Here is a 49,590-nt window from a genome sequence, read left to right as displayed (position 1 = left end):
CCGCCGCAGGAACGCGTCCACCCGGCGCACCGCCTCCGGGTGGCCGCTGGCGGCGCTGATGGCCGCGGTCTCGCGGTCCAGGTGCTCGGCGTACCCGATGATCTCCGGGCCGCGCAGCAGGGCCTTCGTCGGCCCGTAGGCGTGCACCGCGCCGGCGGCGAGCTCGTCCTCGAGCGCGTCCAGCCGCGCCTGGAACTCGTCAGCGCTCACGGCCTCGGAGGCCACACCCCACTCCACGGCCTCGGCCCCGGTCAGGCGGCGGCCCCGCAGAGTGAGCTCCGCGGCCCGCACCGGCCCCACGGCCCGCGGCAGCCACCAGGAGACCCCGGTGTCCGGGGCGAGCCCGATCCCCGCGTAGGCCGCCAGCAGCAGGGCGTCGTCCCGCACGAGCACCACGTCCGCGTTGAGCACCAGCCCCAGCCCGGCCCCGGCCGCCGTGCCGTTCACGCCGGCCAGCACCAACAGCCGCGAGCGCACCAGCGCCAGGGCCACCTCGCTCGCCGCACCCGCGAGCTCGCGCAGCACCGCGGGGCGCTCTGCGGGGCTCGCCGCCCCCATCGCCGCCACGTCTCCGCCGCCGCAGAAGAACCGGCCGGCGCCGGTGAGGGTCAGCACGTGCACGTCCGGGTCCGCCTCCGCCGCGTGCACCGCGGCCAGCAGCTCCCGCGCCATCGCCAGGCTCAGGGCGTTGCCCTGCGCGGGGCGGTCCAGCGTCACCCGCACGACGCCGGGGCGCGCCTGGATGCGCAGGGGCGCCGCGTCGTCGTCGCGGGCGGGGGATGTGGGGGTCATGGCGGGTCCTTTCGAGGAGGCGGTCCTCCCGGGTCCAGAGGGGAGGCGGATCAGGCGAACGCGCTGACGCCGGTGAGGTCCCGGCCCAGGATCAGCGCCTGCACGGACTCGGTGCCCTCGTAGGTGTGGAGGGCCTCCACGTCCGTCATGTGCCGGATGACGCCGTTCTCCAGCAGGATGCCGTTGCCGCCGAGCATGTCCCGCGCGGTCTGCGCCACCCGCCGCGCGGCGCGCGTGCAGCTGTACTTGAGCAGGGACGCCTGCTCGTCCCGGAGCGTGCCGGCGGCCTGCAGCCGGGCCACGGACACGCACTGCACCTGCAGCGCCGTCACCTCGGCCAGCATCTGCGCCAGCCGCTCCTGCACCATCTGGTGGGCGCCCAGCGGCTTGCCGAACTGCTCCCGCTGGCGCGCGTAGGCCAGGGCGGACTCGAACATGCTGGAGGCGTGGCCGAGGGCGGACCAGCCGACGTTCACCCGCGTCGCCACGAGCGCCCGGGACACGTCCTTGAAGCTCCCGACGCCGGGCAGCCGCGCCTCCGGGCCCACCCGCACGCCGTCGAGGGTGATGAGGGCCTGGTGGATGGCCCGCAGAGCGCCCTTGCCCCGGATGACCTCGCCCGTGTACCCGGGCGCGGACTGCTCCACCACGAACCCCTTGACCTGCCTGTCGGCGGCGTCCCGGGCCCACACGATCGTGATGCCGCCGGCCGCGCCGTTGCCGATCCACTTCTTCTCCCCGCGCAGCACCCAGCCGTCGCCGTCGGGCGTCGCGGTCGTCTCGAGGGACACGGAGTCGGAGCCGTGCGTGGGTTCCGTCAGGGCGAACCCGCCCGGCAGGGTGCCGGTGGCCACGGGCTCGAGGTACCGCTCCTTCTGCTCGTCGCTCGCGAACAGGGCCAGCGTGCGCAGCACGAGACCGCCCTGCACCGCGGCTGCCGCCGCCATGGAGCCGTCCGCGCGGGAGATCTCCATGGCCACCAGCCCCGCCGCCAGCGGGGACATCGTCTCGTGGCCCGGGATGTCCAGGCCATCCGTGAGCAGGTCCAGCTCGCCGGCGCGGGTCACGAGGTCCAGCGGGTACTCCGCGCGGTCCCAGTGCCCGTCGATCCGCTCGAGGACCTCACGCCCGTAGGCGCGTGCCCGCTCCCACACGGCGCGGTCCGCGCCGCCGGCCTCGGCGAAGGCGCCCAGGTAGTCGATGTCGAGGGGCGTGGTCACGTCGTGCTCGGACGCCACGCTCACGCCGCACCCCCGGTCCGCTCCGCGCGCAGCGCACGCTTGAGCAGCTTCCCGGACTGGTTGCGCGGCAGCTCGGCCACGAAGTCCACCCGCTTGGGCACCTTGTAGTCCGCCAGTCGGGCCTTCACATGGGCGCGCACGGTCTCCGCGGTCAGCTCCGCGCCCTCCTTGAGCACGACGACGGCGGTGATCGCCTCGATCCACCGCTCGTCCGGGAGGCCCACGACGGCGACCTCCGCCACCTCGTCCAGCTCGTAGACCACGTCCTCCACCTCGCGGGGGGCCACGAGGACGCCGCCGGTGTTGATGACGTCCTTGATGCGGTCCACCACCTGGATGTACCCGGCCGCGTCCCGGGTGACCTGGTCCCCGGAGCGGAACCAGCCGTCGTCGGTGAAGGCCTCCGCCGAGGCCTCGGGGCGGTCCCAGTATCCGTCCATGAGCTGCGGCCCGCGGTACTGGATCTCGCCGGGCTCGCCGGGGGCTGCAGGGGCGCCGTCGGCGGTCATGACCCGCGCCTCCACGTGGAAGACGGGCCGGCCGCAGGAGGCGGGGCGGGCGTCGTGCTCCTCGGGGCGCAGCACGGTGCACAGCGGGCCCATCTCCGACTGCCCGAAGCAGTTGTAGAACCCGATGCCCGGCTGCTGCCGGCGCAGCCGCTGCAGCACCGTGACCGGCATGATCGAGGCGCCGTACTGCGCCTTGGTCAGCGAGCGCAGGTCCCGCGTCTCGAGGTCCGGGTGGTTGCTCAGCGGCACCCACACCGTGGGCGCGAGGAACAGCGAGCCGATCCGCTCGGACTCCACGGTCTCCAGGATCCGCGCGATGTCCGGGGCACGGTGCAGGGTGACCGTGGCGCCCAGGGCCAGGTAGGGGAGCAGGAACACGTGCATGGCCGCCGAGTGGTAGAGCGGCATCACGATCAACGGGCGGTCCTCCGCCGTGAGGTCCAGCGCGATGATCGCGGAGACGTACTCCGCGATCAACGCCCGGTGGCTCATCATCGCGCCCTTCGGGGCGGACGTCGTCCCGGAGGTGTAGAGCAGCTGGGCCAGGTCCGTCCCCGCCACGGCGGCGTCGGGCGCTTCGGCGGGCGCGTCGCCGTCGTCACCGGTGCCCCGCGCGGTGTCCAGCACGGCCTCCGGCTCGAGACCGGAGTCCGGCTGCATCGGCCAGACCGCGCGGAGGCGCTCGGCGCGGCCTTCGGTGCGGACCTGCCGGATGCGCTCGAGGAGGTCCCCGCCGTCCGTGACGAGCAGCTCCGCGCCGGAGTCCTCGAGGATGTGTGCGAGCTCCCCGCCCTTGAGCGCGAAGTTCACGGGCACGTGCACGAAGCCGGCGGCCGCGCAGGCCAGGAAGAGGATCGCGTACGCGTCGGAGTTGGCACCGTACACGGCGATCCGGGCGCCCGGGGCGAGCCCGGTGCGGCGCAGCCGGTGGGCAACGCGGTGCACGCCGTCCTGCAGCTCGGTGTAAGTCCACGCGCGGTCCTCGAAGCGCAGCGCCGTGGCGTGGGGGGAGCGGGCCACGGAGCGGCGCAGCAGGTCGCGGATCGTGTCGCCGGGGTGGGGTGTCATGGGGGTTCCTCTCTGTGCGGCGCGCTGTCCCGCCTCCCCGCTGGCGCGGGGCAGGGGCGGGGTCAGAGACGTTCGATCACGGTGACATTGGCCTGGCCGCCGCCCTCGCACATGGTCTGCAGGCCGTAGCGGCCGCCGGTGCGCTCGAGCTCGTGCAGCAGGGACGTCATGAGCCGGGCTCCCGTGGCCCCGATCGGGTGGCCCAGGGCGATCGCGCCGCCGTTGACGTTGACCTTCTCCGGGTCGGCGCCGGTCTCGGCGAGCCACGCCAGCACGACCGCCGCGAACGCCTCGTTGATCTCCACGAGGTCCATGTCGTCGATCCCCAGGCCCATGCGCTGCAGGGCGAAGGCCGTGGCGGGGATCGGGGCGGAGAGCATCATCACGGGGTCCGCGCCGCGGGCGGAGAGGTGGTGGATGCGGGCGCGCGGGGTCAGCCCGTGCCGGCGCACCGCCTCCTCCGAGGCGATCAGCAGGGCGGCCGCGCCGTCGGACATCTGCGACGCCGAGGCCGCGGTGTGCAGCCCGCCCTCGGTGATCGGTGCCAGGGACGCCATCTTCTCCCGGTCCGGGGCGCGCGGGCCCTCGTCCCGGTCCAGTCCGGCCACGGGCAGGATCTCCCTCTCGAACCGGCCCTCGGCCTGCGCCGCCAGCGCGCGCTCGTGGGACCGCACCGCGAACTCCTCGAGCTGCTCGCGGGCGAAGCCCCACTTCCGGGCCATCATCTCGGCCCCACGGAACTGGGAGATCTCCTCGTCCCCGTACCGGTCCGCCCACGCCTGCGACCCGGTGAAGGGGTCCGGGAAGCCGAACTCGCGGGCGGCCCTGTTGGAGTGGGACAGCGGGATCGAGGACATGGACTGCACGCCGCCGGCGACCACGAGGTCGCTGGTGCCGCTCATCACCGCCTGCGCCGCGTAGTGGACGGCCTGCTGGCCGGAGCCGCACTGGCGCTCCACGGTGGTGCCGGGGACGCTCTCCGAGAGCCCGGCCGCGAGCCACGCGTTGCGGGCGATGTCCATGGCCTGGGGGCCGAGCTGGTCGATGCAGCCGAGGATCACCTCGTCGTACTCCGCGGAGTCGATGTCCTGCCGGGAGACGAGCTCCCGGATCGGTGCGGCGGCGAGGTCGAGCGGGTGGACCTCCGCGAGTCCCTTGCCGCGGCGGCCCACGGGGGTGCGGACGGCGTCGATGATGTAGGCCTCGGCCATGGGGTCTCCTCGTCGGGCGGGGTGGGGTGTCCGGAAGGTGCAGCCGGGACGCGGCGCTCTGGATGTGATGCGGATCACGGTATTGCTCGGAAGTCCGATAATCAAGGGGCCGCGTGGTGCCGGTTGCGCGGCCTCCTGTCCCTGCGCCGCCGTCCGTCACCGTCCCGGCCGGCATCCGGGTCACGGGCGTACCGTGACCCACACGCGGCCCCTCGAGGAGGGGCCACACCACGGAAGGAGCACCGGCATGCGCCGCACCCCCCTCGCCCTGACGGGCCTCACCCTCGCCACCGCCCTGGCCCTCGCGGGCTGCGGCACCACGGACGCGGACGACACCCCCGCCGCGCGCGCGGACTCGGCCGCCTCCTCCGTGGGCACCGAGCCCTCGACGGCGGCCCCGACCACGGACCCGACCACCACCGGTTCCGCCCCCACCGGCGGCGCGCGGGACGGCTCGGCGTCGTCTGCGGCCTCATCCGAGGCGACCTCCACCGCCGCGGCCGAGCCGATCTCCGAGGAGCACGGCCCCGCGGACGTGATGTTCGCGCAGATGATGGTCCCGCACCACGAGCAGGCACTCGAGATGAGCCGCATCGTCCTGGCCGAGGAGGGCGTCCCGGAGGACGTGCGCGTCCTCGCGAAGCAGATCGAGGCCGCGCAGGCGCCCGAGATCGCGCGCATGCAGGACATGCTCGCCGCGTGGGGCGTCACCGACGCCCAGCACATGGACCACTCCGGCCACGGCGGCATGGCCGGCATGCTCACGGAGGAGCAGCTGCAGGACCTGCGCGACGCCGAGGGCCCCGAGGCCGCCCGTCTCTTCCTGGAGGGCATGATCGAGCACCACCAGGGCGCCGTGGACATGGCGAAGACGCAGCTCGACGACGGGCAGAACCCCCAGGCCCGCGCGCTCGCCGAGGACGTGATCGCCGCTCAGGAGAGGGAGATCGCCCAGATGGAGGACATGCTCGCCGACCTCTGACGGGCCACGCCGGCCGCCCCGGTGCCCCGCGCGCACGACGACGCCGGCCCGCCTCCGCGAGGAGACGGGCCGGCGTCGTGGTCTTCAGGAGGGCTCAGCGGCGGCGGCCGAGCTGGCGCTGCAGCAGGCGCATGCCCTCGCGCATCAGCATGTCCCGGCCGCTGGAGCGGCGGGCGCCGCCCTGACGGCCGCCGTACACGGTGCCGGTGCCGAAGCCGGCGCCGCGGCCGGCGCGGGCGTTGCCCTGGGAGAGCAGCCCGCCGAGCATGCCGCCGAGGCCGCCCCGGCGGTCGGCACGGACGTAGGCGTCCCGCCGGCCACGGCCGCCGGTGGTCTGGCTGCGCAGGGCGCGGAGGAGGTCGTTCTTCAGACCCATGGTCGTGCTCCTTCTCGAGGGTGCGCCGCGCGTCACGGCGTGTGGTGCGTCCACGGTAGCCCGCGGGCACCCGTCGGCGTCCATGGCGGGGGCGCGCCCGCGCCGTCAGCGGGCGGAGGAGCCGGAGCCGCCGCGGGGCTTGCGCAGGGGAAGGCCCTGCTGGTGCAGCTCCGCGGGGGAGCCGGCGCCCGGCACCGTGCGCATCAGCTCGGTCTCGCCGTCCCGCCACAGGGAGACGTTCTTGGCCTCGGGCAGGTCGGACACGCGGAAGTGCGGGTCCTCGCCGGCCTTGAGCTTGCGCTCGTAGTCCTTGAGCAGCTTCACGGCCAGGCCGCCCAGCGGGATGATCGCCACCAGGTTGATGGTGGCCATGAGCGCGGCGAAGGTGTCCGCGAGGTTCCAGACGAGGGTCACGGTGCCCAGGGCGCCGCCCACCACGCACAGCAGCACGAGCACGCGGAACGCGGTGATGAACGCCGGGGCCCTCTCGCCGGCCAGGTACTGGATGTTCGCCTCGCCGTAGTAGGTGTTGCCCAGCACGGAGGACCACGCCAGGAAGAAGATCACCACGGTCAGGAACGGGCCGGCCCACTGGCCCACGGCCTGCTGCAGGGCGTTCTGCGTCACGGCCATGCCCAGGGCGTCCTTGTTGCCGAACTCGGGCTCGGAGAGGAGCACGATGAAGGCGGTGGCGGTGCACACCAGCAGGGTGTCGAAGTACACGCCCAGGGACTGCACGAAGCCCTGCTTGGCCGGGTGGGACACGGCGGCCGCGGCGGCCGCGTTCGGGGCGGAGCCCATGCCGGCCTCGTTGGAGAACATGCCGCGGCGCACGCCCTGCATGACCATCGCCATGCCGACGGCGGCGCCGGCCACCTGCTCGAGGCCGAGGGCGTGGCCCACGATATGCCCGATCATCGCGGGCACCTCGGTGATGTTCACGGCCACCACGAACAGGGCCACCAGGATGTAGGCCACGGCCATGATCGGCACGATCACGTTGGTGACGGCGGACAGGCGGCGCACACCGCCGAAGATCACGAGCGCGGTCAGCACGGCCAGGCCCACGCCCACGATCCACGCGGTGGTGGTGGAGGTGCCCCAGTTGGCCTGCACGGACTCGGAGATCGAGTTGGACTGCACGGCGTTGAACACGAACCCGTAGGTCACCGTGATCGCGACGGCGAACAGCGCCGCCAGCCACTTCAGGCCCAGGCCGTCCCGGATGTAGTACGCCGGGCCGCCGTAGAACCCGTCCCGGCCCTTGCGCTTGTAGAGCTGGGCGAGCGTGGACTCCACGAAGGCGGTGGCGCCGCCGACGATCGCCATGACCCACATCCAGAACACCGCGCCCGGCCCGCCGAGCACGATCGCGATCGCCACGCCGGCCACGTTGCCGGTGCCCACGCGGGACGCCGCGGAGATGGTGAAGGCACGGAAGGGGGAGACGCCGTCGTCGGCGCCGGCCTCGGGGCCCTTCTCGACCACGGAGCGCAGCATCTCGGGGAGCATGCGCACCTGCACGCCCACGGTGCGGAGGGTGAACCACACGCCCGCGACGGCGAGCAGCGCCATCACCACGTACCAGTACCAGTTGTTGAACGCGCTGATGGCGTCGGCGATTGCTTCCATGCAGGAGAGCCTAGGGGGTTGACGGCCCGGCCGTGGACAGGCAGGGGCGAGTCGAGGAGGGGCCCGAGCCCCGGGTTCCCGGCTCGCGGGGGGAGCGGATCAGCGCTCGGGGCCGTCCGTGTCCTCGGCGTGGCCGCGGCCCAGGGTGGTCTCCCACAGGTCCACGAGGTGCCCGATCCGGCGGCGCAGGTCCTCCGGCTCCACCCCGGCGGCCGTGTTGCGCGCGGCCGAGCGGGCGACGTCGTCGGCGAGCTCGTTGCCGCGCGTGCCGGCATGGCCCTTGACCCACACCGTGCTCACCTCGACGCCGGCGGCCTCCGCGAGGTCGACGGTGGCCAGCAGGCGCCGCAGGGCACGGCGGATCCGCTCGCCGCGGGCGTCCCCGAGGGTCAGGCGCTCGCGGTGGGCGTCGCGGAGCAGGGCCAGGGCGGCGCGGGAGTCCGAGTGGATCACCACGCGCTCGTCCGGATGGCCGGACCACGCCGCCAGCAGGTGGCCCAGGGCCAGGGCCTCCAGCTCGGCCTCGAGCGGCAGGGTGGCGCCCGGCAGGGCGTGCGCGGCCCACGGGCCGGAGCGGGTCACGGCCGCCGCGCCGCCCGTGCGGGTCCCGCGCAGCACCGAGCCGTCCACGTACACGTGCCGGACCTCGGCGGGGTCGGAGAAGGAGAGGCTGTGCATGAGCTGCGGCACCGTGCGCCGCAGGTGGCGCTCCACGCGGCGACGGGTCAGCAGCACCCGGCCGGCGCGGGCGGCGTCCTCGGACACCTGCTGCTCGGCGCGCAGCGACTCGAGCGAGGTGCGCACCGCGCCCGTGGCGGCCACGGCGGCCGCGTCCACGTCCGGCAGGAGATAGCTCGAGCGCTGGGAGCCCACGGGGGACTCGTCGAGCCGGTAGGACACCACGTGCAGCTCCGGAGGCGCGAGCGCCCGGAGGAGGGAGAGCAGCTCCGCGTCCGTGTCCGTGCGCAGGCGCACGATCACGGGGCGCCCGGCGGGCAGATCCTCGGCCACCGTGGCCCAGAACCGGTCCAGCTGGGTCACCGGGACCACGCCCGTCAGGACGGTGCCCTTGAGGTCGTCGCCGAGCTCGCGCAGCTCGAGGTGGCGGGAGACGAACACGATGCCGTCCTGGACGGGGTGCAGGTCCACGCGCAGGGCGCGGCCATGGTCCACGCCCGGCAGCATCGCCAGGGGGCGGGCCACCACGCGGACGCCGTCGGTGCGGACCCGCATCCGCGGCGGCGCCGGGCGGGGGCGTGCGGTGCGCGGCAGTGCGGACCGCTCTGGTGCGGGGGCGAGGAAGCCGGCGGGAGACCAGGGCGAGGCCGTGAGGTCCACGGCGGGCAGCCGGACGAGGCCGCCCACGCGGGGGGAGGGTCGGCGGACGAGGGCGGTGGAGCCCGCGTGTGCCCCGGGCCGGGCGGCGGGTCGCCCCGCCGCACGGGCCGCGGCCTGCGCGGAGGTCTGGACCACGTGACTGCCGGGCACATGGCTGCCGCGGCGGTCCTGGAGGGACTGTTCGGTGGGCCGGTCCGGGTCCACGAAGGCACCGTCGGGGACCGGCGCGCCCATCAGCTGGGCGCCGGGTCCCGTGTGGGCCCACAGGGCGTCGAGCAGCCCGTCGGGGGTCGAGGCGTCCACGTCGAAGTGGAGGGACCTCACCTGCCCCTCCCGAGGGTGATTGCTGAATGCTCCCATGTCTCCACCGGCGATCTGTTCGGGATCGTCCCGGACATCTGAGCCGGTTCCAGGACGATGCGTCGGACCCGGGCCCCGCGTCGGTGACTCGTCCACTCGCCACGGCACCCGATGTCCGCTACACCCTAGTGAGCCGACTCGGCTCAGGGCAGGGCTGAGCGGCCACGGATTCCCGAGCCCCGGTCAGAGCACGCCCGCGCGCCGACGCTGGACGTCGGGGCCGACGGCCACGCCGAGGGCCTGGGCCTGGGCGCGCTGCTGGCGCAGGGACACGGTGCCCAGCAGCAGCGCGAGCGCCCGCTCGCCCTCCTCCCGCGAGGGTGCGGCGTCGGTCAGGAGCCGGTGCAGGCCCAGCCCGCCCAGTCCCAGGGCGAGCGCCGTGGTGAGGACCTCGGCGCCGTCGCGGTGGCGCAGCAGCACGGCCTCGGCGGCCTCCGCCGTCGCCGCCAGGTCCGCGGGTGCGCCGCCGGTCCCGCCGCGGGCGGCGACGGCGTGCTCCACCTCGGCCACGATCCGGTCCGCCACGCGCGCCAGCAGGGTCTGCTTGTCCGGGACGTGCCAGTAGAGGGCGGAGGCCTGCACGCCCAGCACCGCGGCCACGCGGCGCATCGAGAGGTCCCCCATGCCGAAGTCCTGCAGGATCCCGACGGCGGCGTCCACCACGTCCTCCGCGCTCAGGCGGCCACGGGACGGGGGAGGGGTCATGGTCGGCAGGCTACCCGGCCGCGTCCGCCGGCCTCGCGGACGTGTCCGGGGCGGCGGCCCCGTGGAGCACCCCGTCTTCGCCCATCCGCACGGTCCGGTCCGCCATGACGGCGGCCTCGGCGGCGTCGTGCGTGACCACGACGGCGCTCGTCCCCTCCGCCTGCAGCGCTGCCCGGATCTCGCGGGCCAGGCGGGCCCGGAGGTCGGCGTCGAGGGCGGAGAGGGGCTCGTCCAGCAGGAGCACGCGCGGGGCGGGGGCGAGCGAGCGGGCCAGGGCCACGCGCTGGGCCTGGCCCCCGGAGAGGGTGCGCACGGGCCGGTCGGCCAGGTCCGTCAGGCCCACCAGCGCGAGCAGCTCCGCCACGCGCGCCCGGCGCCGTGCCCGGTCCCACCCGCCGGCCTCGAGGCCGTAGGCCACGTTGCGGGCCACCGTGCGGTGCGGGAACAGCTGGCCGTCCTGGAACACCATCCCGACCCCGCGGCGGTGGGTGGGCACGGGGCGGCCGCCGGCGGCGCCGGACACCTCCGCGCCGTCGATCTCCACGGTCCCGGCCACCACGTCCTCCAGGCCCGCGATCCCGCGCAGCACGGTGGACTTGCCCGAGCCGGAGGCGCCCACGAGCGCGACGACCTCCCCGGGGGCCACGTCCAGGTCCGCATGGGACACCGGCACGGAGCCGTCCGGGTAGGCCACGGCCACCCCGCGCAGGCGCAGCGCGGCCCCACGGGGGCGGAGCGCGCCGTCGTCGTGGCGGGGGCGCGTCGTGCTGGGCGTGTCCATCAGACTCCTCCCGATCCGGCCCCGCGCGGGCGCAGCCGCTCGCAGGCCAGCATGACGCCGGCGCTGAGCACGGCCAGCACCGTGGCGGCGGCCAGCGCCATGCCGTAGTTGTCCGCGCCGGGCCGGCCCAGCAGGCGCGCGATGAGCACGGGCAGCGTGGGCCGGTCCGCGGCGGCCAGGAAGCTGGTGGCGCCGAACTCCCCGAGGGACACGGCGAACGCGAACCCGGCCGCCAGGCCCACCCCGCGCAGCAGGAACGGGCCGTCCACGGTGGCCAGCACCCGGGCCGGACGGGCGCCGAGGGTGCGGGCGGCCTCACGCAGCCGCGGGTCCACCGCGGCGAGCACGGGCACCAGCGCGCGCACGGCCAGGGGCACGGCCACCACGGCCTGCGCGATCGGCACGAGCGCCCCCGAGGCGGCCAGCTCAGGGGCCTGCACGCGCAGGGACACCACGAACCCGAAGCCCACCGTCACCGCGGACACCCCCAACGGCAGCAGCAGCGCCCCGTCCAGGGCGCGCTGGGCGCCGCGGGCGGCGCGGGAGCGGAACGGGCGGGTGAGCAGCAGGGCCAGGGGCACGGCCACCGCGAGCGTGAGCACGGTGGCGTCCAGGGCGGTGCGCGCGGACTGCTCGAGGGCCTGGAGCGGGGTGACGCCGCCGGCGAACCCAGTGCCCGGGCTCGTAGCCAGCAGCGCGTAGTTCCGCAGCCCCCAGCCCTCCGGGGAGCGGAAGGAGCGGACCACGAGCGCCAGCAGCGGGGCGACCACCAGAACGCCGGCGAGCGCGGTGGCGGCCGCCGGGAGCGCGTCCGCCCGGGTCAGGGGCCGCAGCGGGGCGGTGCCCAGGCGCAGCGCGCGCCGGGCCCGGGCCGCGGTGACCCCGGACAGGGCCACCGCCGTCAGCACCACGGCCAGCTGCAGCGTGGAGAACACGGCGGCGGTGCGCAGGTCCAGGTACACGGCGGTCTGCACCCAGATCTCCGTCTCGAGGGTGCCGTACCCCGGCCGGCCGAGGGTCTGCACGATCCCGAACGCGGACGCGCAGAACAGGAACACCAGCGCCGCCGCGCCCGCGAGCGCCGGCGCCAGCTGCGGCAGGGTGACGGTGCGGAACGCCCGGGCCGGGGAGGCCCCGAGCACGCGGGCGGCCTCGGCCTGGCGCGGGTCCAGGGCGGCCCACAGCGCGCCCACCTGGCGCACCACCACGGAGACGTTGAAGAACACCATGGCCAGCACGACGGCGGCGGTCGTCTGGTCCAGGCCCGTCCACCCGAAGGGGCCGCCGGGCGCCAGCAGGGCGCGGAAGGCCACGCCCACCACCACGGTGGGCAGCACGAACGGCACCAGCACCACGGCGCGCAGCAGCCGCCGGCCGGGGAAGCGGCGGCGGTGCAGGACGAACGCGGCGGGCAGGCCGAGGGCCACGGAGGCCACGGTGCCGGCGGCGGCCATGCCCAGGGTCTGGCCCAGGATGCGCCACGTGCGCTCGCGGCCCAGGACCTCGGCGAACGCGGTCAGGTCGAGCGCGCCCGTGGGGTCGCCGGCGGCGTCCACCCCGGCCACGCCGCGCCAGAGCATCGCGGCCACGGGCCAGACGAAGAACACCGCGAGGAACGCCACGGGCACGACGGCGGCCGCCAGCCACCCGGCGCCCGCGCCGGGACCGGCGGGGCGTGGGCGGCGCGGGCGGGCCGGCGTCGTGGTGGCGGGGGAGGGCATCAGGAGCCCTGGACCTCCTCGGCGAGGGCGGTCCACTCCTTCAGCAGCTCCTCGCGGCGGGCGTCGAAGGCCGCCGGGTCCGTGACGATGGGGTCCTCCACGAGCGGGGCGTTCTGCTCCCACTCCTCGGGCAGGGCCACCGCGTCGTCCACGGGGTACATGTACATGTTCTCCGGGAGGGCGGCCTGGACGTCCTCGGTGAGGAGGAACTCCACGAACGCCTGCGCGCCCTCGGGGTTCTTCGCCCCGGCCAGGACGCCGGCGTACTCCACCTGCGGGGTGCAGGAGTCCTCGAGGACCTCGGTCTCGGGGGCGAAGGCCGGGGAGGAGGAGTAGGAGAGCACGATCGGGAACTCGCCCTTCCCCTCCCCGCCGGAGAAGTCCACGGCGTAGGCGTCCGACCAGGAGGCGTCCACCTTCGCCCCGCCCTCCAGCAGGTCCTCCCACCAGCCCCGCCAGCCGTCCTCGCCGTACTCGGCGGTGGTGGCCGCGAGCAGCGCGAGCCCGGGGGAGGAGGTGACAGGGGAGGTCACGACGGTGAGGCGCGCGTACTCCGGCTCCCGGAGCTGGTCCAGGGTGGTGGGCGCCGGCAGGCTGTTCTCCTCGAACCACGCGGGGTCCGTGTTGAAGCAGACCTGGCCGCGGTCCACGGGGGTCATGGCGCCCTCCACCACGAGCTCCTGCGCCGAGGCCGGCAGGTCCGCGGGGGTGAAGGGGGCCACGGCCTGCCGGTCCACGAGGCGGTGCGCGGAGTGGTCCTCCACGCCGTACACGCCGTCCGCCACGGGGGCGTCCTTCGAGAGCAGCACCTGGTTCACGACGGCGCCGGCGTCCCCCGGCGCGGTGGTGACCAGGGTGTAGCCGGACTCCTGCTCGAAGCGGGCGATCAGCTCCTCGGGCAGGGCGAACGAGTCGTGGGTCAGGATCGTGACGGTGCCCTTGCCCTGGGCGGGGGCCGAGGACCCCGCGGCGTCGGTGCCGGAGGCGGGTGCGGGGTCGGCCGGCGCGGAGACCGAGCAGCCGGTGAGGGCGAGCGCGGCCAGGGACAGCGCGGCGAGGCCGGCGCGGGTGCGGACGGGACGGGACATGCGGGTTTCCTCCTGCGATGCGGGAGGGGCCGGGAGGTCCCCGCGGCGGCGGCGCCGGGGCGCCACCGGCTCGGCGACCCCCGGGAGGAGGTCTCGACTTCCTTCGCCGGTGCGAGCCGGAGCAGGTTCGAGGGTCTGCGGCGGACCGCACTCTCAGCGCCGTGCCGGCGCTCCCCTGTCGATGTGTGTGGACGTGAGCCTACCCCCTCCCGGCCGCGCCGTAGACTCCTGCGCGTGAGCGCCTCCGCATCCTCCGCCGACGCCGGCCCCGCCTCGACCGGAGGCGTCTCCGCTCCCGTCTCCGACTGGGACATCCGTCGGCCGCACCGCATGTGGCCGCGGATGCTCGTGATCGTCCTGACGCTGGCCGGCCTCGTGGTGGTCGTCCAGTTCGTGCAGGGGATCTCGCAGATCATCGCGCCCGTGTTCCTGGGCCTGAACCTCGTGATCGTGGCCTACCCGCTGCAGTCCTGGCTCATCCGGCGGGGCGTGCACCCCGTGCTCGGCGCGGCCACCACCGTGGTGGTGGTCGGCTCGGTGCTGGCCGTCGTCGTCGGGATGCTGCTGTGGTCCGTGCTGGAGCTGGTGACCGCGCTGCCGGAGTACTCCGTGCAGTTCGAGCGGATCGTCCAGGACGTGGTGGGGTGGCTGGGGACCATGGGCATCACCCCGGACATGCTCAACGCGCGTCTGGCGCAGATCGACCTGCAGGCCGTCTCCGGGACCGCGGTCACCGCGCTGACCACGATCGCCACGAACATCTACGCCGTGATGGGACTGCTGGCCACCGTGGTGATGGGCATGTTCTTCCTGGCCATGGACTCCATGGCGGTGGAGCGGCGCGTGGACCTGCTCAACACCGCCCGCCACGAGCTGGGCCGCGCCCTGCTGGACTTCGCGCACGGCGTGCGGCGGTACTGGATCGTCACCACCGTGTTCGGGCTGATCGTGGCCCTCCTGGACGTCGTGGCGCTCATGGCGATCGGCGTGCCCATGGTGCTCGTGTGGGGCGTGCTGAGCTTCCTGACCAACTACATCCCGAACGTGGGCTTCGTGATCGGCCTGATCCCGCCGGCCCTGCTGGGGCTCATGGAGGGCGGCTGGCAGGCGTTCCTGGCCGTGGTGATCAGCTACTCGGTGCTGAACTTCGTGCTGCAGTCCATCATCCAGCCCAAGGTGGCGGGGGACGCGGTAGGCGTGGTCCCCACCGTCAGCTTCCTGTCCCTGCTGTTCTGGGCCTGGGTCCTCGGCCCGCTCGGCGCCATCCTCGCCCTGCCCTGCACGCTGCTGGTCAAGGCGATCCTGATCGACGCCGACCCCGGCTCCCGCTGGGTCAACTCCCTGATCGCCTCGGATCTGAAGGGCATGGAGATCCGCCAGTCCTCGCTGCTCGCGCTGCTGCGCCGCCCGCGGGACGTGGTGGGCTCCCACGCCGCCGACCACGAGGCCGAGCCCGGCTCCGTCTCCCTGGACACCGCCGCGGAGGAGCGGGTGCGCCTGGCGGCCCGGGAGGCGGAGCGGGAGGCCGGCCCCTCCTCGCCGCTGATGTCCCCCCGCGTGGACGGGGTCAGCCCGCCGGAGCCGGAGCCGGGGACGACGCCGGACACGGCTGGGGGAGCAGCAGGTCGCTGAACGCCCCCAGCAGGCGCAGCACCGGCGGCTGGGGGAACGGCACCTGCTCGAGCCCCGGGTGCAGGCGGGCGGCCTCGGCGGCGGCCCGGGCGTCCGTCTCCGGGTCCGCGAAGGCCGGGCGCAGCACGTGGGCCGGGCCGATCCGCACCGTGTCCAGCAGGGAGCGCGGCCCCGTGCCCTCGGGGGCGGCGCCGGCCTCGGGGACGGCCGGGGGCACCGTGTGCACCTGCAGCGTCCGGCCGCGGGCGTCCTCGACGCCGGCGAGCACGTGCACGGCGGCCGCGCCGGGGGCGTGGTCCGGGTGCAGGCGGCCGGACTGCCAATTCACGGCCACCGCGCCCGGAGCGGTGAACCTCACCCACGGGTGCAGGTGGGCGAGCCCGCCGTATGGCCCGGCCTCCCGGGGGGCGGCGGCGGGCAGCCACACCACGCGCTCGATCCCCAGCCGGCTCGCGAGCTCCTCCTCCACCCGGCCCTGTCCCCAGCCGTCGTTGACGTCGGCGTCCAGGAGCATCGTGGAGGCCACCGCGGTGCCCTCCCCGTCCGTGGCCCACGCGGCCGGCGGCGCGGCCAGCAGCGGGGTGTGCACGGTCAGGCCCCCGGCGCGCGCGACGACGGCGCCGGCCTCGGCGTCGTGCCCCTCCGGGCCGCCCTGGGTGCGGGAGGGCAGGCGCCAGTGCACGGCCTCGACGGCGTCGCCGACGTGCACGAACGTGGGCCCGGTGCGCCCGAGCAGGGGGGTGCGCAGGCGGGCGGGGACGCGCGCGACGGAGCGGGGCAGCAGGCGGGCGGCGCCGTGGTCGTCGGGGTCCACGAGCACGACGGCCTCCCCGACGGCGGCCACCGACTCGGCCAGCCCGGCGACGGCGTCGCGCGCCTCGTCCAGCATCGACGGCTTGGGGTGCGCGACGGGCAGCGCGAGCCAGATCCGCTCGGGCTCGGCCCACGGGGCGGCGGCGTGCGGGCGGTGCCGGTCGTGGCCGGGCTCGGACATGGCGGGGTGGTCCTGTCGGTGGGGCTGGCGGGGCGGCGCCGCGGCGGGGACGGATCGGGGCGCACCGCGCGGGCACTCCACTCTACGGCGCGCCGGGCATGGCAGGGTGGGCCCATGCACCTCCTGCCCCGCACCGCCCTGGTCCTCTCCCGCGCCCGACGCCGGCCCCGTCTGGGAGTCTGGGACCCCGCCTCGCTGCCCCTGCGCGCCCTGCCCACGGACGTGGACTTCGCCGGGCACATCAACAACGGCCAGTACTTCGGCCTGTTCGACCTCGGGCGCTTCGACCTCATGGTCCGCACCGGCCTGTGGAAGGCCTGCCGGCAGCGGGGCTGGCTGCCCGTGGTGCAGGCGGAGCAGATCGCGTTCCGCCGCTCCGTGACCCTCGGGACCGCGTTCTCCGTGGAGACCCGGATCCTCGGCCTGGACGAGCGGGCCATGTGGATCGAGCACCGCGCCGTGGTGGACGGCGACGTGGCCGTCCGCGCGATCGTCTGCGGCCGGCTGCGCGGGCGCGACGGCACGCCCGTCCCCAACGACGACCTGCGCGCCCTCCTGGCCGAGCTCGGCCACGACCTCGCCGCCGAGCCCGTCCTGCCCGAGTGGCTGCACGAGTGGCGAGGTCGCATCGCCCTGCCCTCCGCCCGCACGCCCATGCCGCACGTGTGGGAGCAGGACGCCGCACACGCCTGAGCGCGGCGGGGCGGCGGTCTACCCTGGTCCCCGTGACGCCCTCCGACCCCTCCTCCGCCCGGCCCGCTCCGGCGGGGGAGCAGCGTGCGCCGGGCACCGGCCTGCTGCTGGTGCTGCTGGCCGCCATGGGCGTGGGCGCCCTGTTCAACTACGGCGTCTCGGCCTCCTCCACCGTGGTGATCGAGCGTCTCGGGGTGAGCTCGGGCCGGCTGGGCACCGTGCTCACCGTGGTGTTCGCCTCGGCCGCGGTGACGTCCGTGGCCTTGGGCCGGGCGGCGGACCGCCTGTCCTCCCGGACGCAGATGAGCATCATCTTCGGCGGCTCGGTCCTCGCCCTGACCGTGGGCGCCTTCGCGACCACGCTGGGGGCCCTCTACGCGGCGGCCGCCGTCGCGGGCGTCACCCAGGCGATCTCCAACCCCACCACCAACCGGGTCATCCGCTCGGTGGTCCCGGCGGAGAGGCGCATCGGGTGGATCGGCGTGAAGCAGTCCGGCGTGCAGGTCTCCCAGCTGGTGGCGGGGCTCTTCTTCCCGACGGCGGCGCTCGTCCTGGGCTGGACCGGGGCCGCCCTCGCGGCCGCCGGCCTCGCCGCGGTGCTGTGGGCGGTGGCGGTGGCCGCGGTGCCCCCGCTGCCGGCCTCGTCCGGGGCCGCGACCGCAGCCGACGCGCGGGCGGGTCGGGTTCCGCTGCCGGCCACGGTCTGGTTCTTCGCGGCGATCGCCTTCCTCACCGGGCTGGGCATGCAGGCCACCAACGCGTACCTGCCGCTGTTCGCGGTGGAGTCCCTCGGCTTGTCCCTCGTGGTGGGCGGCGCGGCCGCCGCGGCCTCGGGGGTGATCGGCGTGGCCTCCCGGATCTGGTGGGGCCGGCGGATGAGCGCCGGCCACCGGCCCACCACCCTGCTGGCGGGGATCGCCCTGGGCTCGATGGCCGGCGTCGGGGTGTTCCTGGCCGCGGACCTCGCCCACGCACCGGCCCTGCTGTGGGCGGGCGCCGCGGTGCACGGCCTGACCGTCCTGGGGGCCAACGTGGTCACCAACGCCGGCCTGCTGGACGTGGTCCCCGCCGAGCACCTCGGCCGGGCCACCGGCGTGAACGCCATGGGCATGTACGCCGGCTTCGCGTGCGGGCCGCTGGTGATGGGCCTGCTGCGGGACCTCACCGGCGACTTCCGGCTCGGCTTCGCGGCGGTCGGCGCGGGGTACGCGCTCGCGCTCGTGGCGGTGCTCCTGCTGCGGCGCCACACCGACCGCGCCGCGGCGGGAAGCACGGCGTGAGCGGCGGCGCCGCACCTGCCGCGGACCCGCGGCGCCTGGCGTGGCTGTGGGCCCTGGTGGCCGGCGCCGTGCTCACCCAGACCGCGCTCAACCTCGCCCGGCCCGTCACCAGCTACCACCTGCTGGCCCTCGGGGCCTCGGACGTGGCCGTGGGCCTGGCCACCGCGGCCTACGCCCTCCTGCCGCTGCTGGGCGCCCTGTGGCTGGGGCGGGTGACGGACCGGGCCCCCTCGGCGGTGCCGGTGGTGGTCACCGGGGCGCTCGTGATGGCCGCCGGCGGGGCCGGGCTGGCCCTGGCCCGGGACGTGACGGGCGTGGTGGCGGCCTCGGCGGTGCTGGGCATGGGGCATCTGGCGTTCACCATCGCGGGGCAGGCCGCGATCGCCCGCCGTGCCGCCTCCGCCCGCCTGGACGCGGGGTTCGGCTGGTTCACGGCCGCCTACTCGGTGGGCCAGATGCTCGGCCCGCTGCTGGGCGGCTGGCTCGTGGCTGGCGGCGGGGGCGCCTCGGCGGGGGCCACGGCCGCCGCCCTGTGGTGGTCCGCGGGCATCGCCGCAGCCGGCGTCCTGCCCGTCCTGCTCACCCCCGAGGCCCGGCGTCGTCACCCGGAGGTGCCCGGTGCGCGGGGTGGGACGGAGGCCCCCGCGTCGGCTGCCGCCGACGCCGGCACGCCGCGGGCGGGGGCGATCCTGGCCCGCCCGGGGGTGGGCTCGGCGATGGGCGCCTCCCTGGCCCTGCTCGCCGTGCTGGACATCCTCACCGCGTTCCTGCCGCTCGTGGGGGAGCGGCACGGTGTGGGCGCCGGATGGGTGGGCGCCCTGCTCGCGCTGCGCGGGGCCGGGTCGCTGGTGTCCCGCGTGCTGCTGCCGTGGGTGCGGCGGCGGTTCAGCCGCGAGCTGCTGCTGCAGGTGGCGCTCCTGGTGTCCGCGGCCGCGATCGCCGTGGTGCCCTCTGCCATGGCCCGCCCCGGCCTGCTGCCCCTGGCGGCGGCCGCCATGGTGCTCGGTGGGCTGACGCTCGGCCTGGGCCAGCCGCTGACCATGTCCCTGATCAGCGAGGCCGTGCCCCGGTCCTGGCGCTCCACCGCCCTGGCCGTGCGCCTCATGGGCAACCGGCTGGGCCAGGTGCTGCTGCCGGCCGGCGCGGGGCTGCTCGCCGCCCCGCTCGGTCCGGGAGCCGCGGTGTGGTGCGCGTGCGCGGTGCTGGCCCTCTCGGGCGTCGAGCGCGTGGCGCGGGGCCGGCGTCGTCCCTGAGACGCGCCGCACGGCGGACCACGCCCCGGACGTGTCCGGGGACGACGACGGCCCCCGTGCTCCGAGGGGAGCGACGGGGGCCGTCGGGGATCCGGGGGAGTGCCCCGAGAAGATCAGGGGAAGCTGATCAGATCTTGGTGACGTCCGCGGCCTGCAGGCCCTTGGGGCCCTGCTGGGTCTCGAACTCGACGCGGTCGTTCTCCTGGAGCTCCTTGAAGCCCGAGCCCTGGATGGCGGAGAAGTGCACGAAGACGTCAGCGGAGCCGTCCTCCGGGGCGATGAAGCCGAAGCCCTTCTCAGCGTTGAACCACTTGACGGTACCGACAGCCATGATGGTGTCCTTTCGATGTGCCCTCGTGACGAGGACGGTGGGGGCCGCTGACGGTGGGCCAGCGGGTGAAGCGGCAAGACTGAACCGCTTGCCCCACACCCATCGGGACCGGGAACCGGACCTGACAAGCACGGAAGTGCGATGTACAGCTAGATCAACTTCAGGCTCCATCATGTCACAGTCTGGGGAGGACGACGACCATCGGGTGGGAGTTCATCCGCTGTTCACGTCCGGAGTGGGCGGCGGAACCGTGGCGGCGGTGCGCTCAGAGGCCGCGTAGGCCGTGGAAGAGGTTCCGGTGGAGCGTGGCCGGGGGGACGTCGTCGGTGTGGTCCGCGAACCCGGTGACCTCGAGCAGGACCACGGTGTGGTCCCCCGCGGGCACCTCCGCGTGGATCCGGGTCTCCAGCCACAGGCTTGAGCCGTCCAGCAGGGGGGCGCCCAGCGGGGAGCGGTGGACCTCCACGCCGGCGAACCGGTCCCCGTCGCGCGAGGCGAGCTGCCGGCACAGGTGGGTCTGGTCCTCGGCCAGCAGGGAGATGCCGATCGTCTCCGCCTGCCGCAGCCGCGGCCACGTGCGGGAGGAGTTCTGCGCGGAGAAGGAGACCAGGGCGGGCTCCCAGGAGATCCCGACGCCGAAGGAGGAGGACACCATGACCTCGTCGCGGTCGTCCACGTGGCCGGTCACGGCGACCACGCCCGTGGGGAACGCGGACAGGCCGTGGCGCAGGGAGTCCTTGGAGACGTCGGTAGTCCAGAGGGAGCCGGGGAGGCGGGTGAGCGTGGCGGTCATGCGTGAGTCCTCTTCCGATGACTGACGCGGCTCCGCGGTGCGCGGTGTTCCTCACGGACCCCGACCGGGACCCGCGGAGACGCGGTACTTGCCCGCCGGGGGTCCCCGGGGGCCGAATCCTCACCTGGAGCACCCCACTACTGCGTGAGAGGGTTGCCGTCCCGCCGGCCAGGGCCGTGAATGACGGGAGCTCGTGATTCTTCGGGCCAGCCTACGGAGCGGCCCGCAGGGCGGTCAAAGTCGTCCTGGATGCGGACGACGCGGGGCGTCACGGGCCCGCCGGATGTGATCGTTGACACATGAGGTTGTCAGGCGCATGCTCGATCCACTCGATCATGGGGGGCGGGTCGAGACCGCCGACGGCGGCCCCACCAGCAGGATCGCGGGCCCGTGCCCGCGGAGGATGAGGGGGCTCCCATGCGGACCGTCCAGATCACCCGTCCCCACCCGGCCCGCGGCGTGATCGCCGCCGGCCTGGCCCTCGCCGGGCTGGCGCTCACGGCGTGCTCCGCCGGCGCCGACTCAGCCCCGGCGGAGACGACGCCGTCGGCCGCGGCGTCGTCGCCCGCTGTCACCTCGGCGTCGACGCCGGCCCCGTCGTCGTCCGCCGGGCAGGAGGTCGGCTCCGCGACGCCCACGGTGGGGGAGGCCTCGGACCTGACGCTGGAGGAGCCGGCACCCGCCGCCTTCCCGGCCTCCCTGTTCCAGGAGGACGGCACCACGCTCCAGGAGTGGGCCGCCGACCACCCGGAGTACCGGGACCTCGAGGGCGTCACCCGGATCGAGGAGCGCGTCGCGGAGAAGGAGCTGCGCCTGACGCTGGCGGACGTCCCCCAGGGCACCCGGCACCGTGTGGTGCTGATCTGCGACGACGGGGTGGCGGGCGGCTCCTCGCTGTCCCTGGGCACCGGCGGAGCGGTCGATCGCGGGGTCTGGTCCGAGGACTGCGGCTGGATCGCGACCCTCCCTCCCGTCCCCGAGCAGCGGGACGTCACGTTCCTGGTCCGGGCCGACGGCGACGGCCCCTTCCGCTTCGTCGTGGGCGAGGTCCAGGAGGACGGGCAGGGCTGAGCGCAGGACTGGAGGACCTCCGCCCCGAGGCCTCGTCCCCGCGCCGCCCGGCTTTGCGACGTCCTGCGACATCTCCTGCGCGGTCTGCGTCGGAGGAGTGCCAGGACGTCGGAGATCCGGACGGGGAACGGGGGCGGGTCAGCCCCGCCCGGCCCCGTCCCGCCCGCGCAGCGCGTCCAGCTGCCGGCGGTCCCGCTTGGTGGGCCGGCCGGCGCCGCGCTCGCGGACGGGCACGGCCAGCAGCTCGCGCGGGATGGGCGCGGGGGAGTGGTCGATGTAGTTCTTCACGGCCACGGGCGCCCCGACGCGCTTGGAGATCAGCCCGGTGACCTCGAGGATCCGCTCGCGCTGGTCCTTGCGCAGCCGGACCCGGTCCCCGACCGCCAGCGTGTGGGCGGCCTTCACGGGCTCGTCGTTGACGCGCACGTGCCCGCCGCGCACGGCCGCGGTGGCCGCCGAGCGGGTCTTGTACATGCGCACGGCCCACAGCCACGCGTCCAGCCGGACGGCGCTCATGCCCGGCCCCTCACGCGAACCGGGCCCGGACGGCCACGCCGTGGGCGGGGAGGCGCTCGTCCTCGGCCAGGGCGGAGATGCCGTCGGCGAGCTCCTTCAGCCCGGCCTCGCCGTAGCGGATCAGCTGCTGGGAGCGCAGGAACGTCACGGTGTTCAGGCCGGAGGAGAACCGCGCGGTGCCGGAGGTGGGCAGCACGTGGTTGGAGCCGGCGGAGTAGTCGCCCAGCGGCACCGGGGAGTACGGGCCCACGAACACGGCGCCGGCGTTGCGCACCCGCGCGGCCAGGGCGTCCGGGTCGCGCGTCTGGATCTCCAGGTGCTCGGTGGCGTAGAGGTCGGAGACCTCGAGGGCCTGCTCCATGTCCCGCACGAGCAGCACCCCGGACTGGGCGCCGGTCAGCGCCGTCCGGATCTGGTCCTCGTGGAACGCCCCCGGCACCTGGGCCTCGACGGCGGCCAGCACGTCCCGGATCAGGTCCTCGGAGTCGGTGATCAGCACGGACGCGGCGAGCGGGTCGTGCTCGGACTGGCTGATCAGGTCCGCGGCCACCCAGTCGGCGCGCGCGGTGCCGTCCGCGATCACGGCGATCTCGGAGGGTCCGGCCTCGGCGTCCACGCCGATCACCCCCTGCAGGGCGCGCTTGGCCGCGGCGACGTACACGTTGCCCGGCCCCGTGACCATCCGCACGGGCGCGCAGAGCCAGCCCTCGCCGTCGTCCTGGCGGACGCCGAGCGCCAGCATGGCCACGGCCTGCGCGCCGCCGGCGGCGTAGACCTCGTCCACGCCCAGCAGCGCGCACGCGGCGAGCACGGTGGGGTGCGGCAGCCCGCCGTGGTCCCGCTGCGGCGGGGACGTCACCACGAGGGACTCGACGCCGGCCGCCTGGGCCGGCACCACGTTCATCACCACGGAGGAGGGGTACACGGCGCGGCCGCCGGGCACGTACAGGCCCACGCGCTCCACGGGCACCCAGCGGTTCTCGACGACGGCGCCCTCGCCCAGCTCCACCGTGGAGCCGGCCGGGATCTGCGCCGCGTGGACCCTGCGGGCGCGGGCGATGGACTCCTCGAGGGCGGCGCGGACCGTCGGGTCGAGGTCCTCGAGGGCCGCCGCGAGCGCCTCGGCGGGCACGCGCAGCGCGGGCGGGCGGACGCCGTCGAACTGCTCGGCGAGGTCCAGGAGGGCCCGCTCGCCGCCGTCGCGGACCCGCTCGATGATCGGGGTGACCCGCGGCACCACCGAGGCCACGTCCACGTCCGCGCGCGGGATCACGCGGGACAGGTCGGCGGTGGCGGTGTCCAGCTCGCGCAGGTCGGTCACGGAGAGCACGGGGTCCCTTTCGTCGCGGGGATGCGCCGCCGGCGGGGGTGCGGCGGCGCGGTCAGGGACCATTGTGCTCCGTCCCGGACGGCGTCCGGGCGCGGGTGTCAGACTGTCGTCATGCCCGCCGTGACCGTGCTCTCCGCCCCGCCCCTCGCGTCCGCCGTCCGCCTGGCCGCGGAGCGGGTGGTCCCCGAGGGGGTGGAGTCGGACGTGGCCGACGGCGCGTCCCGCGCCGCGGCCGCGCTGGGCGTCGAGTGGGGCACGGTGGCCGCCGTGGCCGGCGCGTTCCTGACGGTCGGGCTGGTCACCTACGGCGTGTTCCTGCTGGCCCGCCTGGTCCTCTTCCGGCGGGACGGCCTCCGGGCGCAGGTCGCGCGGCTCACCCTGCCGGTCTCCCTGTTCACGGGCCTGCTCGGGGCGCGCGTGGCGCTCACCGTGATGGCGGAGGGGCAGACGTGGTTCCGGCCGGCGTCGTTCGTGCTGCTCGTGGCAGTGGCAGCCGCCGCGGCGTGGGCCGCGTGGCGGATCGTGGGGGCGGTGGAGGGCGCCGTCCTGGCCAAGTACCGCCACCCCGGCGTCAACGACCGCCGCGAGCGCAAGATCCGCACCCAGACCATCCTGATCCGCCGGGTCCTCAACGCCGTGATCGTGGTGGTGGCCCTGGCCGCGGTGCTGCTGGCCATCCCCGAGGTGCGCTCGCTCGGCGCCGGCCTGCTGGCCTCCGCGGGTCTGATCTCCGTGATCGCCGGCCTGGCCGTGCAGTCCACGCTGACCAACGTGTTCGCCGGCTTCCAGCTGGCCTTCACGGACTCGGTGCGCGTGGGAGACGTGGTGGACATGAAGGGCGTGTTCGGCACGGTGGAGGAGGTCACCCTCTCCAACGTGGTGGTCAAGCTGTGGGACGGGCGCCGGATGGTCTACCCGTCCTCCCACTTCACCTCCGAGCCCTTCGAGAACTGGACCCGCGTGGGCTCGCAGGTGGCCGGCGTCGTGGAGATGGACGTGGACTGGCGCGTGCCCATGGACGCGCTGCGGGCGCGCCTGACCGAGCTGCTCGAGTCCACCGAGCTGTGGGACGGGCAGGAGAACGCCATGCAGGTGATCGACGCGGTCGGCGGCATGGTCCGCATCCGCGCCGTGGTCTCGGCCCGCAACTCCGGCGACCTGTGGGACCTGCGCTGCCTGGTCCGCGAGGACCTCGTGGGCTTCCTGCGCGCCGAGTACCCCGAGGGCATCTACACCCAGCGCCTCGCGGAGCGGCCCCTGCACGCCGCCCACGACGACGACGCTTCCGCCGCCGCCACGTCCGGGTCCGCGGTCCCCGGGCTCGCGGCGGGGGAGTCGACCGGCCCCGCCACGCGCCCCCTGCCGACGGTGGAGGGCGCCGCGGGGCCCGCGCGGCCGAGCACCGGGTCCGTGCCGCTGGCGCAGGCCGGCGGGAACGCGTCCCTGTACACCGGCTCGATCCGCGCCGTGCGGCGCAACCACGAGATGGACGGCCCCGGCGAGGACGCCTACGCCGAGCGCCGCGCCCGCCGGGCCGAGGAGGCTCAGACGGAGGAGGAGCCGCCCTCGCGCGGCTGATCCTCGCGCGTGTCCTGGGCGTGCGCGAAGGGGCGCGGGGTCTCGTACGGCCGCGAGGGGGCGGTGTCCCCGAGCGAGGGGTCCGTCTGGGCCACATGGCTGACGGCGTCGGGGGTGGTGCCGCGGTACTCCTTGACGCACAGCACCGGCTGGTCCACCTTCTGCAGCAGCTCGTCGGCCAGGGAGCCCATCACGAACCGGCCGAAGCCGCCGCGGCGGCGCAGGCCGATCACCACGAGGGAGGGCTCGATCTCGGAGGCCACCGCGGTGATCTCGTCCGCCGTGGAGCGGTCCCGGGCGTACTGGCGGAACGTGGCGGGCACGCCGGAGGCGTCCAGGACGGACTGCAGCTCGAGCTGCTCGGCCTCGGTGATGAGGGACTTGCTGCGGTGCTCCCCGCCCGGGCCGGCGTTGACCACCACGACCTCCTCGCCCGTCTCCCGGGCGATGTCCAGGGCGGTGTGCAGGGCGGCCTTGGCGGTGGTGCTGTTCTTGTAGGCGACGAGGATGGTCATGACGGTCCCTTTCCGGTCCGCGGAGGCGGGAGGCGTTCCCGCCGGTCGGGGCCACTGTAGCCCCGCGCCGGACGTTCCCCTCCGGTTCCGCCCCCACGGGGTCGACCCCTTCTCGCAGGGTCGCCCTGATTCAGGGCGACCCTGCGGAAGAACGTCGACCGGGCGGAGTGGCGCGCGTCGACCGGGTGGCCGCGTCCCTGTGTCTCAGCCCTCCCGCAGGTACGCCAGGTGCGAGGCCATGACCTGCTCGGCCACCTGCCGGACCGGGCCCTCGAGCCCCGGGTAGACCAGGGGGACGAGCTCGGCGGGGGCGATCGCGGCGGCGTCGTGCGGGTCCATCCCCTCGAGGACGCGCTCGATCTGGGCCAGGCGGCCCTCGCGGTGGTCGAGGTAGTCCCGGGCGATCGTCTCCAGCGGGGCGGGCACGGGCCCGTGCGCGGGCAGCACGGTGAGCGGGCCGGCGTCCTCGAGCCGCTCGAGCGAGTCGAGGTAGTCGGCCAGGGTGCCGTCCGGGTGGTCCAGCATGGTGGTCCCCTCGCCGAGGATCGTGTCCCCCGTGAGCACGGCGCCGTGCGCCCCGGAGCCCGGGAGCACGAAGCAGTAGGAGTCGGACGTGTGCCCGGGCGTGTGCCAGGCCTCCACGACGACGCCGCTCGCCTCGATCCGTTCGTCCGGGCTCAGCGGCGCGGCGGCACGGCAGTGCGCGGGGTCGGCGGCCCGGACGGGGGCGCCGGTGGCGGCGTGGAACGCATCGATTCCGCCGGTGTGGTCCGCGTGCCGGTGGGTCACGAGGATCAGCTCCACGGCGCGCCCCTCGGCGGCGGCCAGGACGCGCTCGGCGTGGCCCCCGGCGTCCTCCGCAGGCCCGGGGTCCACCACGACGGCGGTCGCGGCGTCGTCCGCGAAGAGCACATAGGTGTTCGTCCCGGCGAGGGTCATGGGGGAGGGGTTGCGCGCGGTCACGCACCGCACGAGCGGGGCGGGCGTGGGCCCTGGGGTCGGCGCGGCGACGGTCATACGCTTCAGTGTATGGAGAACACCACGAGCACCCAGGCCGCCCCGTCCGCCGACTCCGGGGCGCAGGCCCCCGCGGGCGGCGGATCCTACATCGAGGCCGGCGGCTACGAGCGGGACACGAACTACATCACGGATCGGATCGTCGCGGACCCGGAGGCGGTCCGCGCCCAGGACCGCGAGGAGTACTCACGCGTCGGCCGCGTGGGCGGCGGACTGACCGAGGGCGCCGAGGCATGGCCCGTGGAGGCCGGCCGCTACCGCCTCGTGGCCGCCCGCGCGTGTCCGTGGGCCAACCGCACCCTCATCGTCCGGCGGCTGCTCGGCCTCGAGGACGCGATCTCCGTGGGCATGCCCGGCCCCGTCCACGACGAGCGCTCCTGGACCTTCGACCTCGACGAGGGCGGGAAGGACCCCGTGCTCGGCACCGAGCGCCTGCAGCAGAACTACCTGGCCCGGTTCCCCGACTACCCGCGCGGGATCACCGTGCCGGCCGTGGTGGACGTGCCGAGCGGCGGCGTCGTCACCAACGACTACCCGCAGATCACCCTGGACTTCAGCACCGAGTGGACCGCGCACCACCGCGACGGCGCCCCGCAGCTGATCCCCGACGCCGGGCCGGAGCGGGACGAGATGTTCGAGGTGATCGACCGGGTCTTCACCGAGGTGAACAACGGTGTGTACCGGTGCGGCTTCGCGGGCGAGCAGGAGTCCTACGACGAGGCCTATGGGCGGCTCTGGGCGGCCATGGACTGGCTCGAGGAGCGGCTGACCACGCGCCGGTTCCTCATGGGCGGGCAGATCACGGAGGCCGACGTGCGGCTGTTCACCACGCTCGCCCGGTTCGACGCCGTGTACCACGGCCACTTCAAGTGCAACCGGAACAAGCTCACCGAGATGCCGGCCCTGTGGGGCTACGCCCGCGACCTGTTCCAGACGCCCGGCTTCGGGGACACGATCGACTTCGTGCAGATCAAGCACCACTACTACGAGGTGCACCGGGACGTGAACCCCACCGGGATCGTCCCGCAGGGCCCGGACCTGAGCGGCTGGCTGAGCCCGCACGGGCGCGAGGAGCTCGGCGGCGACCCGTGGGGCGGCGGCACCGCCCCGGGGCCGGCGCGCCCGGACGAGCGGGTCGACCCGGCGCACACGCCGCTGCGCTGAGGGCCCCGGCGTCCCCGGGGCGCCCCGTCAGTGCGCCTCCCGCTTCGCCCCCGGTTGTGGTCACGACATGCCGTCCGACGGACTCGACCGACGGCGTGTCGTGACCACGACGTGCCGCGGAGCGAGTCCCGCCCGGCCCGCCGGCGCGTCCCGCCCTGCACCGTCCTGCCCCCTTCCGCTTCGTCCGCCCCAGCGATTGTTGAACAATCCGGGCGGGTGGACCATGATGGGGTGATCCCGGTCATAGCAGTGCGAGAGGACACCACCATGCAGATCGACCTCAACTCCGACGTCGGGGAGTCCTTCGGCTCCTGGAACATGGGCGACGACGCCGCCATCATGCCGTCCGTCTCCTCCGCCAACGTGGCGTGCGGCTTCCACGCCGGCGACCCCTCCGGCATCGCGGCCACGTGCCGCGCCGCCGTGGCGGCGGGCGTGAGCATCGGCGCCCACGTGGGCTACCGGGACCTGGCCGGCTTCGGCCGCCGCTTCCTGGACTGCTCGCCCACCGAGCTGGCCGACGACGTCCTCTACCAGATCGGCGCCCTCGAGGCGCTCGCGGGCGCGGCCGGCGCCACCGTCCGCTACGTGAAGCCGCACGGCGCCCTCTACAACACGATCGTCCACCACGAGGAGCACGCGCAGGCCGTGATCGACGGCATCGCGGCCTTCGGCGCGGACCTGCCCGTCCTCCTGCTCCCCGGGTCCGTGGCGCTCAAGAAGGCCGAGGCCGCCGGACTGCGCGGTGTGGCCGAGGCCTTCGCGGACCGCGGGTACACCCCGGACGGCACGCTGGTCTCCCGCCGCGAGCCCGGCGCCGTCCTGCACGACGAGGATGAGGTGGCCGCCCGCATGGTCCGCCTGGCCACGGAGGGCGTGATCACGGCGGTGGACGGCTCGGACGTCCGGGTGGCGGCGGAGAGCATCTGCGTGCACGGGGACACCCCCGGTGCGGTCTCGATGGCCGCGGCCGTGCGCCGCGCCCTCGAGGACGCCGGCGTGACGATCGCGCCCTTCGCATGAGCGCCCTGACCCCGGCTCGATCCGCCGAGGGAGGTCCCGCCCCCGCCCGCACGCTCCGCTGGACCGGCACCCGCGGCTTCCTCGTGGAGTGCCCGGACCTGGCCGACGTCATGCGGCTCCACGCGCACCTGACCGCCCGCCCCGAGCGCGGCCAGCGCCAGCTGATCGCCGCCGCGCGCACCGTGCTCGTGACCTTCACCTCGGAGGCCGCCGCCGAGCACGCCGCCGCCCGCCTCAGCACTCTCGTGCCGGACGCCCATGACGCCGGCTCCGGCCGGACCGTGGAGGTCGGGGTGGTCTACGACGGCGAGGACCTCGCCGCCGTCGGCGAGCTCACCGGGCTCGGAGCGGACGGGGTGATCCGCGCCCACTCCGAGGCAGAGTGGTTCGCCGCGTTCGGCGGCTTCGCCCCCGGGTTCATGTACTGCACCGCGGACGCCCCGCCGTTCGACGTGCCCCGCCGCGACTCGCCGCGCACCGCGGTGCCGGCCGGCGCCGTGGCCGTGGCCGGGGAGTTCTCCGCGGTGTACCCGCGCGTCTCGCCCGGCGGCTGGCAGCTGCTGGGCCGCACCGCCCAGCCGATGTGGGACCTGTCCCGCGAGCAGCCGGCCCTGCTGGCTCCCGGGGACCGCGTCCGGTACGTGCCCGTACGCGCGTCCGCCACGCTGTCGGCCCCGGCCGAGTCCGAGGCCGGCGCTGACGCCCACGACGCCGCTGACGCCTACGACGCCGCCGCGCCCACCACGGACGCCGCCGCCCCCGGGCTCGTGGTCGCCGACCCCGGCCTGCTGTCCCTGCCGCAGGACCTCGGCCGCTCCGGCCTGGGAGACCTGGGCGTGGTGGCCTCCGGGTCCGCCGACCGCGACGCCGCCCGCCAGGCCAACCGCCTCGTGGGCAACGGACCGGCCGAGGCCGTCGTCGAGACCGTCCTCGGCGGGCTCGCGCTCACCGCGCGGGGGGACCAGGTCCTGGCCCTGGCCGGCGCCGAGGCCACCGGCACGGTGACGGCCCCCGACGGCGCCGCGCACCCCGTGGCCGCCCGCTCCCCGTTCGCGCTGCTGGACGGGCACACCCTGACCGTGGACGAGCCGACCGCCGGGCTGCGCACCTACGTGGCGCTGCGCGGCGGGATCGACCTGCCCCAGACCCTCGGCAGCCGCGCCGCGGACACGCTCTCGGGGCTCGGCCCCGGTCCGCTCACCGCGGGCCAGGCGCTGCCCCGGGGCGTGGCCCTCGAGGACCGCGGGGCCGGCGTCGTGATGGTGGGCGACCCCGAGCCCGCCCTGCGCCCCACCCCGGCCGCCGGGGACGTCGCCGTGCTGCGCGTGGTCCCCGGGCCCCGCGATGACTGGTTCGGCGACGCCGGGCTTGCGCGCCTGTCCACCCAGGACTGGGAGGTGAGCCAGCAGACCGACCGGATCGGCGTGCGCCTGACCGCCCCCGACGGCGGCGCCCCCCTCGAGCGCGTGCGCCACGGCGAGCTGGCCTCGGAGGGCGCCGTGCGCGGCGCCCTGCAGGTCCCGCCCTCCGGCGAGCCCGTGCTGTTCCTCGCGGACCACCCCGTGACGGGCGGCTACCCGGTGATCGGCGTCGTCGCGCGTGAGGACCTGGGCCTGGCCGCTCAGCTGCCCCCGGGGGCGAAGGTCCGCTTCGTCCTGCACCCCGTTCCCGCCGCCCGCCCCGACCAGGAGTCCCCCGCATGAGCACCGCCACCCCCGCCGCCCGTCCCGTCACCCGGGTCCTGATCGCCAACCGCGGTGAGATCGCCGTGCGCGTGGCCCGCGCGTGCCGCGACCACGGGATCGCCTCGATCGCCGTCTACTCCGATCCGGACGCCGACGCCATCCACGTGGCCGTGGCCGACGAGGCCCACCACCTGCCCGGCGCCTCCTCCGCGGACACGTACCTGCGGATCGACCGCCTGATCGAGGTGGCCCGCCGTGCCGGCGCCGACGCCGTGCATCCCGGCTACGGCTTCCTGTCCGAGAACGCGGACTTCGCCCAGGCCGTGATCGACGCCGGCCTCACCTGGATCGGCCCGTCCCCGGACGCCATCCGCTCCCTGGGCGACAAGATCACCGCCCGCTCGATCGCCCAGGAGGCCGGCGCCCCGCTGGTGCCCGGCTCGGACGGCCCCGTCCCGGACGCGGCCTCCGCGCGCGCGTTCGCGGAGGAGCACGGCCTGCCGATCGCCATCAAGGCGGCCTTCGGCGGCGGCGGCCGCGGCATCAAGGTGGTCCGCGAGATGGCGGACGTGGAGGGCGCCTTCGAGGCCGCCACCCGTGAGGCCGTGGCCGCGTTCGGCCGCGGCGAGTGCTTCGTGGAGCGCTTCCTGGACCGCCCCCGCCACGTGGAGGCCCAGGTGCTGGCCGACGAGCACGGGACGGTGGCCGTCCTCGGCACCCGCGACTGCTCGCTGCAGCGCCGCAACCAGAAGCTCGTGGAGGAGGCCCCCGCGCCGTTCCTCACGGACGAGCAGCGCGAGCGCATCCACGCCTCCGCGCGCGCCATCTGCCGCGCCGCCGGGTACACCGGCGCCGGCACGGTGGAGTACCTCGTGGCCCCGGACGGGCTGATCTCCTTCCTCGAGGTCAACACCCGCCTGCAGGTGGAGCACCCCGTCACGGAGGAGGTGTTCGGCGTGGACCTCGTGCGCGAGCAGTTCCGGATCGCCGCCGGCGAGGCGCTGACCCTCCCCGAGGACCCGACCCCGCGCGGCCACGCCTTCGAGTTCCGCCTCAACGCGGAGGACCCGGCCCACGGCTTCCTGCCCGTGCCCGGCCCCGTGGAGGCGTTCGAGGCCCCCACCGGCCCCGGCGTCCGCGTGGACACCGGCGTGCGCACCGGCTCCGTGGTGCCCGGGGAGTACGACTCCCTGCTGGCCAAGCTGATCGTCCGCGGGGAGGACCGCGCTCAGGCGATCGCCCGTGCCCGGGACGCCCTGGCCGAGCTGCGCGTGGCGGGCGTGCCCACCGTGGTGCCGTTCCACCGCGCCGTGCTCGAGGAGGATGCGTTCACCTCCACGGAGGGCCTCGGCGTCTACACCACGTGGATCGAGTCCGAGTTCGCCGCGCCGCTGGCGGCCTCCCCGTACCTGGGCGCCACGGTGCCCGCCGGCGGCCGCACCACCGTCACGGTGGAGCTGGACGGCCGGGCCGTGCGCCTGGGCCTGCCCGCCGACCTGCACGCCGCCCTGCTGGGCGGCGGGGGAGCGGGCGCCGTCTCCGCCGCGGCCGAGGCCTCCGCCCCCGCGGAGGAGGAGGGCGCCGTCGCCTCCCCCGTGACCGGCACCCTGGCGTCATGGAAGGCCGACGACGGCGCGCAGGTGGCTGAGGGTGACACCATCGCCATCGTGGAGGCGATGAAGATGGAGACCCCGATCCGGGCCGCGCGTGCGGGCCGGCTGGAGCGCGCCGTGGGCCAGACGCCCGCGTCCGTGACCCGTGGGCAGGTCATCGGCACGATCCGGTGAGCGCGGCGGGGGAGGGCTCGGCGGCCGCGCGGGCCGCGGAGGAGCTGCGGCGGCGGATCGCCTCGGCGGGGCTGCTGCCCGGCGAGCGCCTCGGCGAGGTGGCCCTGGCCGCCGAGCTCGGCGTGAGCCGCAACAGCCTGCGCGAGGCGTTCACGGCGCTCGCCGGGGAGGGGCTGGTGGTCCGCCGCCCGCACCGCGGCGTGTTCGTGTCCGCCCCGGACGCGGACACCGTGCGCGGGCTCTACCGGATGCGCCGGATCCTGCAGCTCGGCGCCCTGGACCAGGGGTGGCTGACGCCGGCCGCCGTCGCCCGCCTCGAGCGGGCCGCCCAGATCCTCGACGACGCCCCTTCCCCGCGCCGCCTCGGCGACGCCAACCACCTCACGCACCTGGGCATCACGGACCTGGCCGCCTCCCCGGAGCTGACCCGCGTGATGTCCTCCGTGCTGGCCCGCACCCGCCTGGCCTTCCACCCGCTGGACGAGCAGACCCGCCTGCACGCGCTCTTCGCGGACCGCAACCGGTGGATCGTGGAGCGGCTGCTGGCCGGGGGCCTGCCCGCCGTGCGCGCCATGTTCGGCGACTACCTGGAGGAGGCGGAGGCGTTCGTCCTCCAGCACCTCGACGGCTCGGCCGCCGCCCAGGCGGCCCACGTGCCAGCCTGAGCCGCCCCTCCACGCGACGACGGCGCCGCACCCTCTCCGGAGGGGGCGGCGCCGTCGCCGTGGGCGAGGGCCCGGATCAGGGGATCTGGAACATCCGGTCCGGCAGGTCCGTGATGAGCATGTGGCCCGGCGCGTGGCTGATGCCCAGCGGCGGCCGGGACTCCATGACGGCGGCCTGCGGGGTGACCCCGCACGCCCAGAACACGGGCAGGTGCCCGGCGGGGACCTCGACGGCGTCGCCGAAGTCCGGGGCGGACAGGTCCGCGATCCCGAGGGCGGCCGGGTCGCCCACGTGCACGGGGGCGCCGTGCACGGCGGGGTAGCGGGAGGTGATGCGCACGGCGTCGGCCACGCGGTCCGCGGGGACCGGGCGCATGGACACCACGAGCGGACCGCCGAGGCGCCCGGCCGGGGCGCAGCGGCGGGAGGTGCGGTACATGGGCACGTTGACGCCGGCGTCCTGGTGGGCCATCCGGATGCCCTCGGCCACGAGGGCGGCCTCGAACGTGAACGAGCAGCCGATCAGGAACGTCACCAGGTCGTCCCGCCACACGTGCGTGACGTCCGTGGGGCGCTCGACCTCCACGCCGTCCCGGTACACCACGTACTGCGGGGCGTCCGTGCGGACGTCCCCGGCCAGCGCGGGGCCGGAGACCTGCCCGGCCTCGAACACGCCCAGCAGCGGCAGGGCCTTGGGGTTGCGCTGGGCGAACAGCAGGACGTCGAACGCGGACTCCTGCGGCACGATCATCAGGTTCGCCTGGGCGTACCCGTCGGCGATCCCGGAGGTGGGACGCACCAGCCCGGCACGGAAGCGCTCGCGCGCCTCGGCCGGGCCGGTGGACCCCGTCAGGGGTGTGGGCATCTCAGGCGCCCGTGAACAGGGCGATCATCGGGCCGATCGCGCGGACGGCGATGAACACGGACAGCAGCCACGCGAGCACGCCCACGACGATGAGCCACTTCGGGTAGCGGTAGCCGCCGAGCAGGTCGCGGCGGACGGCCGCCACGATCAGCAGCACGGCGAAGCCCACGGGCAGGATCAGGGCGTTGAAGGCGCCGGCGAACACCAGCAGGGTGGTCGGGGCCTGACGCAGCACGAGGTACAGCACGGCGCAGACCACGATGAACGCCACGGTGAGCAGGTTGCGGGTGCGGGCCGACGTCGTCGACTTCGTGATGAAGGAGACGGAGGTGTAGGACGCGCCGATCACCGAGGTGAGCGCCGCGGCCCAGAGGACGACGCCGAACATGCGCAGGCCCACCTCGCCGGCGGCCGCCTGGAAGGCGTTCGCGGCCTGGTTGGTGGTGCCGAGGTCCGCGCCGGAGGCGACGACGCCGAGGATCGCCAGGAACAGCAGCACCCGCATCAGACCGGTCACCAGGATGGAGGCGACGGAGCTGGTGGTGATCTGCTTGACGTCGTCGACGCCCTGCACGCCGGAGTCGATCATGCGGTGGGCGCCGGCGTAGGTGATGTAGCCGCCCACGGTGCCGCCCACGAGGGTGGCAAGCGCCAGGAACATGGCCGAGTCCAGGTTGCCCACGTTGACGGACTGGACGAGGGCGTCGCCCACCGGGGGCTTCGAGGCGACCGCCACGTAGACCATGAGGCCGATCATCACGGCGCCCAGGAGCACGACGATGCGGTCGAGGGCGGCGCCGGCCCGCTTGGACAGGAAGATCGCGATGGCGATCAGGGCGGAGACCGCGCCGCCGATGAGGGCGTCGGCGCCGAGCATGGCGTTCAGGCCCAGGCCCGTGCCGGCGATGTTGCCGATGTTGAAGACCATGCCGCCGATGAACACGAGGCCGGCGAGCAGCCAGCCCAGGCCGGGCACCAGGCGGTTGGCCAGCTCCTGGGCGCGCAGGCCGGCGACGCCGATCACGCGCCACACGTTCATCTGGACGGCGATGTCGATGACGATCGAGACCAGGATCGCGAGCGCGAACGCGGCGCCCAGCTGGATCGTGAACGTCGAGGTCTGGGTGATGAAGCCGGGGCCGATCGCGGAGGTCGCCATGAGGAACATGGCGCCGAGCAGGGCGGTCCGGCGGCTCGGGGAGGAGGCGTCGCGGCCGTGGCCCTCGGCGGGGGCCGAGGACGGCCGCGCGGAGTCAGCGTGGGACATGGGGAGGTCACCTTCCGGCGGGGGCGCCATGCGAGGTGACGGGCGTCACGGGGCGCACAGGGCACAGTAGTGCTTGTTCAACAATCAGGGCAACACTGTTCAACGTCGGAGAGGAGGTTGAGGCTCGCCTCACCTTCGTGGCGGGCCCCCGGCGGGCGGCGCAGGATGAGCGCATGTCCTCCTCCTCCGCGGCCCCCGCCCCCCTGTCCGAGCCCGTCGAGCCCCACGCCCAGACCGGCCTGCACGCCCGCCTGAACTGGCTGCGTGCGGGCGTGCTCGGCGCGAACGACGGCATCGTCTCCGTCGCCGCCACCGTGGTCGGCGTGGCTGGCGCCACCACCGCCGTCACCCCCGTCCTGCTCGCGGGCACGGCCGCCGTCGTCGGCGGCGCCGTGTCCATGGCGCTGGGGGAGTACGTCTCCGTGTCCTCCTCCTCCGACTCGCAGAAGGCGCTGATCGCCAAGGAGCGCCGCGAGCTCGCGGAGGACCCCGACGGCGAGCTGGAGGAGCTCACCTCGCTCTACGAGGCCGAGGGGCTCTCCCGGGCGACCGCCGAGACCGTGGCCCGCGAACTCACGGCCAAGGACGCGCTCGGGGCCCACCTGCGCGTGGAGCTCGGCATGGACGAGAAGGACGTGGTGAGTCCGTGGGCGGCCGCCGGCGCCTCCTTCGCGGCGTTCCTGGTGGGCGCGCTGCTGCCGTTCCTGGCGATCCTGCTGTCCCCGGTGGACGTGCGCGTGCCCGTCACCTTCGGCGTGACCCTGGTGGCGCTCGCGGTCACGGGCTACCTGGGGGCCTTCCTGGGGAACGCGCCGGCCGTGCGCGCGATGCTGCGCGTCGTCGTCGGCGGCGCCCTGGCCCTGGCCCTGACGTTCGGGGTGGGCTCGCTGCTGGGCACCGGCGTCGCCTGATCGGGCGGCCGTCCCTGACGCCCGCGGACGGTCTCTGCGAGGGTGGACGGTGACGGCCCGCCCCCACCGGGCCGGCCGGCCCGCCCCACCGGGTCGTCGCACCGACCGTGAAGGAGTGATCGTCCGTGATCACCATGCGTGCCGTCCGGTTCGAGGCCTACCAGCAGTTCCCCGCCCTCAAGGACGTCGAGAAGCCCGTCCCCGGACCCGGCGAGGTCCTCCTGAAGGTGGCCGGCGCCGGCGCCTGCCACTCGGACGTGGCGGTCTACTCCGAGTTCCAGCCGGGCATGAACCCGCTGGTCGACCCCGAGTACACCCTCGGCCACGAGACCTCCGGCTGGGTCGAGGAGCTGGGCGACGGCGTCGTCGGCCTCGAGGTCGGCTCCGCCCAGCTCGTCTACGGCCCCACCGGCTGCGGGCGCTGCCCCGCCTGCTCCCGCGGGCAGGACACCTACTGCCAGAACGTCGGCGCCATGCGCGCGGCCGGCGTGGGCCTGGGTCGCGACGGCGGCATGGCCGAGTACGTCGCCGTGCCCGCCCGCAACCTCGTGCCGCTGGGCGACGCCGACCCGATCCCCGCCTCGGCCCTCGCCGACGCCGGCCTCACCCCCTACCACGCCGTGAAGCTGGCTCTGCCGAAGCTCGGCCGCCCGGGCGCGTACGCCCTCGTGGTGGGCCTCGGCGGCCTCGGGCTCATGGCCGTGCAGATCATCAGGGCCCTCACCGGCGCCACCGTGATCGCCACGGACATGAAGGAGGAGGCCATGGCCCAGGCCGAGGCCTACGGTGCGGTGACCGTGCCGGGCGGCGAGGGCCAGGTGGAGCGCATCCGCGAGATCACCGGCGGCCGCGGCGTGGACGCGGCCTTCGACTTCGTGGGCGTCGGCGCCACCGTGCGCACCGCCCTGGACAGCGCCGCCGTGCAGTCCCGCGTGACGACCGTGGGCATCGGCAACGGCTCCACCACCGACTGGTCCTTCCTCTCCACCCCCTACGAGGCCGAGCTGGTGAGCACCTACTGGGGCACCGTGGAGGAGCTGCACGAGGTCGCCCGCCTCTACCGGGACGGGAAGATCGAGCCGCTCTACACCACCTACTCCATGGACGAGGCCCTGCAGGCCTACCGCGACCTCGAGGCCGGGAAGGTCGCCGGGCGCGCCGTCGTCGTGCCCCACGGGCGGGCCTGACGGCCGCACCGCCCGCCGCCCCGCTCGGACGGGGTAGCGGGCTCTCGTTGCGGGCGGCCTGCCAGGACTCGCCGATTCTCGCGCTGACCTGCCACGATGGCGGGCATGACACACACAGCTCGCAAGGAGCATGACCAGGAAGTGCAGCGCGGCAGCATCCCCCCGCCCGTGCTGGAGACCGAGACCGACCTCGCCGGTCCGATGGGACCGTGGGGGAGTTCCTGGGTGGCCGTCCTGCAGGTGGCCACCGCGCTGAACTCCAGGATCGAGTCGGACATGCACCGCGGCGGAGGGGTCACGCCCTTCGAGTTCCAGCTCCTTACGACGCTGCGGCGGAACCCCGAGGAGGTGGCCATGAGCCAGGTGGCCTACCAGCTGGACTCCTCGCTCTCCCGTCTCTCGCACGTGGTGCGGCGCCTCGAGACGCGCGGCTGGGTCACGCGACGGACGTCCCCCGACGACGCTCGCGTCACCCTGGTGGGCGTGACGGAGGAGGGCCTCGACCGGTTCCGGGCCGCCGAGGCCCCCTACCGGCGGCTCATGCAGGAGGTCTTCCTCGACCACCTCACGCCGGAGGAGCACGAGGAGTACGCCCGCCTGAACCTCAAGCTGCTGCGCGCGCTGCGCCCCGAGCACTGGTACGTGCGCTTCGTCGACGAGCGCCGGGAGTCCGACGCCTCGAGTTGATCGCCACCCTCCGCTCGCGTACCATGGAACGGCGCACGCGCGTCGTTCCCGTGCCCCTCGGCGTTTCGCCGGAGGGCTCGCGGGTCGGAAAGGCGACACGCTCCCGCAGACCGGATCCCGACCCCGTCCTCCCGGACGGGTCGGGGCTCACCGTCCACACCAGCGATCTGTAAGGCACTTCGGTTGGCTCTCACCCAGCCTGGTTCACCTTTTCGAGAAGTCGCAGTAAGAGTGCGGTGCACACACCCGGGGCGGGGCTCACAGGCTGCCCGTGGAGGCCTCCGCGCGTCCACGGCATGCCGCCATGCGGGTTCCGCCCGTCCTTTTACTACTACTTGCCACGAGGAGTGATCATGGCAGCACATTGCCAGGTGACCGGGGCTGGGCCGGGTTTCGGCCACAGCATCTCCCACTCGCACCGCCGCACGAAGCGCCGGTTCGACCCGAACATCCAGAAGAAGACGTACTGGGTGCCCTCCCTGCGCCGCAACGTCACGCTGACGCTGTCCGCCAAGGGCATCAAGACCATCGACGTGCGCGGCATCGACGCGGTCGTCGCCGACCTCATCTCGAAGGGAGTGAAGCTCTGACATGGCCAAGGACAAGGACGTTCGTCCGATCATCAAGCTGAAGTCCACCGCCGGCACCGGGTTCACCTACGTGACCCGCAAGAACCGCCGCAACAACCCGGATCGCATCACTCTCAAGAAGTACGACCCGGTGGTCCGCAAGCACGTCGATTTCCGAGAGGAGCGCTGACATGGCCAAGAAGTCCAAGATCGCCAAGAACGAGCAGCGCAAGGTCATCGTGGCCCGCAACGCCGAGAAGCGCGCCGAGCTCAAGAAGACCCTGGTCGACCCGAACGCGACCGACGAGGCCCGGGAGGCCGCCCGCGTGGGCCTGCAGAAGCTGCCCCGCGACGCCTCCCCGGTGCGCGTGCGCAACCGCGACGCCATCGACGGCCGTCCGCGCGGCACCTTCCAGCGCTTCGGCATCTCCCGTGTGCGCTTCCGCGAGATGGCGCACCGCGGCGAGCTGCCCGGCGTGACCAAGTCCTCCTGGTGACCCCTCGCCCGCCTCGCGGGCGTTGACACCGGTCGACCGCACGGCCCCCTCCGAGAGATCGGAGGGGGCCGTCGTCGTCTCCGGAGCCGGGCGCGGGCGCGCGAGGCTGAGAATTCGCGGAATCACGCCGATCAGATGGGGCGCGGCGCGTGCGCAGGTGGTACGTTCGCACCTGGAAGTCCGGGCCGCACCGGCCCGGACGCCTGTCACCGATGTCTTCAGGAAGGAACCATGGCCATGAACCGCAAGGAGCTCGTCGCCGCCGTCGCTGAGCGCTCCGGCAACACCCAGTCCGCCGTGTCGGACGTGCTGGACGCCCTCTTCGAGTCGCTGTCCGCCCAGGTGAAGAAGGGCGAGAAGGTCTCCATCCCCGGCTGGCTGGCCGTGGAGCGCACCGAGCGCAAGGAGCGCACCGGCCGCAACCCCCGCACCGGCGAGGAGATCACCATCCCCGCGGGCTACTCCGTGAAGGTGACCGCCGGCTCCAAGCTCAAGGCCGCCGCCTCCGAGTGATCCGGCCCCGGTCGGTCCCGGCCGTCCGCACGCGCCACGGGCGCCCCGCCTCCTCTCGAGGCGGGGCGCCCGTCGTCGTCTACGGGGCGGCGGCGCCGAAGCGAGGGGGGCGCGCCCCCGGAGTAGACTGGACCGACGCCCGCGACGACGCCGACCGCGTCCGTCCGCCGCCCGCCGAGCCGAGGAGGAGCGCATGGTCCCCGTGGCCCCGCCGCCCTCCCGCGCCGTGAGCGGCACGGCGCGCCTGATGCGCGGCCTGGCCGGCGCCGTGGTGATGACCGGCCTCGCGGCCGCCTCCCACTCCGCCGCCGGCGGCGGACATCTGCCCCCCGCGGCCCTGCTGGCCTTCGCCGTGGTGCTGGCCGCCCCCGTGACCACCGCCCTGGCCGGGCGCACCTTGTCCCTGTGGCGGACCCTCGTGGCCGTCCTCGTGGCCCAGGGGATCTTCCACACGCTGTACGCCGTGGCCGGCGGGACGCACCAGGTGCACGCCGCCGTCGGGGTGGACCCGGCGCACCTCGGTCACCTGCCCCCGGGCGCCGGACCGGCCCTGGCCGTCACCGCGGGCCCCGCCGCGTCAGACGCGCACGGCGCGGGCATGCTGGCCGCGCACGCGGTGGCCGCGGCGCTGACCGTCGCCGTGCTCCGCCACGGCGAGCGGGCCCTGGCCGCGGCGGCCGATCAGGCGCTCGCCTCCGTGCCGGCGCTGCGCCTGCTGCGCGTGCTCCTGGCCGGGCCGGTCGCGCCCCCGCGCCCCCTCCGACTCCCGGCGGTCCGCGTCCTGCGTCCCGCCGGTCCGCTGCTCCTCCTCGGCACCCCGGGACGGCGGGGCCCGCCCGCCCTGGTCCTCTCGGCCTGACGCCCCCGCGGGCGTGGCCGCCCGCGTGCCCCCGCCCCAGCGACTCGGCCCTCCGGCGACCGCCGGACCGGGCCGGGGCGGACCCCCTGTCCCCGCCCGCCCCCCCCCCCCCCCCCACCCCCGCCTGTGCCGTCCACACCGTGGCCCCCGCCCCGCGCGGACGGCTGCGCACCGCCGCGGCGGCGTGCACCCTCGCCGTCGTGATGGGCACGGCCGCCCCGGCCGCCGCACACGACGAGCTGATCGAGGCCGTCCCCGCGGACGGCGCGACCCTGACCGAGGCCCCGGAGGCCGTGAGCCTCACGTTCTCCGGCGAGCTGATCGACGGCCAGGGCATCCAGAACCTCGTGCAGGTGACGGACGCCGCCGGCCACCAGTGGCAGGACGGCGCCGCCACCGTGGACGGGCCCACCCTCACCGCGCCGCTGTGCGCGGGCCTGCCCCGCGGGGAGTACGACGTGGCCTACCGCGTCGTCTACTCCGACGGGCACTCCGAGGAGCGCTCGCTCGACTTCGCGGTGGAGGACCCCCAGGCCCCCGCCGAGGGCACCGTCCCGTCCGGCTGCGGCGTGGCCGCGGCCGGCGCCTCCTCGGACGCCCCCGCGACGTCGGAGGGAGCGGCCCCGGCCGCGGACGCGTCGGCCGACGGCGACACCGCGCCCGCCCCCGCCGAGGACGCCTCCGGCCCGGCCGTGCCCGGCTGGGTGTGGGCCGCGGGCCTGGCGGGCCTGGCCGTGATCGGCGTCGGGTTCGCCGTCCTGGGTCGCAAGGCGCGCGCCCTCGACCACCGCTGAGCCGCGCCGCTCCCGACTCCCCTGACACCGCGGGCCGCGGTCCGTTCCCCGCGCCCGCCCCGGCGGGCCGTGCCGTCGACCGCCCGGCCCCCTCTGACAAGGACTTCTCCCATGACCAGCCAGACCACCCCCACCTCCTCCCGCCGCATCCCCCTCGCCGCCGTGCTCGCGGCCGGCGCCCTCGGCCTCACCGCATGCGCCGGGTCCGGTGAGCCCGCGCCGTCCTCCGACGCCGCCGCGCCCGCCGCGGCCTCGTCCACCGCCGCCCCGGCCTCCGAGGGCGCGTCGTCGTCGGCCGAGGCCGCGGACGCCGCGCCCCTGACCGTGACCGACCCGTGGACCAAGGCCACGGACGGCGAGATGACCGGCTCGTTCGGCGTCCTCGAGAACACCACGGACGAGGACGTCCATGTGGTCGCCGTGACCTCCTCGCTCACCGACCGCGTGGAGCTGCACGAGATGGTCCCGGACGAGGACGGCCAGATGCTCATGCGGCAGTCCCCGGACGGCTTCACCGTGCCCGCCGGCGGCACCCTCGAGCTGGCCCCCGGCGGCAGCCACGTGATGCTCATGGGCCTCACCGAGCCGATCCGGCCCGGCGACGAGGTCTCCTACACCCTCGAGACCGAGGACGGCGACGCCGTCGAGGTCACCACGGTGGCCCGGCCCTTCACGGGCGCCAACGAGTCCTACCACGGAGGCGAGGCCTCCGGCGCCTCCGGCTCCATGGAGGGCGGCCATGGCGACCACTGACCCCGACGCCGTCGGACGCGGCGCCCCGGCACCCCGGGACGACGACGCCGCCCCCGCCCCCTCGCGCCGCGGCCTGCTGTTCGGCCTCGGTGCGGCCGGCGGCGGGCTCCTCGGCGGGGCGCTGGGCTACGGGGCGGGGGCCGCGCAGGCCGCTCCCGCCCCGGGCGGGTCCACCCCCGCGGCGGACCCCCCGCCCTCCGGCGTCATGGAGGACACCGGGATCGAGGGCGAGGTCGGCCGGGCCGGCTGGGCCGAGCCCGGGGGAGAGGCCTCCCGCGTGGCCGTCAGCTCGCCCGTGGGCACGGACACGGTGCCGTTCTTCGGCCCTCGGCAGGCCGGGATCGACACTCCCGCGCAGACCCACGCCGTGTTCCTCGCCCTGGACCTGCGGCCGGAGACGGACCGGGACCGGATCGAGGCGCTGCTGCGCCTGCTCACCGACGACGCCGCGCGCCTCACCCAGGGGCGCGCCACGCTCGCGGACACCGAGCCCGAGCTGGCCGCCGCTCCGGCCCGGCTGACCGTGACCTTCGCATTCGGCCCGGAGCTCGTGGCCCGCGTGGCCCCCGAGCGGGCTCCGCAGTGGCTGGCCCCGCTGCCGGCGTTCGGGCAGATCGACGCGCTCGAGGACCGCTGGTCGCACGGGGACCTGCTGCTGCAGATCTGCGGCGACGACCGGATCTCCGTGGCCCACGCCCGGCGGATGCTGGGCAAGGTGGCCCGGCCTCTCGCCGAGGTCCGGTGGGTGCAGGAGGGCTTCCGCGCCGCGCGCGGCGCGCACCCCACCGGCACCACCATGCGCAACCTGTTCGGGCAGGTGGACGGCACCGCCAACCCCCAGGCCGAGTCGCCGGCGCTGGAGCGGATCGTGTGGGGCGCGGGCCCGGAGGCCGAGGCCGCCGGGATCGCCCCGTGGCTGGCGGACGGCACCTCCCTGGTGGTCCGGCGGATCGACATGCTCCTGGACACGTGGGACGAGCTGGACCGCCCCGCCAAGGAGAAGGTGATCGGCCGGCGCCTGGGCTCGGGCGCGCCCCTGACGGGCGAGCTCGAGACGGACGCCCCGGACTTCGCCGCGGTGGGCCCCACGGGCTTGCCCGTCATCCCGGACATCGCCCACGTGCGCCGGGCCCGGATGGACACCCCCGAGTACGGGATGCTGCGCCGCGGCTACAACTACGACGACGGCGCGGGCGCCGGCGGCACGGGGGCGGGCTTGATCTTCGCCGCCTTCCAGGCCGACGTTGCCCGGCAGTTCGTGCCCGTCCAGGCCCGGCTCGCCGAGTCCGACCACCTGAACATCTGGACCCGCCCGGTGGGCTCCGCGGTGTTCGCCGTCCCGCCCGGCTGCGCCGAGGGCGGGTTCGTGGGCGAGGCCCTCTTCGCCTGACCCCGGGCCGGGGCGCCCCGACCGGCGCCCCGGGCCCCACCCCCTCGATGGGAGAATGGACCCCATGCCCGCCACCTCCGTCACGACCCCGCGCCCCGGGCGCGGCCCGTCCGCCCCGTCCCCCTCCGCCGGCCCTTCGGCCGGACCCCGCCGCGGGGTGCCCCGCGCGGTGGGCGTGGCGGCCGCCGTCGTCGGCGTGCTGGCGCTGGTCACGGCGGCCTGGGTCACCGGCATCGCCGCCCCCCGCACGCTCTCCGACCCCGGCGCGCTGACCCGCTGGGGCGTGCCCCTGGGCAAGGCCGTGAACAACACGGCCATGGCCATGACCGTCGGCGCGCTGATCTTCGCCGCCGGGATCCTGCCCCCGCACGCGGCCGGCACGGAGCGCTGGCACCAGTCCAAGCGGCAGCGCGCCGAGGCCGCCCGGGACCAGGAGCCGCTGCCCGAGCACCCCGTGTTCCGGCGGACCATGCAGGTGGCCGCCGCCTCCGCGGCGGTGTGGACCCTCGCGGCGCTGACCGTGGGCGTCCTGTCCTACTCGGACCTGGCCGGCATCCCCGTCACGGCGGGGCAGGGCTTCACGGACGGGCTGCTCGCCTACACCCTCGGCATCTCCGTGGGACAGGCCTGGTTCTGGGTGACCGTGGCGGCGGCGGTGGTGACCACCCTGGCGATCGCCGTACGCTCCCACGCCGGGCTGTTCTGGACGGGGATCCTGGCGCTGCTCGGCCTGGTCCCGCTCGCGCTGATCGGCCACGCCGCCGGCGGCGACGACCACACCGGCGCCGTGAACTCGATCGGCCTGCACCTGCTGGGCGTGGTCGTGTGGGTGGGCGGGCTCCTGGTGCTCGTGGCGATCTCGGACACCCTCGTGGGCCCCAACGGCGCGCAGGGCCGCGGCGCCGCCCAGCGCCGCCAGGGCCCGGCGCCCCTGCTGCACACGGCGATCAGCCGCTACTCCGTGCTCGCGGGCCTCGGCCTGGCGACGGTGGCGCTGTCCGGTGTGGTGAATGCCTGGATCCGCATGGACGACCCGGCCCAGCTGCTCAGCCCCTACGGCCTGCTCGTGCTCGCCAAGGCCGGCGCGGTCCTGCTGCTCGGCGGCATCGGCCTGCTGCACCGCCGCCGGATCATCCCCCGCCTGGCGGGGGACGCCGGGGACGCCGGGTCCCCGGGCGCGGCGCCGGCGCAGGAGAGCCCGGCGCCCGCGCGTCGTCTGCTGTGGCAGCTGATCGCGGTGGAGGCCCTGGTCATGGCCGCGGTGATGGGCGTGTCCTCCGTGCTGGCCCGCACGCCCCCGCCCGTGCCCGAGGAGCTGGCCCCGGACGCCACCCCCGCCCGCATCCTCACCGGCTACGAGCTGCCCCCGGAGCTCACCGGCGCCCGCTGGATCACCACGTGGCGCTTCGACTGGCTGTGGGTGGCGATCGTGGCGTTCCTGGCGATCTGGTACGTCCGCTCCGCGTGGCGGCTGCACCGCCGCGGGGACGGCTGGCCCGTGGCACGGACCGTGTCCTGGCTGATCGGCCTGGCCGTGCTCACGTGGGCCACCTCCGGGGCGCCCGCGGTGTACGGCATGGTCCTGTTCAGCGCCCACATGGTGGGGCACATGACCCTGACCATGGTCATCCCGCTGTTCCTGGTGATGGGCGCCCCCATCACCCTGGCCCTGCGCGCCCTGCCCTCCCGCACGGACGGCACCCGCGGCCCGCGCGAGTGGATCCTGTGGATCGTGCACTCCCCGTGGGGGGCGTTCATCACGAATCCGATCGTGGCGGGCGTGAACTTCGCCGGCTCGATCCTGGTGTTCTACTACACGGACTTCTTCCGGTTCTCTCTCGAGTACCACCTGGGCCATGAGTTCATGAACGTCCACTTCCTGCTCACCGGCTTCATCTTCGCCACCGTCATGGTGGGCGCGGACCCGCTGCCCAGCCGCCCGCCGTACCCGCTGCGCCTGGTGCTGCTGCTGGCGACCATGGTGTTCCACGCGTTCATCGGCGTGGCGATGACCGGCTCCACGGGGCTGCTGCAGGCCTCCTGGTTCGGCAACATCGGCCGGGACTGGGGCCCGCCGGCGCTGGAGGACCAGCGGATCGGCGGCGCCATCATGTGGGGGATCGGCGAGTTCCCCACGGTGCTGATGGCCGTCACCGTGGCCGTCCTCTGGTACCGCAGCGACCGCAAGGCCGCCGTCCGCATGGACCGCAAGGCGGACCGCGACGGCGACGCCGACCTGCGCCGCTGGAACGAGATGTACGCCGCCATGAACCACCCGACCGCCGCCCCCCAGGAGGCCGACCGTGACCGCTGACCCCCGCACCCCCGCCGCCCCCACGGCCGGGCCCCGCCCGTCCCGCCGACGGACCCGCGGGCGCGCGCTCGCGGCCGCGGCCGGCGTCGCTGCGCTCGCCCTCACCGGGTGCTCAGCGGATGAGGAGCCCGCCGGCGCCCAGCAGGCGGGGGCGCCGTCGTCGGCCTCCGCCGGCGCCTCCGGCGGTCTCGAGCTGGGGGACCGGCCGGACCAGGTGCGCGCCGAGGCCGCCGCGGCGCGCGCCGCGACGTTCGGCTTCACGCGCCAGGGCGCGGCGAGCGCGCAGGAGGTGGAGCGGGCCCGCGCGGACGCCCGCTCCCGCGCCACCGACGGCGGGCGCGTCGAGGTGCAGCCGGCCGCCTGCAAGGCCCCGCTGGCCGCCCTGGACTTCTCCCCGATCCTGCTGGAGCAGGAGGAGGTCACACGGGTCGACGTCGGCGCGGACACCTTCGCGGGCACGGGCACCGTGGAGGTCGCGGCGCTCGACGGCGCCGGTCGCCTGCGCGTGGAGCAGCACGTGCAGACCGTGCACGCGCTGCTCGCGGACTGCGGGACCATGGAGGTCACCTCGCGCGAGGGCGGCGAGAGCGCCTCCTACACCCTGCAGATGCGGGAGGCGGACCTCTCCGAGGGCTCGCCGGCGCAGTCGGGCTACGTCTACACGCGCACGCCGCAGGGGCAGGACGCGCCCGCCTCGGCGGCGCAGATCCTCACCGCCGTGGCCGGCGACCACGTGGTGATGGTGTCCTTCACGGGCCAGCCGCAGGCCGGCGAGCGCCAGTTCACCCTCATGGCCGAGGAGATGCTGGCCGCCGCCCTCCAGGCGCCGGCCGAGGGCTGAGGCGGCGGCGCGGGGGAGGGGACGCCGTGTGACGCGCCCCCGTCCGCCCGGGGCGGACACCCGCGGCGGGTGCACCACAATGGACGGCATGACCGAGCAGCAGACCCCCGCCGAGGCCCCGTCCGTGCCCCGCGCCGCGTCCCGCGTGCGCGCCTCCGCCCTCGTGGGCCGCCGATGGCTCAACACCGGCGGCGAGCAGGTCACCCTCGAGGACCTGCGCGGCAAGGTGGTGGTCCTGGACTTCTGGACCTTCTGCTGCATCAACTGCCTGCACGTGGCGGACGAGCTGCGCCCGCTGGAGGCCGAGTTCGAGGACGTGCTGGTCACCGTGGGCGTGCACTCGCCCAAGTTCGAGCACGAGGCGGACCCGGACGCCCTCGACGCCGCCGTGGAGCGCTACGAGATCGCCCACCCCGTCCTGGACGACCCCGAGCTGACCACCTGGCAGGCCTACTCGGCCCGCGCGTGGCCGACGCTCGTGGTGGTGGACCCGGAGGGGTACATCGTCGCGCACCTCTCCGGCGAGGGGCACGTGGCCGGGCTGTACTCGCTCGTGCGCGAGCTGGTGGCCGAGCACGAGGCCAAGGGCACGCTGCACCGCGGCTCCGGCCCCTACGTCCCGCCGGCCCCCGTGGCCCGGGACCTGAAGTTCCCCGGCAAGGCGATCGCCCTGGGCGGCCGCGGCGCCGAGCCCGGCTCCCTGCTCGTGGCGGACACCGGCCACCACCGGCTCGTCGAGGTGGCCCCGGACCTGACCACCGTGGTGCGCGCGATCGGCGGCGGGGACCCGGCGCAGGCGCCCGCGGACGCCGCCGGGCTCGCCCTCCCGACGCCGGGCACCCGCGGACACCGCGACGGCGGCCCGTCCGAGGCCCTGTTCAGCGAGCCCAACGGGCTCCTGCTGCTCCCAGAGGAGGTCGCGGCAGAGGTGGGGTACGACGTCGTCGTGGCGGACACCGTGAACCACCGCCTGCGCGGGCTGTCCCTGGCCACGGGCGAGGTGACCACCGTGGCCGGCAGCGGCGTCCAGAAGCTGATCGACTCCGAGCGTGTGCGCGAGGCCGCCCGCGAGGACAACGGCGTGGCCGTGGACCTCGCGGACATCGACGCCGACCCGCTCGCCGTGTCCCTCTCCTCCCCGTGGGACGTGGCGTGGGACCCCGCGGCGGCCCGCGTGGTGGTGGCCATGGCCGGCACGCACCAGCTGTTCTCCTTCGACCCCGTGGCGCGCGTGCTCTCCGTGTGGGCCGGCACCGGCCTGGAGGGCCTCGTCGACGGCCCCGCGGACCAGGCGTGGTTCGCGCAGACTTCCGGGCTGTCCGTCGCCGCCGACGGCACCCTGTGGCTCGCCGACTCCGAGACCTCCGCCGTGCGCCGGGTGCGGACCGGGGAGGACGGCGCCCGCACCGTGGACACCGCCGTCGGCACCGGCCTGTTCGACTTCGGGCACGTGGACGGCGACCCGGCGCAGGCGCGCCTGCAGCACCCCCTGGGCGTCACCGCCCTGCCGGACGGCTCCGTCCTGGTGGCGGACACCTACAACGGCGCGATCCGCCGGTACGCCCCCGAGGGGACGGACGCCGCCGGACGGGCCGTGCCGGCGTCGGTGTCCACGGTGGCCCGCGGGCTCGCCGAGCCCGCCGACGTGCTCGTGGAGCACGGCGAGGACGGCGCCCCGCAGGACATCGTGGTGGTGGAGACCAACGCGCACCGGCTCGTGCGGATCGCCGTGCCCCAGGAGTACCTGACCGTGGACGAGGGCGCGCGCCAGACCGCCCGCCCGAGCACGGACGTGGTGGCCGGGGAGCTCGAGCTCACCGTGGGCTTCGCGGCCCCCTCGGGGCAGAAGCTCGACGAGCGGTGGGGCGACCCCACCCAGCTGAAGGTCTCCTCCTCCCCGGAGGGCCTGCTCCTCGAGGGCGCCGGCACCTCCGTGGGCCTGGCGCGCACGCTGCGCCTCAACCCCGAGGTCGCCGAGGGCGTCCTGCACATCACCGCCCGCGCCGCCGCGTGCGACGGCGAGCACGGCCGGCCGATCCCGGACAACGCCGCCTGCCACCTGTACCAGCAGGACTGGGGGATCCCGGTGCGCGTGCACGCGCCCGAGGCCGCACCGGAGGGTGCGGAGACCCGCCTGGACCTGGACCTGCGCGGGATACACTGAGCCCGACCTCCCCGCGACGCCGATCCGAAGGACGCCCGACACCATGACCACCCTGATCGTGACCGCCTCCCATCACGGCTCCACCCGGGAGATCGCCGAGCGCGTCGCCGAGGTGCTGCGCACCACGCAGCAGGTCGAGACCGTGGTGGAGGACGTGCGCGGCTCCGCCGCGTGGCTGGACACCGCCGACGCCGTGATCGTCGCCGCCCCCGTCTACGGGGGGAAGCTGGAGAAGTCCGCCAAGGCCTTCCTGGACACGCGTCGCGCCGAGCTGGCGCGGAAGTCCCTCGTGATCCTGTACTCGGGCGCCGCGCCGCTGCCGGACCGCCGCCTGGCCGACCAGCTGGCCACCTACGGCGCCCGCGACGTGCGCTACGTCCGCGGTGCGCTCGTGGAGGAGCGCCTCAGCGGCGTCGAGAAGCTCAAGATCACGCTGGTCAAGGGGCAGTACGGCGACTTCCGCGACTGGAACGCCATCGAGCACTGGGCCAAGGGCCTCAGCGCGCACGGCGTGGCCTGACCCGCCGCGCGCCGCACACGACGACGGCCGGTCGCCTCCCTCCCGGAGGCGGCCGGCCGTTCCGTTTTCGCTGACGCAACACGCGTCCGGAGCCCCTCGTCGCTGACGCCCCGAGCGGGGCGTCAGCGAAAGCGCCGGCGTTGCGCGTGTTCCGTCAGCGAAAGTGCTCAGGCGGAGCGTTCTGCGTCAGCGAAAGCGAGGGGTCAGCGGAAGAGGCCCCCCAGCAGTCCGCCGCTCGAACGGCGCCGCGTGCCGAACACGCTCCGGACCACCTCGCGGCCGATCTGCGTGCCGGCGGACTTCATGAGGTTGCCCAGGGCCTTCTCGA

Annotated in this window: 47 protein-coding genes and 2 riboswitches; of the genes, 27 read left to right on the top strand and 20 right to left on the bottom strand. The window is 75.3% G+C overall.

Translation table 11 applies throughout. The features are described 5' to 3' along the window. From Q4D18_RS01595 to Q4D18_RS01580, 4 genes are all read right to left on the bottom strand, one after another. Positions 1-792: enoyl-CoA hydratase/isomerase family protein (locus Q4D18_RS01595; RefSeq protein WP_303125119.1), on the bottom strand; the 792-nt coding region annotated here is incomplete at its 3' end. 50 nt (positions 793-842) lie between these two features. Continuing rightward, entirely contained in the window at positions 843-2,036 is a 1,194-nt protein-coding gene (locus tag Q4D18_RS01590; protein ID WP_303125117.1) for an acyl-CoA dehydrogenase family protein, read from the bottom strand. Then, a complete protein-coding gene (locus Q4D18_RS01585; protein ID WP_303125116.1) occupies positions 2,033-3,610 on the bottom strand; it encodes a fatty acyl-CoA synthetase in 1,578 nt (525 codons plus the stop codon). The genes Q4D18_RS01590 and Q4D18_RS01585 overlap by 4 nt, the downstream gene beginning before the upstream one ends. A gap of 62 nt (positions 3,611-3,672) precedes the next feature. Beyond that, positions 3,673-4,821 (bottom strand): acetyl-CoA C-acetyltransferase, encoded by a 1,149-nt coding sequence (locus tag Q4D18_RS01580; RefSeq protein WP_303125114.1) that lies wholly within the window; start codon positions 4,819-4,821, stop codon positions 3,673-3,675. A gap of 247 nt (positions 4,822-5,068) precedes the next feature. On the opposite strand from Q4D18_RS01580, the gene Q4D18_RS01575 reads away from it, so the two are divergent. Continuing rightward, entirely contained in the window at positions 5,069-5,803 is a 735-nt protein-coding gene (locus Q4D18_RS01575; protein WP_303125113.1) for a DUF305 domain-containing protein, read from the top strand. A 94-nt stretch (positions 5,804-5,897) separates the two neighbouring features. Here Q4D18_RS01575 and Q4D18_RS01570 read toward each other — a convergent pair whose 3' ends face one another. From Q4D18_RS01570 to Q4D18_RS01540, 7 genes are all read right to left on the bottom strand, one after another. Further along, positions 5,898-6,179, bottom strand: a complete 282-nt coding sequence (locus tag Q4D18_RS01570; protein WP_303125112.1) for a hypothetical protein — start codon at positions 6,177-6,179, stop codon at positions 5,898-5,900. A 105-nt stretch (positions 6,180-6,284) separates the two neighbouring features. Continuing rightward, on the bottom strand, positions 6,285-7,811 hold the full coding sequence (locus tag Q4D18_RS01565) for a sodium:alanine symporter family protein (protein ID WP_303125111.1): 1,527 nt from the start codon (positions 7,809-7,811) through the stop codon (positions 6,285-6,287). A gap of 99 nt (positions 7,812-7,910) precedes the next feature. Next, positions 7,911-9,473, bottom strand: coding sequence for an RNase H family protein (locus Q4D18_RS01560; protein ID WP_303125110.1), 1,563 nt, complete (start codon positions 9,471-9,473; stop codon positions 7,911-7,913). 219 nt (positions 9,474-9,692) lie between these two features. Continuing rightward, on the bottom strand, positions 9,693-10,214 hold the full coding sequence (locus Q4D18_RS01555) for a TetR family transcriptional regulator (protein ID WP_303125108.1): 522 nt from the start codon (positions 10,212-10,214) through the stop codon (positions 9,693-9,695). Between the two features lie 10 nt (positions 10,215-10,224). Beyond that, a complete protein-coding gene (locus Q4D18_RS01550) occupies positions 10,225-10,995 on the bottom strand; it encodes an ABC transporter ATP-binding protein (protein WP_303125106.1) in 771 nt (256 codons plus the stop codon). Next, on the bottom strand, positions 10,995-12,716 hold the full coding sequence (locus tag Q4D18_RS01545; RefSeq protein WP_303125104.1) for an iron ABC transporter permease: 1,722 nt from the start codon (positions 12,714-12,716) through the stop codon (positions 10,995-10,997). The genes Q4D18_RS01550 and Q4D18_RS01545 overlap by 1 nt, the downstream gene beginning before the upstream one ends. Then, positions 12,716-13,804, bottom strand: a complete 1,089-nt coding sequence (locus tag Q4D18_RS01540) for a thiamine ABC transporter substrate binding subunit (protein ID WP_303125102.1) — start codon at positions 13,802-13,804, stop codon at positions 12,716-12,718. Before Q4D18_RS01540 ends, Q4D18_RS01545 begins: the two co-directional genes overlap by 1 nt. Positions 13,805-13,885: 81 nt before the next feature. Beyond that, a riboswitch (TPP riboswitch) is annotated at positions 13,886-13,991 on the bottom strand. A 47-nt stretch (positions 13,992-14,038) separates the two neighbouring features. Here Q4D18_RS01540 and Q4D18_RS01535 point away from each other — a divergent pair. Continuing rightward, the gene (locus Q4D18_RS01535) at positions 14,039-15,436 is read left to right on the top strand and encodes an AI-2E family transporter (RefSeq protein ID WP_303125100.1); all 1,398 of its coding nucleotides are present in this window, start codon (positions 14,039-14,041) and stop codon (positions 15,434-15,436) included. Here Q4D18_RS01535 and Q4D18_RS01530 read toward each other — a convergent pair. Beyond that, on the bottom strand, positions 15,372-16,430 hold the full coding sequence (locus tag Q4D18_RS01530; protein WP_303125099.1) for an agmatine deiminase family protein: 1,059 nt from the start codon (positions 16,428-16,430) through the stop codon (positions 15,372-15,374). The genes Q4D18_RS01535 and Q4D18_RS01530 overlap by 65 nt on opposite strands. 114 nt (positions 16,431-16,544) lie before the next feature. Between Q4D18_RS01530 and Q4D18_RS01525 the strand changes: the two genes are divergently transcribed. From Q4D18_RS01525 to Q4D18_RS01515, 3 genes are read left to right on the top strand one after another with little or no spacing between them, the layout of a single operon-like run. After that, positions 16,545-17,123 (top strand): thioesterase family protein, encoded by a 579-nt coding sequence (locus Q4D18_RS01525; protein WP_303125097.1) that lies wholly within the window; start codon positions 16,545-16,547, stop codon positions 17,121-17,123. 32 nt (positions 17,124-17,155) lie between these two features. Further along, positions 17,156-18,403, top strand: a complete 1,248-nt coding sequence (locus Q4D18_RS01520; RefSeq protein ID WP_303125095.1) for an MFS transporter — start codon at positions 17,156-17,158, stop codon at positions 18,401-18,403. Further along, positions 18,400-19,656 carry an MFS transporter gene (locus Q4D18_RS01515; RefSeq protein WP_303125093.1) on the top strand — a complete coding sequence of 419 codons (1,257 nt, stop codon included), beginning with the start codon at positions 18,400-18,402 and terminating at the stop codon, positions 19,654-19,656. The genes Q4D18_RS01520 and Q4D18_RS01515 overlap by 4 nt, the downstream gene beginning before the upstream one ends. A 127-nt stretch (positions 19,657-19,783) precedes the next feature. On the opposite strand, the gene Q4D18_RS01510 is transcribed toward Q4D18_RS01515, so the two are convergent. Both Q4D18_RS01510 and Q4D18_RS01505 read right to left on the bottom strand, forming a co-directional pair. After that, positions 19,784-19,987 carry a cold-shock protein gene (locus tag Q4D18_RS01510; RefSeq protein WP_303125092.1) on the bottom strand — a complete coding sequence of 68 codons (204 nt, stop codon included), beginning with the start codon at positions 19,985-19,987 and terminating at the stop codon, positions 19,784-19,786. 265 nt (positions 19,988-20,252) lie between these two features. Further along, a complete protein-coding gene (locus Q4D18_RS01505) occupies positions 20,253-20,780 on the bottom strand; it encodes a flavin reductase family protein (RefSeq protein ID WP_303125090.1) in 528 nt (175 codons plus the stop codon). Between the two features lie 79 nt (positions 20,781-20,859). Continuing rightward, positions 20,860-20,979, bottom strand: a riboswitch (SAM riboswitch). 218 nt (positions 20,980-21,197) lie between these two features. On the opposite strand from Q4D18_RS01505, the gene Q4D18_RS01500 reads away from it, so the two are divergent. Next, complete coding sequence (locus tag Q4D18_RS01500) at positions 21,198-21,851, top strand: hypothetical protein (RefSeq protein WP_303125088.1); 654 nt, start codon at positions 21,198-21,200, stop codon at positions 21,849-21,851. 138 nt (positions 21,852-21,989) lie between these two features. Here the strand turns inward: Q4D18_RS01500 and Q4D18_RS01495 are convergent, their stop codons facing one another. Both Q4D18_RS01495 and hisD read right to left on the bottom strand, forming a co-directional pair. Next, positions 21,990-22,367 (bottom strand): RNA-binding S4 domain-containing protein, encoded by a 378-nt coding sequence (locus Q4D18_RS01495; RefSeq protein ID WP_303125086.1) that lies wholly within the window; start codon positions 22,365-22,367, stop codon positions 21,990-21,992. A 10-nt stretch (positions 22,368-22,377) separates the two neighbouring features. Then, positions 22,378-23,697: a histidinol dehydrogenase gene (gene hisD, locus Q4D18_RS01490; RefSeq protein ID WP_303125085.1), complete on the bottom strand. Its 1,320-nt coding sequence runs from the start codon at positions 23,695-23,697 to the stop codon at positions 22,378-22,380. Positions 23,698-23,808: 111 nt separating this feature from the next. Between hisD and Q4D18_RS01485 the strand changes: the two genes are divergently transcribed. After that, the gene (locus Q4D18_RS01485; protein ID WP_303125084.1) at positions 23,809-25,275 is read left to right on the top strand and encodes a mechanosensitive ion channel family protein; all 1,467 of its coding nucleotides are present in this window, start codon (positions 23,809-23,811) and stop codon (positions 25,273-25,275) included. Here the strand turns inward: Q4D18_RS01485 and Q4D18_RS01480 are convergent. After that, positions 25,242-25,790, bottom strand: coding sequence for a universal stress protein (locus Q4D18_RS01480; protein ID WP_303125083.1), 549 nt, complete (start codon positions 25,788-25,790; stop codon positions 25,242-25,244). The genes Q4D18_RS01485 and Q4D18_RS01480 overlap by 34 nt on opposite strands. Before the next feature lie 204 nt (positions 25,791-25,994). After that, positions 25,995-26,807, bottom strand: coding sequence for an MBL fold metallo-hydrolase (locus Q4D18_RS01475; RefSeq protein WP_303125081.1), 813 nt, complete (start codon positions 26,805-26,807; stop codon positions 25,995-25,997). A 12-nt stretch (positions 26,808-26,819) separates the two neighbouring features. Here Q4D18_RS01475 and Q4D18_RS01470 point away from each other — a divergent pair, with 12 nt between their 5' ends. The 5 genes from Q4D18_RS01470 to Q4D18_RS01450 all read left to right on the top strand — a co-directional run bounded on the left by Q4D18_RS01470 (position 26,820) and on the right by Q4D18_RS01450 (position 33,131). Further along, complete coding sequence (locus tag Q4D18_RS01470) at positions 26,820-27,971, top strand: glutathione S-transferase family protein (RefSeq protein WP_303125079.1); 1,152 nt, start codon at positions 26,820-26,822, stop codon at positions 27,969-27,971. Positions 27,972-28,238: 267 nt separating this feature from the next. Further along, entirely contained in the window at positions 28,239-28,994 is a 756-nt protein-coding gene (locus tag Q4D18_RS01465) for a LamB/YcsF family protein (protein WP_303125077.1), read from the top strand. After that, positions 28,991-30,697: a carboxyltransferase domain-containing protein gene (locus Q4D18_RS01460; protein WP_303125075.1), complete on the top strand. Its 1,707-nt coding sequence runs from the start codon at positions 28,991-28,993 to the stop codon at positions 30,695-30,697. The genes Q4D18_RS01465 and Q4D18_RS01460 overlap by 4 nt, the downstream gene beginning before the upstream one ends. Continuing rightward, entirely contained in the window at positions 30,694-32,466 is a 1,773-nt protein-coding gene (locus Q4D18_RS01455; protein WP_303125074.1) for a biotin carboxylase N-terminal domain-containing protein, read from the top strand. The genes Q4D18_RS01460 and Q4D18_RS01455 overlap by 4 nt, the downstream gene beginning before the upstream one ends. Beyond that, on the top strand, positions 32,463-33,131 hold the full coding sequence (locus tag Q4D18_RS01450) for a GntR family transcriptional regulator (RefSeq protein ID WP_303125072.1): 669 nt from the start codon (positions 32,463-32,465) through the stop codon (positions 33,129-33,131). Before Q4D18_RS01455 ends, Q4D18_RS01450 begins: the two co-directional genes overlap by 4 nt. Before the next feature lie 76 nt (positions 33,132-33,207). Here Q4D18_RS01450 and Q4D18_RS01445 read toward each other — a convergent pair whose 3' ends face one another. Both Q4D18_RS01445 and Q4D18_RS01440 read right to left on the bottom strand, forming a co-directional pair. Then, complete coding sequence (locus Q4D18_RS01445) at positions 33,208-33,996, bottom strand: putative hydro-lyase (protein ID WP_303125071.1); 789 nt, start codon at positions 33,994-33,996, stop codon at positions 33,208-33,210. Position 33,997: 1 nt separating this feature from the next. Further along, positions 33,998-35,263, bottom strand: a complete 1,266-nt coding sequence (locus Q4D18_RS01440; RefSeq protein WP_303125070.1) for an NRAMP family divalent metal transporter — start codon at positions 35,261-35,263, stop codon at positions 33,998-34,000. A gap of 173 nt (positions 35,264-35,436) precedes the next feature. Here Q4D18_RS01440 and Q4D18_RS01435 point away from each other — a divergent pair, with 173 nt between their 5' ends. The 15 genes from Q4D18_RS01435 (at position 35,437) to Q4D18_RS01365 (ending at position 49,262) form a co-directional block, all read left to right on the top strand. Then, positions 35,437-36,174 (top strand): VIT family protein, encoded by a 738-nt coding sequence (locus Q4D18_RS01435; RefSeq protein ID WP_303125068.1) that lies wholly within the window; start codon positions 35,437-35,439, stop codon positions 36,172-36,174. 134 nt (positions 36,175-36,308) lie between these two features. After that, positions 36,309-37,361, top strand: a complete 1,053-nt coding sequence (locus Q4D18_RS01430; protein WP_303125122.1) for an NAD(P)-dependent alcohol dehydrogenase — start codon at positions 36,309-36,311, stop codon at positions 37,359-37,361. 105 nt (positions 37,362-37,466) lie between these two features. After that, positions 37,467-38,048: a MarR family winged helix-turn-helix transcriptional regulator gene (locus tag Q4D18_RS01425; protein WP_303125066.1), complete on the top strand. Its 582-nt coding sequence runs from the start codon at positions 37,467-37,469 to the stop codon at positions 38,046-38,048. Positions 38,049-38,401: 353 nt separating this feature from the next. After that, positions 38,402-38,638, top strand: a complete 237-nt coding sequence (gene rpmB / locus Q4D18_RS01420) for a 50S ribosomal protein L28 (protein WP_135029921.1) — start codon at positions 38,402-38,404, stop codon at positions 38,636-38,638. Between the two features lies 1 nt (position 38,639). Continuing rightward, a complete protein-coding gene (gene rpmG / locus Q4D18_RS01415) occupies positions 38,640-38,807 on the top strand; it encodes a 50S ribosomal protein L33 (RefSeq protein ID WP_002858336.1) in 168 nt (55 codons plus the stop codon). 1 nt (position 38,808) lies between these two features. Then, entirely contained in the window at positions 38,809-39,114 is a 306-nt protein-coding gene (rpsN, locus tag Q4D18_RS01410; RefSeq protein ID WP_135029919.1) for a 30S ribosomal protein S14, read from the top strand. Positions 39,115-39,345: 231 nt separating this feature from the next. Next, a complete protein-coding gene (locus tag Q4D18_RS01405) occupies positions 39,346-39,627 on the top strand; it encodes an HU family DNA-binding protein (protein WP_135029917.1) in 282 nt (93 codons plus the stop codon). Positions 39,628-39,820: 193 nt separating this feature from the next. Beyond that, complete coding sequence (locus tag Q4D18_RS01400) at positions 39,821-40,486, top strand: hypothetical protein (protein ID WP_303125055.1); 666 nt, start codon at positions 39,821-39,823, stop codon at positions 40,484-40,486. Positions 40,487-40,626: 140 nt separating this feature from the next. After that, positions 40,627-41,280 (top strand): copper resistance CopC family protein, encoded by a 654-nt coding sequence (locus tag Q4D18_RS01395; RefSeq protein WP_303125054.1) that lies wholly within the window; start codon positions 40,627-40,629, stop codon positions 41,278-41,280. Between the two features lie 111 nt (positions 41,281-41,391). Then, positions 41,392-42,033 (top strand): copper chaperone PCu(A)C, encoded by a 642-nt coding sequence (locus Q4D18_RS01390; RefSeq protein ID WP_303125053.1) that lies wholly within the window; start codon positions 41,392-41,394, stop codon positions 42,031-42,033. After that, complete coding sequence (locus Q4D18_RS01385; RefSeq protein ID WP_303125052.1) at positions 42,020-43,423, top strand: Dyp-type peroxidase; 1,404 nt, start codon at positions 42,020-42,022, stop codon at positions 43,421-43,423. The genes Q4D18_RS01390 and Q4D18_RS01385 overlap by 14 nt, the downstream gene beginning before the upstream one ends. A gap of 64 nt (positions 43,424-43,487) precedes the next feature. Then, positions 43,488-45,737, top strand: a complete 2,250-nt coding sequence (locus Q4D18_RS01380; protein WP_303125050.1) for a cytochrome c oxidase assembly protein — start codon at positions 43,488-43,490, stop codon at positions 45,735-45,737. Then, a complete protein-coding gene (locus Q4D18_RS01375; protein ID WP_303125048.1) occupies positions 45,727-46,578 on the top strand; it encodes a hypothetical protein in 852 nt (283 codons plus the stop codon). The genes Q4D18_RS01380 and Q4D18_RS01375 overlap by 11 nt, the downstream gene beginning before the upstream one ends. Before the next feature lie 88 nt (positions 46,579-46,666). Continuing rightward, positions 46,667-48,742 (top strand): NHL domain-containing thioredoxin family protein, encoded by a 2,076-nt coding sequence (locus Q4D18_RS01370; RefSeq protein WP_303125046.1) that lies wholly within the window; start codon positions 46,667-46,669, stop codon positions 48,740-48,742. A 43-nt stretch (positions 48,743-48,785) separates the two neighbouring features. Beyond that, a complete protein-coding gene (locus Q4D18_RS01365; protein ID WP_303125044.1) occupies positions 48,786-49,262 on the top strand; it encodes a flavodoxin domain-containing protein in 477 nt (158 codons plus the stop codon). Positions 49,263-49,590: the final 328 nt, after the last annotated feature.

The organism is Micrococcus sp., from assembly GCF_030523875.1.
Lineage (GTDB): Bacteria > Actinomycetota > Actinomycetes > Actinomycetales > Micrococcaceae > Micrococcus.
Note: the sequence above shows the minus strand (reverse complement) of the source record. Positions and strands in the feature narration are given on the sequence as shown.

Excerpts from the sequence above, each read along its gene's own strand:
- Q4D18_RS01530 (WP_303125099.1), bottom strand. The coding sequence starts at position 16,430 with ATGTCCGAGCCCGGCCACGACCGGCACCGCCCGCACGCCGCCGCCCCG.
- Q4D18_RS01550 (WP_303125106.1), bottom strand. The coding sequence starts at position 10,995 with ATGGACACGCCCAGCACGACGCGCCCCCGCCACGACGACGGCGCGCTC.
- Q4D18_RS01585 (WP_303125116.1), bottom strand. The coding sequence starts at position 3,610 with ATGACACCCCACCCCGGCGACACGATCCGCGACCTGCTGCGCCGCTCC.
- rpmB (WP_135029921.1), top strand. The coding sequence starts at position 38,402 with ATGGCAGCACATTGCCAGGTGACCGGGGCTGGGCCGGGTTTCGGCCAC.
- Q4D18_RS01435 (WP_303125068.1), top strand. The coding sequence starts at position 35,437 with ATGTCCTCCTCCTCCGCGGCCCCCGCCCCCCTGTCCGAGCCCGTCGAG.
- Q4D18_RS01565 (WP_303125111.1), bottom strand. The coding sequence starts at position 7,811 with ATGGAAGCAATCGCCGACGCCATCAGCGCGTTCAACAACTGGTACTGG.
- Q4D18_RS01475 (WP_303125081.1), bottom strand. The coding sequence starts at position 26,807 with ATGACCGTCGCCGCGCCGACCCCAGGGCCCACGCCCGCCCCGCTCGTG.
- Q4D18_RS01480 (WP_303125083.1), bottom strand. The coding sequence starts at position 25,790 with ATGACCATCCTCGTCGCCTACAAGAACAGCACCACCGCCAAGGCCGCC.
- Q4D18_RS01455 (WP_303125074.1), top strand. The coding sequence starts at position 30,694 with ATGAGCACCGCCACCCCCGCCGCCCGTCCCGTCACCCGGGTCCTGATC.
- rpsN (WP_135029919.1), top strand. The coding sequence starts at position 38,809 with ATGGCCAAGAAGTCCAAGATCGCCAAGAACGAGCAGCGCAAGGTCATC.
- Q4D18_RS01440 (WP_303125070.1), bottom strand. The coding sequence starts at position 35,263 with ATGTCCCACGCTGACTCCGCGCGGCCGTCCTCGGCCCCCGCCGAGGGC.
- Q4D18_RS01555 (WP_303125108.1), bottom strand. The coding sequence starts at position 10,214 with ATGACCCCTCCCCCGTCCCGTGGCCGCCTGAGCGCGGAGGACGTGGTG.
- Q4D18_RS01370 (WP_303125046.1), top strand. The coding sequence starts at position 46,667 with ATGACCGAGCAGCAGACCCCCGCCGAGGCCCCGTCCGTGCCCCGCGCC.
- Q4D18_RS01405 (WP_135029917.1), top strand. The coding sequence starts at position 39,346 with ATGGCCATGAACCGCAAGGAGCTCGTCGCCGCCGTCGCTGAGCGCTCC.
- Q4D18_RS01365 (WP_303125044.1), top strand. The coding sequence starts at position 48,786 with ATGACCACCCTGATCGTGACCGCCTCCCATCACGGCTCCACCCGGGAG.
- Q4D18_RS01545 (WP_303125104.1), bottom strand. The coding sequence starts at position 12,716 with ATGCCCTCCCCCGCCACCACGACGCCGGCCCGCCCGCGCCGCCCACGC.
- Q4D18_RS01445 (WP_303125071.1), bottom strand. The coding sequence starts at position 33,996 with ATGCCCACACCCCTGACGGGGTCCACCGGCCCGGCCGAGGCGCGCGAG.
- Q4D18_RS01525 (WP_303125097.1), top strand. The coding sequence starts at position 16,545 with ATGCACCTCCTGCCCCGCACCGCCCTGGTCCTCTCCCGCGCCCGACGC.
- Q4D18_RS01460 (WP_303125075.1), top strand. The coding sequence starts at position 28,991 with ATGAGCGCCCTGACCCCGGCTCGATCCGCCGAGGGAGGTCCCGCCCCC.
- Q4D18_RS01380 (WP_303125050.1), top strand. The coding sequence starts at position 43,488 with ATGCCCGCCACCTCCGTCACGACCCCGCGCCCCGGGCGCGGCCCGTCC.
- Q4D18_RS01470 (WP_303125079.1), top strand. The coding sequence starts at position 26,820 with ATGGAGAACACCACGAGCACCCAGGCCGCCCCGTCCGCCGACTCCGGG.
- Q4D18_RS01580 (WP_303125114.1), bottom strand. The coding sequence starts at position 4,821 with ATGGCCGAGGCCTACATCATCGACGCCGTCCGCACCCCCGTGGGCCGC.
- Q4D18_RS01540 (WP_303125102.1), bottom strand. The coding sequence starts at position 13,804 with ATGTCCCGTCCCGTCCGCACCCGCGCCGGCCTCGCCGCGCTGTCCCTG.
- Q4D18_RS01485 (WP_303125084.1), top strand. The coding sequence starts at position 23,809 with ATGCCCGCCGTGACCGTGCTCTCCGCCCCGCCCCTCGCGTCCGCCGTC.
- Q4D18_RS01505 (WP_303125090.1), bottom strand. The coding sequence starts at position 20,780 with ATGACCGCCACGCTCACCCGCCTCCCCGGCTCCCTCTGGACTACCGAC.
- rpmG (WP_002858336.1), top strand. The coding sequence starts at position 38,640 with ATGGCCAAGGACAAGGACGTTCGTCCGATCATCAAGCTGAAGTCCACC.
- Q4D18_RS01495 (WP_303125086.1), bottom strand. The coding sequence starts at position 22,367 with ATGAGCGCCGTCCGGCTGGACGCGTGGCTGTGGGCCGTGCGCATGTAC.
- Q4D18_RS01465 (WP_303125077.1), top strand. The coding sequence starts at position 28,239 with ATGCAGATCGACCTCAACTCCGACGTCGGGGAGTCCTTCGGCTCCTGG.
- Q4D18_RS01400 (WP_303125055.1), top strand. The coding sequence starts at position 39,821 with ATGGTCCCCGTGGCCCCGCCGCCCTCCCGCGCCGTGAGCGGCACGGCG.
- Q4D18_RS01510 (WP_303125092.1), bottom strand. The coding sequence starts at position 19,987 with ATGGCTGTCGGTACCGTCAAGTGGTTCAACGCTGAGAAGGGCTTCGGC.
- Q4D18_RS01430 (WP_303125122.1), top strand. The coding sequence starts at position 36,309 with ATGCGTGCCGTCCGGTTCGAGGCCTACCAGCAGTTCCCCGCCCTCAAG.
- Q4D18_RS01575 (WP_303125113.1), top strand. The coding sequence starts at position 5,069 with ATGCGCCGCACCCCCCTCGCCCTGACGGGCCTCACCCTCGCCACCGCC.
- Q4D18_RS01570 (WP_303125112.1), bottom strand. The coding sequence starts at position 6,179 with ATGGGTCTGAAGAACGACCTCCTCCGCGCCCTGCGCAGCCAGACCACC.
- Q4D18_RS01425 (WP_303125066.1), top strand. The coding sequence starts at position 37,467 with ATGACACACACAGCTCGCAAGGAGCATGACCAGGAAGTGCAGCGCGGC.
- Q4D18_RS01390 (WP_303125053.1), top strand. The coding sequence starts at position 41,392 with ATGACCAGCCAGACCACCCCCACCTCCTCCCGCCGCATCCCCCTCGCC.
- Q4D18_RS01500 (WP_303125088.1), top strand. The coding sequence starts at position 21,198 with ATGCGGACCGTCCAGATCACCCGTCCCCACCCGGCCCGCGGCGTGATC.
- Q4D18_RS01385 (WP_303125052.1), top strand. The coding sequence starts at position 42,020 with ATGGCGACCACTGACCCCGACGCCGTCGGACGCGGCGCCCCGGCACCC.